Below are 57154 nucleotides of genomic sequence, written 5' to 3'. Positions count from 1 at the left end.
GCGCTGTCGCACCAGCTGAAGGCGCTGGAAGAGTTCTACGGCCTCACCTTGTTCGAACGGAAGTCGGCGCCCGTGTCGTTCACGCCCGCGGGGCGGCGCCTGCTCGACCTGGCGCAGGCCGTGATCCCCGCCGTGGAAAAGGCGGAGCGCGACATCGCTCGCCTCGGTGGGCACGGCGCGGGCAAGATGCGCATCGCCGTCGAATGCCACACGTGCTTCGACTGGCTGATGCCGTCGATGGACGCGCTGCGCCTGCGCTGGCCGGAGGTCGAGCAGGACATCGTGTCCGGCTTCCAGTCCGACCCCGTCGGCCTGCTGCACCAGGACCGGGCCGACGTCGCGATCGTGTCCGAGGTCGACGCGGACGAGCGCGACGTGCTGGTTCACCCGCTGTTCGCATTCGACATCGTCGCCATCCTGCCGCTGGGTCATCCGCTGCTGGCGCACGACCACCTGGAGGCCGCGGATTTCGCCGGCCAGACGTTGATCACGTACCCCGTGCCGGACGAAATGCTGGACCTCGTGCGCCAGGTGCTGCGCCCGGCCGGCGTGGAACCGCCGCGCCGGACGACGGAGCTGACGGTCGCGATGCTGCAACTGGTGGCGAGCGGACGGGGATTCGCGGCGCTGCCGCTGTGGGCGGTGCAGACGTACCTGCAGCGGGGCTATGTGGCGCAGCAGCGCATCGGCCCGCACGGGTTGACGGGCCGCCTGTACGCCGTCACGCGCCGCCCGGCGGCGGACACCGGCCGCGACGACGCCTACCTGGACGACTTCGTGCAGGTGATGCGCGAGACGTCGCTGCGCACGCTGCCCGGCATCCGGCTGTTGTAAGCGCGCCCCGGGTCATCCGTGCGTCATCGGGATCGCTTATAGTAACGAAGACAATATTGTAGGGAGCACACATGCGCTACAGCCTCGCCTCGGCGTCCGGCAAGGGCAGGATCAACGAAGACGTCGTCGCCGTGTTCGAGGGCGACGGCTGCACCGATCTCGTCCTGCTGGACGGCGCGACCCCGCTGACGGACGACCGCTGCCTGGCGCTGGGCGCCAGCGATCCGGCCTGGTTCGTGCGCCGGTTCGTGCGCGAGCTTGGGCGCGTGCTCCGTCCCGATGCGGAGCAGCAGTCGCTCGTGCTGGAAGCGCTGGACGGCACGCGCGCGGCATACCGGGCAGCCGGGGGCAGCGCCGACGTGCCGCCCCATGCCTGGCCCATCGCGACGCTCGCGTGGGTGCGCGTGCGCGACCCGGATGCCGGCGGCATTCATCCGCTCGAATGGTTCTGCCTGGGCGACAGCAAGGTGCTGCTGCAACTGCCGGACGGCGCCGTGCGCGACCTCGATCCGTTCGAGAATCCGCAGGAGCGGGCGACGCAGGCGCACGTGGCCGGGCTCGTCGCGGAAGGCATCCACGACCCGGCCGAGCGCTGGACGCGCCTGCTGCCCATGCTGCGCGCGCGCCGCCACGAGCAGAACACGGCGGCGCGGCCGGCCGTCCTGTGCCTCGAGCCGCGCGGGCCGTTCGACGCGCGCGCGGCGCGCGGCTCGGCGCCGCCGGGCGCGCTGCTGCTGGTCGCGAGCGACGGCTTGTACCGTCTCGTCGACACCTACGGCCTGTATACGGATGCGAGCCTGCTGGAGGCCTGCCGCACGCGCGGCCTGGACGCGCTGGTCGACGAGCTGCGCGCATTCGAGGCGGGCAAGGAAGCGGCCGGGCTCGCGGCCAAGACTGCCGACGACGCGTCGGCCATTGCCTGGCACTTCACCTGACGCCAACGAGGAGACGTGGATGACCGCCCAGACCATCACCCCCGCCGCACTGGCCCTGATCGAGCGCTACGTGGCCGCGTACAACGAGTTCGACGTCGACGGCATGCTCGAGACGCTGAGCCCCGACGTGCGCTTCGAGAACTGGTCGGGCGGCCAGTTGACGGCCGCGTGCGACGGCCGCGACGCGTTCCGCGTGCTGGCCGAACAGGCAAAGACGATCTTCGCGGAACGTGAGCAACGCGTGACGGCGCTGGCGCCGCGCGGCGACGCCCTCGTGGCGGCCATCGCCTGGCGCGGGCAGCTGGCAGTCGACGTGCCGGGCGGTCCGCCGGCCGGCACGCGGCTCGCGTTGCGGGGCGAATCGGAGTTCGTCGTGCGCGACGGACAACTCGCCCTCGTCGTCGACCGCAGCTGAGCGTGGATAAAAACAGACGATTTTATGATTTTCGATCGAGTGTGAATCTGCCGCATGGATTTGTATAGCCAGGAGGTGTAATCTGATCTTTTACCCGAGCGCAATTTGAATTGTCCGGGTGGCATCGGATAGGGGAGACAACCATTCGTGTCGCGGGTTTGTCGAGCTCCATATTATGATTGGCTAATACATAACACCTGAAAGGACTTCCATGAACCACGATGCAGGATTCCGCGTTTCGCGCTTGGTGGAACAGAAGCAGCGCGCCCGCCGCGTGCGCATCGGCGTGATGATCGTGCTGTGCGCCTTGCCCGTCGCGATGGCGTTCGCGAAGGGTCTCAGTCTGGCACATGGATCCGCGCTTTGATGTGTTTCAGGTTCGCGACGATCGTGAACGTCATGATGACCAGTAGCGACCACGAACTCCACTTGCTGACGTGGACGGCCGACCAGGTGCCCAGCTGGTTCGGATAACGCCACAACCCCCAGAAGGTGCTGACGTTCTCCGCAAGCCAGACGAAGAACCCGATCAGCACGAACCCCAGCAATAACGGTATGCCCCGCTCGCGGTCCAGCGGGCGGAAGGCGACCGTCGTGCCCGCGTAGAGTCCCAGCGCGATGGCTGCCAGGTACCAGCGCGCATCCCCCAGCGCATGGTGCGTGAAGAAATTTAGGTAGATCAGCGCCGCCACCAGCGCCGCCACGAGCAGCAGGTCGTAGCGCGGCACGCCGAACACGCCCGCGCGGGGCACGAGCAGCACCGCGGTGAAGACCATCCCTGCGAACAGGCAGGCGCGGGCCTCCTTGATGCCGAACCACAGGAATTCCAGCGCGCCGCGCCGCCAGCCTTCGACGCCGCGGCTGCGGCCGTCCGTCAGCAGCGCGTCGAACGCGGTCAGCGAAGGTTGAAAACGGCGCGGTGCCTGTGTCGACATGGCCGGGTTCAAGAGCAATCGGTACCGTCGGCCGCGATGCAGATCGACGCGCTGCGCTTGCGTTCGACGTAGTCCGCACCCGCGGCGGCCGAGTCGTCCGGGCACGCGGCGGCCGTGCCGTTGCACGCGGTGGCCGTGAGCTGGAACACATTCTTCTTCAGCGGCGCGGCAGTGGGCGTCTGGCCTTCCGAATAAGTCTGCACGTCGCACGTCAGCGTGACCTTGAAGCCCGTGTCGGCGACGAAGTCCCCCAGCGTGACCGACTGCACCGGATTGCAGTTCGCGTCGGGCCCCTTCAGGCGGTAGAACGCCCACTCGAGGCCGGCGCGCGCGGCGTGGCCCGCGCGCGCACCGAGCACCTGCTGGCTTGCCGTCGCCTGCGCCGTGTCGGCCAGGCGCAGCGCGGCGAGCGCGAACCCCGCGAGCACGACGAGGAAGACGACGGCCGCGATGTAGGCGAAGCCGGCCGCTCGCGCGGCGTGCCGGCGCGGGCGCCGGGTCGTCATGGCACGTTCTCCACGTGGGCGCCCATCGTGAGCTTGACGGATTCGTCGCCGTCCGTCAGGCCGAGCCGCAGTTGCAGGTAGCCGCTCTGCTGCGTGGCGCCCTCGCTCTCGTGGTACAGGAAGCTGCAGTCGCTGACCTTGGCGACGAGGATCGCCGGCCCCGTCGGGCAGGTCTTCCACGGCGCGGCGTTCGGCGTGTAGCCGGTGACGCGGACGATCGTGCCGGTGCCGCCCGACGTCGGCATCGTGCACGTGTACGTGACGGCCCGTTCGGCGTTCGGCACGACGAGGAAGCGGCCGCCCTCGTAGCCGGCCGGGAACGTGGTCGGCGCCTGCAGCGTGATCGTGCTGCGCGCGACACCCGCCGTGCCGGCGGCGACCTTATCGATCAGGCCCACGTTGGTGCCGGCATAGACGTCGTCCCGGTTGACGTTGCCTACGACGACGCGGTCGTCGTGCACGACCGAGGACGTGTCGACGTCCGTCAGCGTGTCGAACGTCGTCACCGGCACGCCCGGCACGAGCGCTGCGCCCTTCGGCTGGTTGGCGTCCGTGTAGTCCTGCGCCGTGCGGTAGCGGCCGCCGGCCTTCGTCGGCACGAATTCGATGCATTGGGTCTGCTGCGACTCCAACGAGTAGCGCAGCGAGTTCGGCACGGCCGTGTGCACCTCGCCGATGATACGGCGCAGCGCGGCGTCGGCCTGGCTCGAGAGGTTGGCGCGCTGGCGGATCGCGAGGTACGACTGCATGGCGGGCCGCAACTGCAGTACGAGGACGCCGGCGATGACGCCGATGATGACCATCACGACGATCAGTTCGACGAGGGTGAAGCCGCGCTGGCGTGTCATGATGGATTGGTCCTCCAGCCGGTCAGCACGATGGGTTTCGGCAGCGAAGGATCCGTCGAGCTGCCAGTGACGGTGACGGTGACGACGATGCGCAGCGCGTCGCCGTCCGGCACGTTCGTCAGCGCGGTCGGCTTGACGCTGACGGCGACGTTGTAGCGCTCCAGGCCGGGGATCTGGTTGCCTTCCACGTCGCGGATCCCCTGTAGCTTCCCGCCGTAGCCGTCGTAATCGCTCAAGGTGTTGTAGCTGGCGCGGTCCGCCGCCGCCGGTACCGGCATGCCGGGCTGGCGCGCGAACGGTTTCATGAGGATCTCTTCCATCATGTTGTCGGCGATGGCTTCCATCTGCTGGACGATCACGGGATCGGTGCTGGAGCGCGTCGTGGCCGTGTACACGGCGACCATGCCCGCGAGCGCCACGCCGATGATGACGAGGGCGACGATCAGTTCGACGAGCGTGACGCCCGCGCTGCGCCTGTGCCTATTCAACATAGCCGGTCGTCCCTTCCACGTTGATGGTGCGGACCGTCGTCGGCAGGCCCCCGCTCGTGCCTGCGAAGCCGATGGCGATGGCCGCGGTGGCCGCCGTCGTGCCGGCGGCGTCCGTCGTGATGCGGCCGTCCGGCTGGAAGTACAGGGTGGCGACCGTCGACGCCGCGCTCAAGGCGCTGTCGGTCGTCGCGAAGTCGCCGTCGTCCACGCCGCCGATGGCAAGGCCCCCGGGGGCGCACGCATTCATGCGGAGGATCACGGCCTGCGTCCCGACCGTCGCGCACACGACGCGGCGATGGCCCGTCGCGATCTTTTGCGCGCGCCGCAGCCCGCTCGCGACCTGGTCGCCGAACACGGCCGCCTGCATGCCCTTGTCGCCCATCAGGCGCGGGATGCCGATCGCGGCCAGCACGCCGACGAGGATCATCACGACGACCAGTTCGACCATCGTGAAGCCGGCCGCGCGCGCGCGGGGGATCACCGGTACACCTCGCGCATGTGGATGATGCGCTTCGTCTCCGGCGCGAAGATGCCGAAGGTGGCCATCGCGGACGGGTCGACGTTCGTCTTGCCGCACGATGGATCGGCGCTGCGCAGGAACGGCAGGCCGGCGCCCGTGCTGTCGGTCATGCTGGACGGCGCGGTGCCCGTCGCGGCCACGTAGTAGCACGACGTGTTGGGGCCCGTGCCCGTGCCGAGGTTGAGCGCGAACGGGACGCTGGTGCGTGGCGAGCCCGCGGCCGGCGTCAGGCCGAGCGTGGTGGCGCCGTTGGCGAATGGCGGCAGCGCGATCGTGATCGGGTTGGCCGTGCGGCCCAGGGACACGGCGCCCGCGCCGAACGTCGTGGTCGTGTCCTCGAAGTTGCGGACCCACGTCTGGCCCGTGTAGTACTCGATGTTCACGGGAATCTTGAGCAGGCCGGTCGCGTTGCCGTACGCGTTCGCGATGTGCACGCGGCCGCTGCGGACCATAACGACGGGCTCGGCAGGCTGTGCCGCGCATGGAAGTGCGGGACAGGGCGGCGGGGCCGAACTGGCGTTGTCGGTGTCCGTTGCGCGCACGAGCACGCGCGTGGGCGCCGTGGGGCTCGTCGTGAACGTGTAGCTGCCCGTCCACGTGCCCACGCCGGCGACGAAGTCGTTGGCGCGCAGCTGCGCCGTGCCCGTCGTGTCGCCGGCCGGGTACGTGGCCGAACGGCTGAAGCGTCCGTTGCCGATCGGCTTGGTGCCCGTCGCGTCGAGCGCGGAGAAGGTCACGTCGCGGGCGTTGGCGCCGGCATAGTTATAGGTCACGCTACCGCCCCTGCTGTAGGCGGTCACTTTCACCTTCATGGCCGGTTCGCCCGAGTAGTACTGCAGTTGCGTGCCGCCCGAGACCGTCCGTTTCCAGTCCGGATCGGCAGTGACCGCGAAGTACGCGGGAATGAAGCGCCCCGCCAAGCCCGTGCAGCCGATGCCGGCCGTGTTGGTCGTTGCGGCCGCCGGTTGCAGGCCGCTGCCGAGATAGCCGTTCGCGTCCGCAAGCGTCGCCGCGAGGTCGATCGTGCCCACTTCGCTCCACTTCAGCGCGAACGTCTGCACGCCGCCGCTGATCGTCGACGACTGGTCGAGCAGGCCGTTGCCGGTGCCGGGCTGGCAGCGGACGGCGGCGAGTACCGCGCTTTCCGCCGGCACTTCCGTGCCGAACTTGCGCGTCGTCGCGCCGAGGCCGTTCACGGCCGTCACGGTGGCCGCGAATGCATCGCCCGCCACGTAGCGGCTGTTCGCGCCGAGCGCGACCCGGAATGCGGCCGGGGCGAAGGTGGCCGTCGTCGTCGCCGAGCCAGGACTGTTCGGACCGCTGTCGGTCGCGGTCACGGTGACCCTGCCGGCGTCCGCGTACTGGATTTTGAGCGGCGCGGTGCCGTCCTGGCCGAACGTCACGTTGATCGTGCGGCCGGTGCCGTCGCATGCGGCGCCCGCGTTCTGCGCCGCGTTGAGCGCGACGCCGTTCAGCCGCACGGGCAGGATGCCGGGCGTCGTCGTGTCGGCGTAGCCGCACGTGAACGTGACGTTGCGCGACACGTTACCGAAGAGGGACGTGCAGGCCTTCGTGGCATCGTCGTAGCGGACGGCGGCGAGGGTCAGCGTGTCCTGATCTTGCTTCACCTGGTTTTCGGCAAAGAACCCGGTGCTGCTGGGCGTCAGGACGTAGCCCGACTTCGCGACGGTGACCTGGCAATCGGCGCCGGGCGCCGCGTCGCCGTTGCGCCAGCATACGGTCCGCGCCGGCGTGGACGGGCTGGAGATGGCGAGGACGTTGGTGCCCGCCTGCGTATAGGCGACGCTTGCCTGGACGACGCCCGACGGCATGGCGACCGTCTGGCCCGTCGGCGCCAGCGTCACGGAGGCGCCGCCGCCATACGTCGCCGTGCAGGCCGCGTTGGCGCATGCAGTGATGGTCACTGTCGCCGGCGCGCAGACGCTGGCCGTTGCGTCGTAGCCGATCATGAAGTGGTCCAGCGGGACGGTCTTGCCTTCGCAATGCGGGCCACCGACGGTGTCGATCTCGTAGTGGCTGTTGTTCGTCACGCAGTCGCACTGGCCGGGCCGCGTGCCGCCCTTGCAGTAGATGGTTTTAGTGACGCGGGAATGCGCTTCCAGAATGGCGCTGTCCACGGTCGCGTTGCCGTCGATGATCGAATCGGACGCATCGAGCGTCAGGGTGCCCGTCGTCACGTCGCCCTCGACGTTCACGTGCGAACCGAGTTCCAGCGACACCGAGGCCGTGATGTTGCCCGTGATGTCTGACTGGGCGGGCAACAGGCTGACGACGGGCGCCGTGATGTTGCCGACGACGGAGCCTTGCGAGCCGAGCGTGAACGAATTGCTGGCGGTGATGTTGCCGTTCAGGCTCGCACCCGGTTGCGCGTTCACGGTGGCGCCCGTGATCGTGCCGTTGATGACGGCATGCGTGGCGATGTCGACGGTGCCCGTCGCCGTGACGTTGCCGTTGATCGTCAGGCCGGACCCGGAGCCCAGTTTCGCATTGCCGGCCTGGATGTTCGCGCTGAGGGACTGCGCCTGGCTGCCCACGGTGAACGTCTTCGCGGCGACGAGCGTGCCGCCGACGATGTTCAAGTTGTTGCCGTTGATGCCCCCGATGTCGAGGTCGCCCGTGCTGGACAGGACGGCGCTGCCGCTCATGGCCAGGCTCTGCGTCGAACTGAAGCTTACGTTCGACGTGACGTTGACCGTGTAGCCGCTGGCGATGACCATCGCATCGTCCCACAAGGTCAGCGGCAGGGCGGCGCACGTGTACGTGGCGCCCGCCAGCGCGCAACTGCCGACCGTGGCGTTGCCCCCGAAGGTGTACGTGGTCCCGGCGGACGCGCGGCCGCCTGCCGCGAACAGCATGAGGGCGATCAGCAAGGATAGTAGGCGGCGCGACAGCATGGCGTTCCGATTATATCTTGAGGGAACGGATATTTCGCCAAATCAAGGGTGCTTGAGGGATGACGACCACATCCGTGACCCGCTATGGCTGAATTCGCACGATTCCCGCGTTTCTGGCGCTGTCTTACGCATGAGCGTAGAATGGGTCGTCGGAGGACCAGATGGCGACGAAGGTACAGACGGACACGATGGGGGCGCGGCAGCCGCAGGCGGGCACGGGATCCGGTGCCCGCGGGCGCAACTTCCCCGAACTGATCGTGGCGACGTTCCTCGACCTGATGCAGAGCCGCGACCCGAACGACATCACGTTCCGCGACGTCGCCGCCGCGGCCGGCATTTCGCATATGGCGCCGTATCGGCATTTCCGCTCGAAGCAGCTATTGCTGGACCGGATCGGCGACATCGGCTTCGGACTGCTCGCGGCGGCGCTGGAAGACGCGGCCGCGCGCCACCCGCACGACTCGCGCCGCCAGATCGTCGCCGCCTGCGCATGCTATTACGGATTCGCCGTCGATCACCGGGCCTATGCCCAGGTGATGTTCGGCACCGACCGCGGACTGTGGGAGAGGGCGCGGCCGTTGCCCTCGCTCGAGCGCACGCGCGCCATCCTGCTGCGCATCGTCCGCCACGCCCAGTTGGCGGGGGAGTTGCCGCGAGGGCGTCCCGCAAAGGAGGTCCTGGGCCTGTTATGGGCCCACATTCACGGCTTCACCCTGCTGGCCGCCAACGGCGTGGTGACGAGCGACGACGTCGGTGCGCCGGAAGCCTTCGTGGACGCAGCGGTCCGCGTCATCCTTGCGGGGCTGGCGGCGGCGTGACAATGCGAGCCCTTGCATCCGCCGGAATTTGTTAAGCTAGTGAACTAATATGAGTGCGCCTGCCGCAGCGGCAAGCGTATTGACGCCATCGTCCACGAGTTCAATGCATCCCACCGCTCTCCGCATCGCCATCGCCGCCGCGTTCGCCTGTCCCCTCATCGCCAGTGCGCAATCCACAGCGCAGACCGTCCAGGCCGACGCCGACGCCAAGGCGGACCCGACGTCCGCCGCCAAGGACAAGGCGATTCCGCGCGTGGAAGTGAAGGGCAGCGCGGCCAACTATGATCCGCGCCGCGACGACACGGCCAGCAAGACCGTGCTGAGCGCGGAAGAGATCCGCAAATACGGCGACGACAATATCTTCGACGTGTTGAAGCGCGCGCCCGGCGTCACCGTGACGGACCGCACGATCCGCATGCGCGGCCTCGGCGCCGGCTACACACAGATCCTCGTGAACGGCGACCGCCCGCCGCCGGGCTTTTCGCTGGAGGCGCTGACGCCGGACCAGATCGAACGCATCGAGGTGATCCGCGCGGCGAGCGCCGAGTACTCGATGCAGGCCATCGCGGGCACGATCAACATCGTGCTGCGCAAGGTCGTGACCAAGCCGCAGCGCGACTTCCGGCTGAACGTCGCGCGCTCGCCGCAGCAGCGCAGCGCCTCGGCGGGCGGCACGTGGGGAGAGCGGGTGGGCCGGCTGTCGTACACCGTGAACGGGACGGCGTTCGCGGGCCACAACGAATTCGAGTCGACCCGCACGGACACCCTCACGCTGCCGGATGGCATGCTCGCGCAGGCGCGTGTGGCCACGTACCGCGGCGGCGGCCCGTATCGCGGCGCCGTGCTGTTCCCGCGCGCGAACTGGAAGATCGACGACGACAACGAGCTCAACCTGTCGGCCGGCCTGCAGGCGAGCAGCCACGCGTGGACGTCGTTCACCCACAACGACAACCGCGTCGGCTCGTTTGGCGACCCGGACTGGATCGACATGCCGGGCCGTTCGACCGGCAAGCAATGGATGATGCGGGGCGAGATCGGCTGGATCGCGAAAGTCGGCGGCGGCAAGCTGGACGTGAGTCTGTCAGGCGAGCGCAGCCGCGACGACAACGACAACGCGACGGATTATTTTTCCGCGGGCGCGGCTCACCACCTCGCGCGCGACTGGGACACCGTGTACCGCCCGCGCCGCACGTCGTTCCGCGCCAAGTTCACGCGTTCGCTGTTCGACGGCCATTCGTTCGTGACGGGCATCGACGCGAGCCGCCAGCGCAACGACGATACGCTCGACCGCCACGAGCAGCAGGACGACGGGGCACCCCTGCACGTCGGCGAAGGCTTCCAGCCCCAGGTGACGCGCCTCGCGGGGTTCGCGCAGGACGAGTGGAGCATCGACAAGCAGTTGTCCGTCTACCTGGGCGGGCGCTGGGAAGGCGTGCGCACGGACAGCACGGCGACGGATGCGCCGGAGACCGCGTCGAACAGCCACGTGCTGAGCCCCGTCGCGCAGGCGCTGTACAAATTCCCCGGCGCCAGCGGGCGGCAGATGCGGTTCGCGTACACGCGGACGTACAAGGCGCCCACCGTCGACCAGCTGACGGCGCGTCGCTACCTGGCGGCGCTGAACACCCGCTTCAGCGCGGACTCCAGCGGCAATCCCGGCCTGCGCCCGGAGCTGGCGAACGGCATCGACGTCGCGTTCGAGCAGTACTGGCCGGAAGGCGGGATGGTGTCCGTCAGCGGCACGCAGCGCCTCATCGGCGACTACATCCGCACGCGGCTCGATCTCGACGAGGATGGCCGCTGGGTCTACCGTCCGCTGAACGACGGCGGCGCGCGCGTGCATTCGCTGGAGGCCGAGTTCAAGGTGCCGCTGCGCATGCTCGATCCGCGCGCGGCCGGCGTCGAGGTCCGGGCGAGCGTCGCGCGCAACTGGTCGACCGTGTCGACCGTGCCCGGCCCCGACAATCGTCTCGATGGGCAGACGCCGCTGTCGGCGAACGCCGGTGTCGACTACCGGCACGACCGTCTCAGTCTCGGCGCCAGCATGGCGTACCAGCGCGGCGGCTGGGCGCGCGTCTCGGAGGCGCAGAGGCGCCGCCAGCAGACGCGGCGCGACGTCGACGCGTACGCCGCGTGGAGGGTCGATGCGCACCTCCAGCTGCGCTTCACGCTGAACAACATCCTCGGCATGGACATGGTGTCCGAGAGCACCTACGACGACGCGGGCGGGCTGTCGCGCCAGGCCAACTGGCAGCGGGGCGCGACGCGCGTGGGCCTGAACCTCGAGATGAAGATGTGACCGGGAAAGAGGTGTTCCGGCCGTTACGGTTTGGAACAAATTCGACGCGCGCGGCCGTGCGGTGGCGGTTAGCATCCCCGCATGAACTTCATTTTTTCGTCACCGGAGCACGGGACCTGCGTCGTCAAGCTGTGGGCGACGGGCCGCTACGGGTTTTCCCTGCCGAAGAGAGTCGACATCGCCGCACCCGGTGGTGCGGCGTGCACGTTTCTCTACCTGAACAAGCAGCTGACCATGACGGAGCCGGACAACCGCACGATCGTCCGCATCGCCATCGCCGCGTTCCTCGGAGGCACGGCGGCGGATGGCGCCACCGTGGACATAGCCCCGGACATGCCGGCCTTTGGTGGCAAGCTGACCCCGGTGCGGCTCGACGTGCCGCGCGCGCCGATGCGGGTGCGGCCGGGAAAGTCGCACGCGCGGCTGCGGCCCGATGCCGCATGCGGGTCGGGCTGACGGCCGGAGCCATCTGTCACAATCGGGGTCCGTCATCCGTCTAATGGATACGGATACCCTGACCGCCACCCCGCTCGATACCTTCGTCCGCCTGCGTCCCCGCCTGTTCGGCATCGCCTACCGCATGCTGGGCATCCGCGCCGACGCCGAGGACATCGTCCAGGAAGCGTGGCTGCGCTGGCAGAACGGCGGCAGCGACGGCGCGCACACGCCGGAAGCCTGGCTCGTCACCGTCGTCACGCGGCTGTCGATCGACCGGCTGCGCGGCGCGCAGGCGGAACGCGAACGCTACGTCGGGCCCTGGCTGCCCGAACCCCTCGTCGAAGAGACGGCCGACTCGCCGGAAAGTGCGCTCGAAGCGGCCGGCGACATCTCGACCGCATTCCTGCTGATGCTCGAACGGCTGGCGCCGGAAGAGCGTGCCGTGTTCCTGCTGCACCAGGTGTTCGACTTCGATCATGCCGAGGTCGCCGCGATGGTCGGCAAGACGGAAGCGGCGTGCCGCAAGGTGCTGCAGCGGGCGCGCGAGCGCGTGCGGACGGAGCGGCCCCGGTTCGCCGTCAATCGCGAACTGCACCTGGAATTGCTGGGCCGCTTCGTGCAGGCGTCGCGCTCCGGCGATCCGGCCCGGGTGCAGGCACTGCTGGCGGCCGACGCGACGTACGCGGGCGACGGCGGCGGCAAGGTCAAGACGACCGTCAAACGTGTGGTCGGTGCCGACCGCGTCGGCCGCCTCGTGGCCGGCATCGAGCGCAAGTGGTCGGGCATCGACACCCGTCACGACGTCGTCATGGTCAATGGTGCGCCGGGGCTGTTGACTTGGCGCAATGGCGTGCCGGATGCGATCACATCGATCCACATCGTAGACGGCCGCATTGCTGCGATCTACGTCGTGCGCAATCCCGACAAATTGGGCAGCGTGACCGGTAAATGTGTGTCTTGAACGTTAATTATTTGTCACTGCGCAACATATTTTCCTGATAACACGCACATCGGGCGGGGAATGGCAAAAAAAACCATCGTTTGCGCTTATGCATGGCGCAAAGAAAGGTATGCTGGAGCTTGGCGCAACGCCAATGTGTCTATCTCATCCTGAAGGCGTAACAATGGCAGGTGAACTTCCGTTGTACAAGAATCATGTGTTGTTCTTGTCTCATAGATATTTCATCAAGGACAATCAGGATGAATTGTTGTTGCATGCGCATAAATACGATTTCGACATCCGCTTTTTCCACGAGCTGAGCGATTTCGTGCAGGCCGTCGAGCGGGACACCGGCGACAGCCTGTTCCTGATCGAACTCGACGCGCTGTACAACATGCAGTCCGATCTGCTGGCCGCCCGCAAGACCTTGCTGCTGGGCGAGCTGCTGCAACGCCTGCCGTCCGGCCACCGCTACGTCTACCTGCAGAGCGAGCGCCAGGGCAGCCGGTTCCCCCTGCAGCAACGCCTCGTCGACAGCAACTGCCTCGCTTACGCGGAAAAGCCCATCGCCAACGACGTGCTGGTCGATAAGTTGTTCAACCTGTTCGTGCAGCAGAAGCGGAGCGACGTCGTGCGCATCGCGATGCTGGGCACGCCGCCCGGCTGGGACGAGGCGGCGCTGCGCGAGCAACGCGTGGAGCTCGTCTACCACACCGACCCGCAGACACTGCACCTGCGCGTGAAGGACTTGCGGCCCGATATCGTCCTGGTCACGGACGAGGAATACGAGCGCACGCCGGCCGTCGTGCGCGTGCTGAAGCGCAATATCGAGGCCGACCCCGTGCGCGAGATCACGCTGCTGCAGCGCCGCGCCGACGCCGGCCAGGCGCGCCGGGCGCTGGACAGCGGCTTCGATGCGCTGCTGGCCATGGACGACCCCGACCTGCTGGCGCGCCAGCTGCTCAACCGTGCGGACAAGATCCGCGTCGCCCGCGACCTGATCGGCAAGGACCGGGCGACGGGCCTGTTGAACAAGATCGGCCTGCAGCACAAGGCGCAGGCCTTGATCTGCCGCGCCGCGCTCGAGGGCAAGCCCCTGTGCCTCGGCGTGATCGACATCGACAAGTTCAAGACGATCAACGACACGTGGGGCCATTATTTTGGCGACATCGTCATCAAGCGGTTGTCGCTGACGCTCGCGCCGCGCATGGGCGACGGCGACCTGCTGAGCCGCTTCGGCGGTGAGGAATTCGTCGTCGTGTTCTGGGACTGCACGCTGGAGCAGAGCTGGCACCGGCTCGACGCGATGCGCCAGGCGTTCGGCGCGACCCCGTTCGAAGTGAAGCCCGGTGACGTGCGCCATTTCTCGTTCAGCGGCGGACTCGCGGCCTACCCGGCCGGGCGCAGCGAAAATGAGTTGTTCCTGGCGGCCGACGCCATGCTGTACGAGGCGAAGGAGGGCGGTCGCAACCAGATCCTGCCGTTCCCGCACGTCGTCGCGTCGACGGGTTGACGCCGAACGGAGCGCCGACGTGGACAATTGTGAAATACAGCGCGCGCTTACGCGTCCGCTACGCAACACTCACGGATTCGCCCTGTTGGATTTCCGCATGGGAATGATGCCGTAGCGTATCATACGCACTCCGAAATCCACGACGCAGGAGTCAAGACCTTATGGCAGGCCAAGAAGTCACGTTCGACGACGTTGCACGAGCAGCCCAGAGTTTGCAAGAAGATGGGGAACCGGTCACCATCGAGGCCGTGCAGGACTTCCTCGGGGAAGGCTCGCCGTCCGCAATCTTCAAGCACCTGGCCGCATGGCGTGCGACGCACGTGCAGCCGGCGGCGCCGCCCAAGGCCGAATTGCCGAAGGAATTGCTGGCCGGCCTGGCCGACTGGGCGTTGAAGTTCGCAGAGCAGGCCGGCGCGGGCGACCGCGAGGCGCTGGCCCGCAACGAGGCCGACATCGAAGCGCTGAGCGCTTCCAGCGAGGCCCTCGAAGGCGAGCGCGACGCGTTGCGCGCCGAAGTGGCGAACGTCACCGCAGCGTCGGAGGAAGCGATCGCCGAGCGGGACGAAACGATCGAGCGCCTGAATGCCGAATTGAAGAATGCGCGCCAGGTCGCGATGGACGCCCTCGTCAGCAAGGCGAAGGACCAGCTGGCCATCGACGGCAAGGAGCAGCAGTTGACGCAGCTGCGCCAGGAACTGGAACGCAAGATCGCGGACATGGCCGCCGAATCGGACGCGCGCCTGCGCGCCGAGATGGAACTCGTGGGCGCGACGACGGCGCGCGACAGCTTGGCTGCGGAGCTGGACGACCTGCGCGCGAAGCTGGACAAGTCGACCGCGGAGCGCAGCAAGCTGCGGGCCGAGGTCAGTGAGCTCAAAGCCAAGAAATAACAGCGTCGGCGCGTCTCAAGCGCATGGTGGGCACGGGGTGCCCACCCTACGAATCCACGCTGCCGTAGGGTGGGCTGCCTCAGCCCACCAAACCGCCCAGCAGACTCAAGGGCTGACCGACGGCGTGCGTTTCAGGCACCGCAACGTGAACGTCGACCGTGTGCGCGTTACCCCCGGCAGCTTGTACAACTTCTGCCGCAGGAATTTTTCATAGCCTTCCGTCCCCGACACGGCCACCTTGATCAGGTAGTCGTATTCCCCCGACAGCAGATACGCTTCCATCACTTCCGGCAGGTCGGCCAGCGCGTCCGAGAACGCCTTGAAGATCTCGTCGTCGTGGCGGTCGACCGTCACCTCGATGATCACCGTGTCCGGCATGCCCAGCGCACGCTGGTCCAGCATCGCGATATAGCCGGTGATGTAGCCCGCATCCTCCAGCGTCTTGACGCGGTGCCAGCATGGCGTCGGCGACAGATGGACGGTCTCCGCCAGTTTCTGGTTGCTGATGCGTCCGTCGCGGCTGAGGGTGCGCAGGATCTGGCGGTCGATCTCGTCCAGCTGGCCGTCTTTCATGACAGTGCTTCCTTCGTAGTTTCCTGATAAGTCCGCAGATTTTATCGTGTTTTTCGCCTATCTGTAGATGGTCCTTCTGATTTTGGCCAAGTTTCCCTCGTGGAACAGAAGCACATTCTACGCCCGCTCCCGTAAGATGCTCGTCGCTTATCCAGCTTTTTTGCGGCGCAGCATTCCCGACGCGGGCGTGCGGGCGCCGACCGCTTTTCGTTCAGGAGTCGTCGTGTCGAATGCAGTGTCGCGGGCAGGCGCCGGTTACCGAAGTGATCCCTTCGCAGCCGAGCTCCCGCTCATGTTGATCACCCCCGCGTTGTTCGCGGCCAATCTCGTCGTCGCCCGCTGGACGCAGGGCGCGGGCATTCCGCCCGTGTTCCTCGCGTTCGGACGCTGGCTGCTCGCGTTCCTCGTGCTGCTGCCGTCCTGCGGCCCCCGCATGTGGGCGCTGCGCCATACGCTGCGCGCGAACTGGCAGCGCATCCTGCTGCTGGCGGGGCTGGGCATGGGCTTGTCCGTTGCACCGCAATATATCGGCGCGCGTCACACGAGCGCGGCCAACGTGGGGATCATCCTCGCGGCCTGCCCGGCGCTCGTCACGATGATCGAGACGCTCGTGTGGAAGGCGCCGCTGTCGCGCCGCCAGGCGGGCGGCATGTTCCTCGCGATCCTCGGCGTGTTCATCGTTCTGTCGAAGGGCGACGTGACGGCGCTGGGCCAACTGGAATTCGGCCGCGGTGACCTGTGGGTCGTGCTGGCCGCATGCGGCTGGTCGTTGTACACGGTGTTCAACAAGCGCCTGCCGCTGCCGCCGCTGCCGGCGACCGTCAAGCTGGCCGCGCTGATCGGCGGCGGGGCGCTCGTGCTGGCGCCGTTCGCCGCCATCGAAGCGGCCAGCGGCAACGTGCCCGATTTCGCCGACGGCCGTCTGTATGTGGCGCTGGCGTTCCTCGCCGTCGTGCCGAGTCTCGGCGCCTACTTTTTCTTCGACCGCCTCGTCGCGGCGGCCGGCCCTGCGCGCGCGAGCCTGACCGTGTACCTGATCCCGCTATTCGCGACCCTGGCCGCGTGGCCCCTGCTGAAGGAAGCGCCGCACGTGTACCACGCCGCCGGCTTCGCGGTCATCCTGGCCGGCGTCGCCGTCGCCAGCATGCGGCGGCGCTGAAGATCAGTAGGCCGTCTGCGTGTACGGGCGCGCGGTCGGCGCCTTGCCCCAGTCCTTGTCCGGCGTGGCCTGCATGCGGAACACGAGCTCGCCGCCGGCCATGATCTGTTCGTGTGTGAGTACGCTGCGTGCGAGCGGCCGGCCGTTCAAGGTAACGCTGCCCACGTACGGATTCGTATCGGACAGGCCCTCGGTCCGCACCGTGAAACGCTTCCCGTTCGCCAGGTTCAACGTGGCGCGCTCGACGAACGGCCGCCCGATCACGTACTCGTTGCTGGCCGGCGCCACGGGATAAAAGCCGAACGCGGTGAAGGCGAGCCAAGCGGACATCTGGCCCAGGTCGTCGTTGCCCGCCAGGCCGTCCGGCGCGTCGCGGTACTGGCTCGCGACGATCTGCGCGAGGCGCGCCTGCGTCTTCCACGGCGCCCCTGCATAGTTGTACAGGTAGGCCACGTGGTGCGACGGCTCGTTGCCGTGCGCGTAGTGGCCGATGAGTCCCGAGATGTCCTCCATGTGCGCGTACACGGCCGGGTCGACCTTCGCATCGAACACCTGGTCGATCTTCGCAACGAGGCCCGCATCGCCACCCAGCATCGCCACGAGGCCCGCGTTATCGTGCGGCATATACCAGGAATACTGCCACGCGCTGCCTTCCGTGTAGTCGCTGCCAAAGTTGGAGCGCACCGGATCGAACGGTTCGCGAAACGTACCGTCCGATTTTTTCGCGCGCACGAAGCCCGTCTGCGGATCGAACACGTTGCGCCAGTTCTGCGCGCGCTCGAAGTAGCGGTCCGCGACGTCGCGCCGGCCCATCTTCGCGGCCATGCGCGCGATGGTCCAGTCGTCGAACGCATACTCCACCGTTTTCGACGCCGCTTCCGGTTCCAGGTCGATCGGCACGTAGCCGAGCTTCATGTAGTACTGCAGGCCGCCGTACGGGCCATACTCCGCGCTGGCCGTCATCGCGCGCAGCGCCTCGTCCGCGTCGAAGCCTTTCAACCCCTTCATGTACGCGTCGGCGATGACCGGGACGGCGTGGTAGCCGATCATGCACCACGTCTCCTGGCCCGCGAACTGCCACACGGGCAGGATGCCGTATGGGCTGGCCTTCTGCGACTCGATCAGCGAGCGCACGAAGTCGACGTTGCGCCGCTCCGGCTGGATCAACGTGAGCAGCGGATGCAGCGCGCGGTACGTGTCCCACAGCGAGAACGTGGAGTGGAAGCGGTAGCCCCGCGCCTCATGGACCTGGTTGTCCGGTCCCCGGTAGCGGCCGTCCGTGTCCATGAACAGGCTCGGTGCGAGCAGCGCGTGGTACAGGCTCGTGGTCACGATGCGCTTCAGCGGCGCGGGCGCCTCGACGTCGACGGCGGCCAGTGCCTGCTCCCAGGCGTCGTGCGCGCGGCGGCGCTCCCCGTCGAAGTCCCAGCCGGGCATCTCGCCGAGGTTGGCCAGCGCGCCGTCCTCGCTGACGGGGGACAGCGCGACCTTCACGAGCACCGTGCCGTCGGCCGGCCGGCCGAAGCCGAATGTGCCTTCGAGCGCCTTGCCTTCGACGAGGATTTTTTCGGACGGCGTCTTGCCCGGCGCTGCGAACCCTTTGTAGTCGACGCCTTCCTCGCGGTTCAGCAGCCGGTGCGTGACGATCGGACGCGAGAAGCGGATCGCGAAATACAGCTGGCGTCCCGGTGCCCAGCCGCGCGTTTCGCGCATGCCGGTGACCGTGTCGTCGCCGCGCAGGCGCAGGCGCGACCACAGGTTCTTGCCGGACCAGTCGTAGATGCTCGAGCGCAGGTCGAGGATCACGTTCGCATCCGCGCCGGGCTTGAAGCGGTAGCGATGCAGGCCCACGCGCTCGCTGGCCGTCAGTTCGACGTCGACGTCGTTGTCCTGCAGCCGCACGGCGTAGTAGCCGGGTTCCGCATGCTCGTCATTGTGCGAAAAGCGCGAGCGGTAGCCGCTGAATGGGCGCTCCGGATAGCCCGGCTCCAGCTTCACGTCGCCGCTCGTCGGCATCAGGAGGACATCGCCCAGGTCGGAATGGCCCGCGCCGGAGAAGTGCGTGTGCGAGAAGCCGAGGATGGAATCGTCTTCGTAGCGATAGCCGGCCGCCCACGGATAGCTCTGGCGGAAGTGACGCACCTGCGTGTCGGGACTGAGCTGCACCATGCCGAACGGGCGCGTCGCGCCGGGAAACGTATGGCCGTCGCCGCCCGTGCCGATGAACACGTCGACGGCATCCGTGCGGTTGGCCGCGTGGACGAGGGGACCCGCGCACAGCGCGGCGAGGGCAAAAGGCAGGACGGACTTGAGGATCATACGAGGACGCATGCTGTCTCCAGTCGGTTGGCGGGGGATCGCCCCGCGCTCGGGTGGGCGCGCCGGATCGTCGGCGTTGCGCTGTCGAAGCAGGACCATAACGCGGATCGTGCGGGCCCGGCAACCGCGACACATCGTGTTGCGTGACGTTGCGGCATAATGCCGCGTGGTTGATTACAAGGAGACGCGCTGATGAACCTGTCCCGCCGCAGCATCCTGCTTGCAGTGCCCGCCCTCGTGTTCGCGCGGTCCGCGCGCGCGGCCGCGCCCGCCGCCGCCACGCGTGCGCTCGCGGACCTCGAACGCCGCGCCGGCGGACGGCTCGGCGTGGCCGCCTGGCGTCACGGCGGTGCGCCGGTGCTCGCATGGCGCGGCGACGAGCGCTTCCCGTTCTGCAGCACGGCGAAGGTGATGGTCGCGGGCGCCGTGCTCGCGCGCGCGACGCGCGAACCGGGCCTGCTCGACGAGCGCGTGCGCTACCGGGCTGCGGACCTCGTCGCGTGGTCGCCCGTGACCGAGAAGCACGTGGACGAAGGCATGACGATCGCGGGCCTGTGCGCGGCCGCGCTGCAGGCGAGCGACAACAGCGCGTGCAATCTGCTGCTCGACCGCATCGGCGGCCCGGCGGCCGTGACGGCGTTCGCGCGCCGCATCGGCGACACGGCGTTTCGCCTGGACCGCCGCGAGACGGCGCTGAACACGGCGATCCCGGGCGATCCGCGCGACACGACGACCCCGCGTGCGATGGCCAGGAGCCTGCAGGCGCTGCTGCTCGAGGAGGCGCTTGCACCGGAGGCGCGCCGCCGCCTGCTCGACTGGATGCTCGGGAACACGACGGGCAAGGAACGCATCGAGGCCGGCGTGCCGGCCGGCTGGCGCGTGGCGGACAAGACGGGCACCGGCAGCTACGGCACGACGAACGACGTCGGCATCGTCTTCCCGCCGCAAGGCGCGTCCATCGTCGTCGCCATCTATTACGCGGGCGCGACGCCGGATGCGCACAGCGACAGCAAGGTCGTCGCGGACGCCGCGGCCATCGTGGCACGTACGCTGGCCGGGGCCTGATGCGGATCGGGCCGATGGCGCGCGACGATCTCGCCGGGGTCCTGGCCGTGCAGGCCGCGTGCTACCCGCCGGCGATGCAGGAGCCGGCGCACGTCGTGCTGGCACGCCTTGCGGCGAGTCCCCGCACGGTGCTGGTCGCGCGCGATGACGCCGGCGTGTGCGCCTACCTGTTCGCGTATCCGTCGCGCCTCGGCAGGGTCACGCCGCTCGGTGCCCCCTTCGCCGTGGCCGCGGAACCGGACACGCTGTACTTGCACGACGTGGCCGTGGCCCCACGTGCGGCCGGGCAGGGCGTGGCGCGCAGGCTCGTCGCGCGTCTGCACGACGATGCTGCCGTGCGCGGCCTGCGCCACGCGGCGCTCGTGTCCGTACAGGATTCGCTCGAATTCTGGGAAAGCCTCGGCTACGCGCCGGCGGCGGGCGACCATGCTGCGCTTGCCACGTATCCCGGCGCCGCCCACTACATGACGAAACGGTTGTAATCGCGCCGCGCGCCGGCCCGGTTGGACGGTGTCGGAAGACTAGTCTGAAGAATAAGAATATTCTTAGTGTGCCCGTAGCACGAAAAAATCCGTGTCGTTTGATATCTCGCAACGTAGCAACGTTGTGTTCGGTTAGCCTAGTTGACGGAATACATATCGAAAGCGAGAAATGAGAGCAGTACAAGTCGAACGTGGGCACGGTGACCATTGATGGGGGCGCGCATCTTATTGATCCAGGGCCATCCGGACTGCCATCGGCCGCACCTGTGCCACGCGCTGGCCCACGCCTATGTCGAGGGCGCGCGCGACGCCGGGCACGAGGTTGACGTCGTCGAACCGGCAAGGATGAGTTTTCCCCTGTTGACCAGCCCCTCCGAATGGTGGCACGGTTCCCCGCCGCCGCAGCTGGCGGCCGTGCAGGAGGCGATCCAGCATGCCGACCACCTCGTCTTCGTCTATCCCTTGTGGATGGGCGACATGCCTGCGCTGATGCGGGGCTTCCTCGAACACGTCACGCGTCCCGGCGTGTTCATGGACGATCCGCACCGGCCGTTCGGCGCCGGCCTGCTGGGTGGACGCAGTGCGCGGCTCGTCGTCAGCATGGAGATGCCGGCCGTCGTCTACCGCTGGGGCTACGGCGGCTACGGTGTCAAGATGATGCGGCGCCAGATTCTCGGCCGGGCGGGCATCCGTCCCGTACGCACGACGCTGATCGGGCGCACGCACGCGATGTCGGCGGAGCGCGTCGCGACGTGGGGCGATCATATGCGCAGGCTGGGCGCCTCGGCAGTCTGACCGGCCGCCAACCGTGCGCTCCTTGACGCTCCCGGCGGATGTCGGCACAGTGCCGGCAAGGCGGCGCCTTTCGTGGCCGCCCCTCCGAGCCACTCTCCGATCGCCCGATGCCCGCTGCTTTGCAGGTCCCCCCGTCGCCGCCTGCCATCTCCACACCGGCCGCCGCGGCCGCCACGCCGACCTTCGATGAAGCCTACGCGCGGGCGCGCGCGCTGGCCAACGGCGGCCACCCCGATGAGGCGTTGGCCGCCTACGAAGCGCTGCTGGCGCGCGCGCCGGACAACGTGGACGTCCTGCTCGGTCGCGGCATCGTCCATGCGCGCCTCGAACACTGGCCTGAGGCCGAACGCGACCTGCGCGCCGCGGCCACGGCCGCGCCCAAGTACGCGGACGCATGGTCGGCGCTCGGCGACATGTACCTGTGGAGCGGCCGGCCGGCGCAAGCCGCCGATGCCTACGCGCGACTGATCGCACTGCGGCCAAGCGACCCGGCGCCGTACCTGGCCCGCGGCCGTGCGCTGCGTGCGCTGGGCCGCGATGCCGATGCGCGCGCGGACCTGGGGCGGGCCCGCGCGCTCGGCGCCACCGGCGAGGCGGCCGATGCGCTGGCGGCGGCACTGCAGCCCCGCGCGGGCAATCCGGACGCGGCGATCGCGCACGGCTACACATGGGCCGCGGGCCTGTCGGCCACGTGGACGGACCCGGGCCGGGGACCGCGCTGGAACGACGAAACGGTCAGTGTGCGTCATTACACGAACGGGGGCTCGCTCGCGTTCGAGACCTTGCGCGCGCAGCGCTTCGGGCGGCACGATGTCGCATGGGGGCTCGACGGCTATGTGGGCCTGTGGTCCGGTGCGTATGCGAACCTGCGCTACCAGCGCGCCGCGGCGGCCCGGCTGTTTCCCGCCAACGCGGGCCGCGTGGAACTGTATCAGGCGCTGGGCAGCGGCTGGGAAGCGTCCGTCAGCGACGACGTCCTTGGCTTTGCCGCGCGCGTCAACATCTACGGCGCGAGCATCGCGAAGTACGCGGGCGACTGGTATGTGCAGCTGCGCCACCAGAACATCGTGTCCGCGGAGTCGCACGGTACGGGCGAGCGTCTGCTTGCCCGCTGGTTCTACGCGGGCGACGCCGACACCTATCTTGAAGCGACGCTGAACAGTGGCCGCAGCGACGATCCGCTGAGTCTCGTGGGCGGCCAGGGCCGCTCCGGCGGCGGCACCGTCACGTGGGTGCGCTACTGGACGCCCGCGTGGGGCACGCGCGTGGGCGCGAGCGTCGCGCGGACGGGCGGCGCGGCCGACCAGCGCGCGCTGACTTTTGCGCTCTACCGGCGCTGGTAACCCGGGTTACGGCGCCGGATGCGCGGCCCGCATGACGAGCACGGGCACGCGCGACTCGGCAAGCACCTGCTGCGTCACGCTGCCGGCCAGCAGCCGGGACAGTCCGCGCCGGCCGTGCGAGGCCATGAAGATAAGGTCGCACTTGCGGTCTTCGGCGGTGGCGATGATCGCCTCGGCCGGCGAATAATCGAGCAGTGCGATCGGCGTGCAGCGCACACCCGCGGCGGCGGCGGCCGTGGCGACGCGCTGCGCGTGTTCGTTGGCGGCCGCCAGCAGGGCGGCATCGTCGAGGCCGGGATCGATGGCCATCGCCGCTTCCGCCGACGCGGCAGGCAGGCGGGGCTGGCCGACGGCGACCACGACGACTTCGCTGCCGAGCGCCCGCGCGAACGCGATGGCGGCCCGCTCGGCGGCGGCGGAGACATCGGAGCCGTCCGTGGGGACGAGGATGCGATCATACATGGCGGTTCTCCTGGCCGGTGCGATGCTCCAGCATGGCGAATCCGCGCAACAAATTGTTTGATCTGGATCAAACCGTGCGGAAGCTGCCTTCCGCAACGACGCGGCCGCCGCCGCCCACGGCGAAACTGCCGGCCGCGAGGTCGGCGCCCAGCACGAGTTCGCTGCCCAGCGGCGCGGGTGCGCGGAACCGTCCTTCCAGCGCGAGGATGCGCCGGCCGCACGCCTGTTCCAGCTCGGCGCAGGCGCGCGCCAGCGTATGCATGCCGTGGATGATCGGCTGCTTCATGCCCATCACGCGCGCCGACCATGCCCACAAGTGGATCGGATTCCAGTCGCCCGAGATGCGGGCGTAGGCCCGACCCATGCCGCGCGGGATGCGCCAGCCCGTCAGCACGGGCAGGGCCTTCGCTTCCGGCCGCGCACGGCCCTGACGCCGCTGGCCGCGCACCACGAGATAGGTGCTGCGGCAGCTGAAGATGACCGTATCCTGCTGGCGGGCCACGGTGTCCAGCTCGGCGACGACGGCGCCGTTGTCGGCTGGCGGCCGGATGGTGACGGTCGTGGCCAGCACGAGCGGGACGTCGCGCAGCGGCTCCGCCAGTGCGCGCAGTGCGTTTTCCGTGTGCACCGTGCCGGGCAGGCGGAACGGGAAGGCATCGTCCAGCATCGTCGCCACGTGCGCGCGCTGCGCGAGCAGGTAATAGTACGTGAGGGGGATGCCGTCGTCGCGGAAGCCCAGTGCCTGGCGGTAGCGGCGCAACTGGTGCGGGTCGATGCGGTCGAGGACGTAGGTGGTGCGCGGCGTGGGCACGCCGTTCAGGCGGCGCGGATGCTTGAACAGGGCGCGCAGCAGGGTGGCGGCGCCCAGTCGGGGAAGCGGTGACGGTGAGTCGGCGTTCATCGGAGCCTGGCAAACGTAAAACCCCATTGTGCCTGAAACTTTAACTTGCGCTGCAAGACTTGTGAAATCGGATCATCCACGTTACCCTAACGATTTGGCATAAAGAATCACTGTTTTAGATGAGGATGGAATGAAGAAGGTCGTTTTGTTGGTGTCGGCACTGGCCGCAGCGGGATTCGCCACGGCCCAGGAGGTCGTGAAGATCGGCCATGCTGCCGCCATCACGGGTCCCGTGGCCCATTTTGGCAAGGACAGCGAAAACGGCGCGCGGATGGCCGTCGACGCGCTGAACGCGCGCGGCGCGACGATCGGCGGCAAGAAGGTCAAGTGGGTGCTCGTGCCGGAAGACGACGGCGGCGACCCGAAAGCCGCGACGGCGGCCGCGCAGAAGCTGGCGGACGCGAAAGTCAATGCCGTGATCGGCCACGAGACGTCGGGCACGACGATCCCGGCCGCGAAGATCTACAACGACGCGGGCATCCCGCAGATCTCGCCGTCGGCCACGAATCCGAAATACACGCAGCTGGGCTACAACACGGCGTTCCGCGTCGTCGCGAACGATGTCCAGCTGGGCCGCGCGCTGGGCCGCTACGCCGTCAAGACGATGGGCGCGAAGCGCATCGCCGTCATCGACGACCGCACGGCGTACGGCCAGGGCCTCGTGACGGAATTCTCGAAGAGCCTGGGCCAGCAGGGCGTGACGCCCGTCGCGCGCGAATTCACGAACGACAAGGCGACGGACTTCGCGGCGATCCTGACCAAGATCCGCGCCAGCAATCCGGACCTCGTCTTTTTCGGCGGCATGAACGCCGTTGCGGGCCCGATGCTGCGCCAGATGAAGCAGCTGGGCATCAACGCGCGCATGATGGGTGGCGACGGCATCTGCTCGGATGCGATGCAGCCGCTGTCGGGCAATACGATGGCCGATGGCCAGGTTGTGTGCGCGGAGGCGGGCGGTGTCGAGGACAAGGGCAAGGCCGGCATGGATAAATTCCGAGCCGAGTACAAGAAGCGCTACGGCATCGACGTGCAGATCATCGCGCCGTATTCGTACGATGCCGTGCTGGCGATCGCGTCCGCGATGGACAAGGCCGGCTCCAGCGCGCCTGCGAAATACCTGCCGGAGCTGGCCAAGGTGCGCTATCCCGGCGTCACCGGCACCATCGCCTTCGACGCCCACGGCGACATCCGCGACGGCGTCCTCACGCTGTACACGTTCAAGGGCGGCCACCGCACGCCGATCGGCGTCACGAAGTAGGGCGCGACCGGCCCGGCGATCAGGCCGCGGGCCGGTCGTCCCGGCGCGCGGGCGCGCGCGCTTGCGGGTGCGCGAGCATCAATTCGTCGAGCAAACCGCGCGCAGCCTGCAGCACCTGGTCCGACACGGCCGGGTTGCCCTTCGCGGCGCCGCGCGCGACCGCGACGCTGCCGATCAGCGTGGCCACGACGACCATCGCCCGTGCCAGCGCGTCGCTGCCCGGCGCGTCGTGCTCGATCTGGCGCTCGAATGCGCGCACCATCACCATATAGCCTTCGGCGAAGCGGGCGCTGATCGTCGTGTCCTGGCGTCCGATCTCGCTGGCCGACGCGGCCATCGGGCAGCGGTCGCCGTAGTCGTCGCGGCTGTCGAGCGACAGGTAGCGGTCGAGGAAACGCGCGAGGTCGGGCATGCCGTCCGACGTCGCGGCATACATGCGCGAATTGGACTGCTCGAGGCCATACGACAGGGCCGCCAGCGCCAGTTCTTCCTTCGAACGGAAATGCGCGTACAAGGCGCCGTGCGTCAGGCCGGCTTCCTTGCTGATCTCGGCGACCCCGACGCCGTCGATGCCGCGTTCCCTGAACAATTTGCTGGCCGCCCGGATCAATGCGGCGCGGTTGTCGGCAGCCTTCTCTTTGCTGATTCTCATGCTGTGCTTGTTGAGCCAGGCGCGCGCAGCCTGGTGGTGTCGTGGCGTTTCCGCGTGATGAAATTATGGATTGTGGGTGCGAGTATAACGCCAGGCGACGCACGCACGGGTCGCGAATTTATTGACAAAGGTGAGATCGTGTCCCAGGGAGCGACGCCGCACCACTTTGGTGAGGGGGCGGCGATGTAACATTGCGTTCGCCACGGTTCTGGCCGTGGCGGCGGCAGGTCAGCCTTCCGTGGCCGCGTCGAGCCAGGCCTCGAGCGCGTCCAGCGGCATCGGCCGCGCCATCAGGTAGCCCTGCACCTCGTCGCAGTCGGCGGCGCGCAGGAACTCGAGCACGTCGGCCGTTTCGACGCCTTCCGCCACGACGGACAGGCGCAGTGCGTGCGCCATGTCGACGAACGCCTTGACGAAGTCGAACGCGCTGATCCGGCCGTCGTCCTGCAGCACGAACGACCGGTCCAGCTTCAGGATGTCGATCGGCAGGCGGCGCAGGTAGGCGAGGCCGGAATAGCCGGTGCCGAAGTCGTCGACGGCAAGCTTCACACCCAGCACGCGCAGCTCGTCCAGCATGGCAGCCGTGCGCGCCATGTCCTCGATCAGCGCGCTTTCCGTCAATTCCAGTTCCAGGCAGGCGGCGGGCAAGCCCGTACGCGCGAGCACGTCACGCACCTCGTCGACGAAGCCGGCCTGCGCGAGCTGGCGCGCGGACACGTTCACCGACACGCGGATCGCCCGGCCCTGGCGCTCGATGAGGCGCCGCGTCTGGCCGCATGCCTCTTCCAGCACCCAGCGGCCGATCGGCACGATCAGGCCCGTCTCTTCCGCGATGCCGATGAATTCGCCCGGCGAGACCCGTCCGAGGTCGGCGCTGTTCCAGCGGAGCAGCGCTTCCAGCCCGACGACGCGCATGGTGCGCAGGTCGACGCGCGGCTGGTAGTGCAGCTCGAATTCGCTGCGCGCCAGCGCGGGCCGCAGCGCCATCTCCAGCGCCATGCGTGCCTGCGCGGCCAGCGTCATCGCGGGTTCGAAGAAGCGATAGCGGTTGCGGCCCGCGCGCTTGGCGCCGTACATCGCGGTGTCGGCCGTCTGGAACAGCAGCTCGCGCGTGGAGGCGTCGTGCGGGAACAGGCTGATGCCGATCGACCCGCCCGCGTTCACGTCCTGGCCGCCCACGCGCACGGGCAAGCCCAGCGCATCGAGCAGCTTCTGCGCGATGGCGCCCGCATCCGCCGGGCCCGCGCACTCGGCCGCCACGACGAATTCGTCGCCGCCGAGGCGGGCGATCACGTCGCCGGGGCGCATCACCTTGCGCAGCCGCGTCGCCACTTCGCACAGCAGCACGTCGCCGAGATCGTGGCCGAACGAATCGTTGACTTCCTTGAAGCGGTCGAGGTCGAGGAACATGACGGCCACGGCGCGGCCCTGCGGGCACGCGTCGAGCATGTGCTGGACGCGCTCGTGCAACAGCGCGCGGTTGGGCAGGCCCGTCAGCGTGTCGTGCGTGGCCAGTTGTTGCAGCCGGGTCTCGGCCTGCTTGCGGCCCGTGATGTCGCTCATCAGCCCCGTGACGCTCGTCACGTTGCCGGCGGCGTCGCGGCGCACGCTCCCGTTGAACAGCACGTGCACATGGCCGCCCTGTGCATGACGCAGGCTCGCCTCCACGCCCTGGACGTGTTCTTGCGCGTCGTGCGCGGCGAGGCCGTGCCAGGGGAACGTGTCGAACAAGTCGTCGAGCGTGCGGCCGAGCAGCGCCTCGCGCGCATGGCCGGACAGGCTGCACAGCGCGGGATTCACGTCGAGCACGCGCCCGTCCGCGCCCGCGAGGACGTAGCCGGCCGGCGTCATCTCGATCACTTCGCGGAAGCGCTGCTCGCTGGCGCGCAGCTGGCGTTCCGCCTCCTCGCGTTCCGTCAGGTCGCGCACGATGGCCTGGAAGTATTCCTGGCCGCCGTCCTCGAAGCGCGACACGTGCACCTCGGCGGGAAAGCGGCTGCCGTCCTTGCGCCGCTTGGTCATGCGCAGCAGGTGCGTGTGGCCGGCGCGCAGGCTGGCGAGCATGCCCGGTGTGTACGTGTGATGGCCGTCGATGCGTGTGACCGGCAGGCCGACGAATTCCGCTTCCGTGTAGCCGAAGCTGGCGCAGGCGCGGCCGTTGGCGGCCACGATGCGCAGGTCGTGGTCGGCGATGACGATGCTGTCGCCCGCCTGCTGGAACAGGCTGCGGAAGCGCTTCTCGCTCTTGTGGACGGCATCGAGCGCGGTGCGCTTCGCCGTGATGTCGTGGAAGTAGACGGACAGTCCGTCCGGGGTGGGATAGCAGCGTACTTCGAGCCACGTGCCCGACGGTTCCCAGAACGCCTCGAAGAACCCCGGTTGCCCGTCCGCCAGCGCTTGCCGGTAGTGTGCGATGAAAGGCGTGCCTTCGAGTTCCGGCGACACGTCGAGCAGGGGGCGGCCCACGTTTGGGCCGACGGCCACGCCGATGAACGCGGCCGCCTTGCGGTTGGCGTAGATGATGCGCCAGTCGCGGTCGATGGCGAAGAATGCGTCGCCGATGCTCTCCAGCATGGCGTTCAGGCGTTCGCGCGACAGTTTCAATTCCTCGCGCGCCGCGCGGTGCGCCGTGACGTCGCGCGCGCTCGCGTACACGAGGCCCGCCCGTTCCGACCAGCACGCCGACAGCGACAGGTAGACCGGCTGCCCATCCTTGCGCCGCCAGCGCAGTTCGCGTTCTTGGCAGGCATGGCCTTGCAACACCTCGGCGCCCAGCGCGGCCAGGTCCGCGCGCTCATCGGGGTGCAGCAGCTCGAGCACGGGGCGTCCAGCCAGCTCGGCCGGTGTATAGCCGAGGATGTCGCCGGCGGCCGCGTTGACGCGCACGATGCGGCCGGAAGCGTCCAGCACGGCCATCAGTTCGAAGGCGAGGTCGATATGCGCGATGTAATCTGCGGCGGAGGCGGGCAGGGCCGGCGCGTTCATCATGGGACTCCAGGGTCGCTTGGGGAGGGCCCGAGCCGGCACGACGGCGGGCCGGGCGCGGGCGGGCTTGCGGGGCGTAGGTGGCTCCGCATTATATCATTCTGCGTGGAAACTATTTCAGGCGTTGAGGCGTGGATGCCACAATTGTGTGGACACCGGCCCGCCGCGGAGGGGGCGGACCGGTGGTTGGCCAGCGCGTCCGTCAGCGCTCCAGGTTGTCGTCGGCGTCGAGGTCGTCCTGGTCGAGTTGGCTCCGTCCCGAACGGCTGCCCTGGCCGCCACTTTGCAGATTGCCGCGCTGGCTGTCGCTCTGCTGGTTCCGCTGGTTCCGCTGGCTCTGCTGGTTCCCGCCCTGGCGGATGCGGGAATTGTCGCCCGGACCGCTGCCCAGGTCGGATTGCGACTGGTTGCCCTGGCCGAGGTTGCCACTCTGCTGGCTGCCCAGGTCGCCGCGTTGCGCGTTGTCGCCCGGCCCGCTGGCCAGGTCGGAATTCTGCTGGTTGCCCTTGCCCTTGTTTTCCCGGTTGGTCGGCATAGTCGTCTCCTTGATCGGAAGGTGAAACCTCATGGTAGGCCGACTGGCAGGGGGGACAATCGGAGCAGGCACCAGCGGGATGTAGGACGTGTCGGACAGGGCTGATCCGTGTTCGAAAATGCAATGCGGATTGGGAACGATTGCATGTCAAAACATTGACAAAATGTTCAATCCATGGCGGAATCCATGATCGGCACGCGCGGCGGCCAGCATTTACGAAAAAAAAATGAGCAGAAGCAGCACTGGGAAGGTAAGGGGCACGGGACGGACCACGCTGGAAGAGGTGGCGGCGCACGCGGGCGTATCGACGATGACGGCGTCGCGCGCGCTGAGCCAGCCGCAACTCGTGTCCGACGCGACGCGTACCAAGGTGGAGCTGGCCGTCGTGGAACTGGGCTATGTGCCGAACCGCGCCGCGCGCGCGCTCGCGTCCGCGCAGTCGCGCGTGATCGTGGCCCTCGTGCCGTCGCTGTCGAACGTCGTGTTCACGGCGGTACTGGACGGCATCCATGATGCGATCGAGCACGGACAGTATCAACTCCTGATCGGCAACACGCGTTATTCCGATGCCGAGGAAGAAAAACTGCTGCGCACCTACCTGCAGTCGAATCCGGACGGCATCCTGCTGTCCGGCCTCACGCACAGCGAGCAGGTCGAGCGCATGCTGGCCGGATCGCGCATGCCGGTTGTGTCGATGATGGACCTGGCCGACGACCCCACCGAGCTGTCCGTGGGCTTCTCGCAACACGACGCGGGGCACGCCATCACGCGTCACCTGCTCGACCGCGGCTACCGGCGCATCGTGTTCGTGGGCGCCCAGCTCGACGAGCGCACCTTGCGCCGTGCCGACGGCTACCGCCAGGCGATGCAGGCGGCGGGGCTGGCCGACCCGCGACTGGAAATCATGGTGCCGGCCCCGTCCACGATCGCGCTCGGCGCGGAGTTGATGCGCGAGGCGCTGGAGACATTGCCCGACTGCGACGCCGTATTCTTCTGCAACGACGACCTCGCCCACGGCGCCATCTATTACTGCCAGCGCCACGACATCCGCGTCCCGCAGGACGTGGCGATCGCCGGCTTCAACGACTTGCCGGCGTCCGCGTGGATGGTGCCGTCGCTGACGACCATCGACACGCCGCGCTACCGTATCGGCTACGAGGCCGCGTCGCTGCTGCTGGACGTGATCGGCGGGCGCGAGCCTCGCGAACGCCGCATCGACCTGGGCTTTACCTTGCGTGAGCGGGAAAGCACCTGAGCGGCCGTCGTGCCTCGCTGTCGCCAAATAATCACCGCATTGCGCTTTACATTTTTCCTGGAATCGTTACACTGTGAGTATTGCCTGGTAGCGCTACCAAAGCGGTGGTGCTACGGCGGTGTGGAATGCGTGGGGGGCTGCGCATTCTTCTATCAAATCTCCTCTTCAGGACCGGCAGCGATAGACTCCCGGTCCTATTTTTTTGTTCGCAATACCCGTTGAGAATAGGAAACAACTAGGTTAAAGTTGTAATTTCATCTATTTACTGTCAACGGGGTAGGCGGTGCTCGAGTTTTTACTTCCAGGGATCATCATCGGCGCAGCGGGTCTCGGCGCGATTTTTCTGTTCACAAGGCGAGGCAGCCGGACGCGTGCCTGGGTGACTGCGACGCCAAATCGGATTGCGGGGACGGGGATCGTGCTTCTCATCCTGTTATGGACAGGCGTGGCGACGTATAACGAGGCGACTCGCGTCGATTTCCCGGCGGGTAAGTCGGCCAAGTAGGACTGGCGATAACTGCGAATGCCGGATGTGTTGAGGAAAAATCCAGGCGTCATGAAAATGCGCACGATAGGCGCATTTTCAAGATGCCCGGACAATCAGGAAACAGGTTTGGCAACCTCAGTTTTTCTTGCGCTTACCGAAAGCCATGCCCGCCAGGCCCAAACCGAGAAGCCCGAGCGAAGCAGGTTCAGGTACTGAATTAAGCGCTTCGATACGGATATTGTCCACACCGACGTCATATCCGCCGGTATTCAGGCTGAACGAGCTGAATTGGATGAGTGCCGAGGCGCCTGACGCCGTAAAATCATACGTCTTTTCGACCCAGTTATCCCAAAAGGTACCGCTGATGGCGGGTGCCGTAAATAGGGTTGCCGGGCCCCCGTCAACCGAAAGATTCAGTTGATCGTTATGGGTATACTCGGAAGCCATGATGAATTTGACACGGTAAGTCGTGCCGGCCGAAAGTCCGGAAACGGTCTGCTCGAGAGTCCGCCCCAGTTCGTAGCCCGCGAGCCACATCCAGTGGGAACCGTCCATCCCCGATCCGTAAGTCGTTCCAAACGGGTTATAGCCAAACCCGTCGCTTGTAGCGGTACCACTCCAGCCAGTCAGATCGGCGGTTTCAAAGCTGCCGTTGGTGATACTCGGCGTCGCGTTTGCTGCGAGAGGCAGCAGGACAAGTGTAAGGATAGAAGCGATTCTCTTGAGCGTTGCCATACGATTCTCCTTCTAATGATTTTGATGTGTACCGTGCGTTAAGCTGCACTCGTCGCTTGGTCGCAGCTGACCAGCGCTGCCCTGGACCGCTTTTGCGAGCCCGTAATGCGAATCTGGATTCAATTTCAGAAGCCAGATGCACCTGACATACCTAGTTTTGCAAGCGGTCTCATTTAATCCAGCAAAGTTTATGCCATGGCAAAAATCATTTGTGGAATCAGATACATATAATGCTTTACGCGACACGCATTAACAATATGTAAATATTTTCGACGGACAGCCGGTTATTTATGATGTGCTACTGTATTTAAATTTTCTGCCAGGAAAGATTCAGTTCTTCCTGAGACGGCGGTGCATGCAGCGGGTAAAAAGGTTACAAAGTGCGCAAGTTATGTTTCAACATTTTGTCAAGCTTGCGACATGAAACCACGTTCTATCCTCTGATTGACGTCGGCTGAATCTTTGCCTTGGAGCTATTGCTCGTGGCTTGCCGCGGCGACGACGCTATGCACCCTGTCCGGCTGCATGGTCTGGCCTTACGTCGAAGTCGAGAAAGTCGCGCTCTGGATGGCAGAGCCAGGATCGGCGGGCGATACGTCCCGTCCACGGAAAAGATCCCGATGATCTACGACCCCAAGGATGCATGGATCGAAGTCAACGGCAAGCGCACTGCGACCGTGCCGACCTTGTAGGCACCGATGGACCGCGCCACCGCGAGACCCTGTCCAGGGCCAGTCATGCACCTGCCCGCGAACGTGAACCCGCAGTGCACGGCGCTCTACGGCAACGTGTTCATCCGTTTCGAGATCCCGCCGCCCCAGCCGGGCGACAAGTACCGGCTCGGCCTGGGCGCGATCGCGATCGGCGGTACGACGGCACCGCCGCCCGTCTTCGATTCGTGTGCGAAGCCGGCCAGGGCCGGCCTGGACTATGTCCGTCGCTGATCAAGGCACCGTCACGTCGAGCCGATACGTGCGTCCGGCCTCGATGCCCGTAATGCGCGCCTCCGGCAGCAGCAGTCCGTCGCACACGACCGTCGTCCGTTCGACCGCGCCGCGCGCGATGCCGACGTCGAGCGTCGCGCCGCGGAACATGCGTCGCACGCGCATGCCGGACCAGTGCGACGGCAACTGCGGATCCACGACGAGCCCTGCCGCATCGCCCTTCAGGCCGCACAATCCTTCGACGATCGAGCGGTAGACCCACGAGACGGTACCGGTGTTGAACAACTGGCTGGAACGCCCGGCCGTGCGCGGGTACTCCTTCCACGCGCCGCGATAGTAGTTCGGGATGAAGACGGGCAGCTGGCCGCGCCGCAGGTAGTCGTCCGCGCCGGGGCCGGGGATCATCTTGCGCAGCGCGTCCCACGCCCGGTCGGCCTCCGCGATCGTGTACAGGCTGTAGATGTAGAACACGGATGCGTGGTTGTACACGGCCCCGTTCTCCGCCGACCCGGGATGCTTCTGCGTGACGCGGCCCACGTCCTCGCGCATGGCGCTGTACGGCGGGGCGAACATCTGGACGCCGTACGGCGTGTCGAGTTGCGCGTCGATCTCCGCGAGCATCGTCGCGCGCTGGCTCGCGTTCGGCGCGCCGCTGAGGAACGCCCAGCTTTGCGGGTTCAGGTAGATGCGCCCCTCCGCATCGCGGCCGACGCCGAAGACGACGTCGTCGTCCGTGATGCCGCGCGCATACCACGCGCCGTCCCACAGGTGCAGGTTGGCGGCCATGTTCATGTCGGCGACGCCGGCACGGAAGTGCGCGGCGCGCCGCTCGTCGCCGCGCGCCGCGCACACGTCGGCCCACAGGCGCAGCGCGTACGCCGCGGCCACCGTCAGCCAGCCGGATACCCCGAGACCCTTGTAGCCGACCATGTTCATGGGGTCGCACCAGTCGCCTTGTTCGATGTACGACAGGCCGCGATGGTCGCGCTTGTGCAGCAGCCAGTCCATCGCCAGCCCGATGCGTTCGTACGCCGTGAGTGCCGCGCCGTCCGCGCCCGTCACGGGTTCGTCGAGAATGGCGGCATCGCCCGTCTCGTCGAGGTAGGCCTGCAGGCAGACGGGCAGCCACACGCAATGGTCCGTGTGCGGCACCTGGTTGATGTATTTGAGTTCCGCGCCCTCGAACAACAGGATCCCGTCCGGCATCGCGCCGTTCGCTTCCTGCTGCGACAGCGCGTGCAGGAAGGCGGCGCGCGCGACGGCCGGCTTGATGAACGCCATCCCCATATTGTCCTGCAGGTAGTTGCGGGTCTGCGGGTCGGTACTCAGGCGGTTCACGTCGCCATGGTAGAACACCTGGCGCGCAAGCCAGTGGTTCACGAAGTTGTCGAATTCCGCGTCCGGCGTCTCGACCTCCACGCAGCCGGTGCCCTGGTCCCCGTACGCGGCGTACGCGCGCGCGGCGCACGCGAAGCCGTCGGCGCTCAGGTAGCGCTCGCGCATCGCCGCGATCTCGGCGTCGTCGCGCGCCGGGCCGAACAGGAAGCGGCGCGTCGTGCTGTCGCTTGGCGCGAGCGCGAGGCGGTACTGCACGACGGCGACGGGCGTCTCGTAGCGGGCGTCGCCGCCCGCGAGTTGCGGCGCGCGCAGCGCGTCCGGTGCGTGCAGGCCGCCTTCGCCCTCGAACTGGCCCTGGTTCGATTCCCATGCGTCCGGCGCCGTCTCGCACAGCAGGTACGTCTTGTCCTTGAAATCCTTGTTCTTGAAATAGTCCTGCAGCTTCTGGTACGGCGTGACGCTCGACGCGACGATGCCGTTCAAGTCCGCGCGGTACTCGGCCGACTGGTTCATCCACGACATATAGCCGATCGTGAAGTACGGATACACGCTGATGCGGCGCGCGCGGCCGCTGACGTTCGTGACGGCCAGCGTCCACAATTCGGCGACGTCGTCGACGGGCAGGCCGAGCCGCAGGCCGATGCGGATGCCGAGCTTCTCCACGGTCCACGCGATGTCGTCGCGGCCGACGGAGAACGCGAACCGGTCCGGTGCCGCGCGCACGGGCTCGTGCGGGGCGGAGAAAATCTCGCCCGTGTCCTCGTCCTTCACGTAGAAGAAGCGGCCCGGATGGTGCGCGTAGTAAGCTTGTTCCGGCTGCATGAAGGTCTTCGCCTCGAGGTTCGGCGCGTGCGAATACTTGGCCGGCTCCGGCTGCATGAACTGGGCGGTGGCATAGCCTCGGCACGTCACCTGGATCATCATCCGGCGGTTCCACAGGAAGCCGCCGGCGTTCGGCATGGCGGTCGGGCTGGCGAGTTCGTAGCGGGCGCCGTTCTCGGTCGGTTGCAGCATCGTCTTTCCTTGTCGTTGATTCAGGGGGCGGGCTTGCGCGACGCCAGGTCGGCCTGGATGCGCGCCAGCTGTCCGCCGTTCAGGTTGTAGCAGCACATCACGGCGACTGCCAGGGTGGCGAACACCGCCGGGATGAAGGACATCAGCCACACGATGCCTTCGCGTGAACCGCTGGCTTGCACGGCGTTCGGCACATAGCCCAGCGCCGTGAACACGGAGCCGATCACGGCGACGGCGACGGCCGTGCCGAGCTTTTGCGAGAACGTGGCGGCGGCGAACGTCATCGCGGTGGCCCGGCGGCCCGTGCGCCACTCGTTGTAGTCGGCCGTATCGGCGTACATCGAGAATGCCAGCGGCGACTTCGGCCCCAGCACGAGACCGAGCCCACCCTGCAGCACGAACATCAGCCACACCTGGTCGGGCGGCACGACGTAGAACGCGGCCGACAGCACGGCGGTGGCGCTCATGAGGACGATCATCAGCGTCTTCTTGTCGCCCCAACGCGTGAGCAGCGGCGTGAGCGCCGCGCCGACGGCGGCACACACCATGTACGTGGGCACGAAGGTGCGCATCAGGTCAGGGCGGCCGACGACGTACTTGAAATAGTAGGCGGCGCTGGCGGTGCGCAGGGTGATCGTCACCATGATGATCAGCGCGAGGAAGAACAGCACCATCCACGGCCGGTTGCCCGCGAGGTCGCGCACGTCGCGCCACACGGCGTTCCTTTGTCCGGGCGGCGGCGCGATGCGTTCGCGCGTACCCGCGAACGTGACGACGAACAGCAGCGACGCCGCGACGGCCCACGCTAGCATCGTCAACTGCCAGCCGCGCCGGTCGTCGCCGGCGCCGAGCCAGCGCACGAGGTCGGGCGTGGCCGCCGTCACCAGCGTGCTGCCCGCGAACGCGAAGATGAAACGCAGGCCGTTGATCGTGGAGCGCTGCTGCGGGTCGGCCGACATCACGCCGGACAGCGCGTTGTACGGGATGTTCACGCACGTGTAGCACACCATCATCAGCAAATAGGTGCCGTAGGCCCACGCGAGCTTCGCGTCGCCTTCAAGGTTCGGTGTCGTGTACGTGAGCACGGCGGCGCCGGCCAGCGGCACGCACATCCACACGAGCCACGGCCGAAACTTGCCGAAGCGGGTCGAGGTACGGTCGGCCGCGGCGCCGATCAGCGGGTCGGTGAACGCGTTGACGATTTTAATGGCCGACATCATCGTCGCGGCGGCGGCGGCCGAGATGCCGAAGCTGTCCGTGTAGAAGATCAGCAGGAACGTGGCGACGTTGGTCCAGTAAAAATTGAACCCCATGTCCGCCACGCCGTAAGCCAGTTTTTCGCGCCAGGGCAGCGGAGAACTCGCCGTGGCGGCGCGGGGCAGGGAGGCCGTCATCGCGGCGCCCCGGCGGGTGCGGCGTCAGGAAAGGCGGTCGGACGGGCCATCTGAGTCTCCGGTAAGTGATCGGGCGGCTCTTCGGCCGCCTTGGGTGATAGCGCTAACAGCGGCGAGTATGCCGTCGCCGCGCCGCCATGTCAACCGCCGGACGCGGGCCCTGGCCATGGGGTCAGTCGCCCGGGTAGCGTACGCCGACCTGGTGCCGGATCTCGTCCAGCACGCCCATCAGGTGCAAGGTCTGCTCGTGCGTCATGGCCGGGCTTTCGATCATGCCTTCCGTCCAGCAGCGCTGCGCTTCGATCGCTTCGTGCACATAGCCGTTGCCGAGGTAAGGCGTCGGGATCGCGCGCGGCGACTCGCCCGCCAGCGTCAAGGTGACGGTCGGCGCGCGGTGGAACGGCGCGTCCAGGCGCAGTTGTCCGTCGCGGCCGGACACGGTCAGCAGGCCCGGCGTCCGTGCCTTCAGCGAACAGGCGCACGTGGACAGCGCGCCGCTCGCATGGCGCAGCGTGAACACGGTTTGCAGGTCGACGCCGGTGGGCCCCAGCTCGGCCTGCGCCCGCACCGATTCGACTGCGCCGAGCAGGTACGTGGTGATCGACAGCGGGTAGATCCCGACGTCCAGCAGCGCGCCGCCGCCGAGGGCGGGATTGAACAGGCGCGCTTCCGGTCCGCCCGTCGCGGCGAAACCGAAATCGGCGCTGGCCTGCGACACCTCGCCCAGCACGCCGGACGCGAGGATGCGCTTCGCTTCGGCCAGGGCGGGCATGAAGCGGGTCCACATGGCTTCCATCAGGAACACGCGGCGGCTGCGGGCGAGCGCCACGACTTGCTCGGCCTGGGCGCGGTTCAGCGCGAACGGTTTCTCGCACAGCACGCCCTTGCCGCCGGCCAGCATGGCGAGCGCGTTTTCCGCATGCATGGCGTGCGGGGTGCCGATGTAGACGAGGTCCACGTCGGCGCAGGCGGCGAGGCTGTCGTAGCCGGCCAGGCGCAGGGAGACGCCGAGTTCGTCGCCGAATGCCTCGGCTGTCGTGCGTTCGCGCGACGCGACGGCGGCCAGCGTGGCGCCGGGTGTGTCGTGCAGCGCGGTCGCGAAATCGCGGGCGATCCTGCCAGTGCCGAGGATGCCCCAGCGTACCGTGTTGGTCATGTGTGCTCCGTTGGAGTGTGGAAAAAGCGCCGGAATGGACCGGGTGGACCATTCCGGAGCGTGGCCGAAAAGTGCGCTACCTGTCTGTCTTGACAGGGGTTCGATGATATTTTGTTATCGATGTTTGCGCTATACTTCATGATGGCACGCTATAACATCGAAAGGAAAGCCCCATGGCTGCACAATTCCCGCGCGCGGATGCGAGCGCATGGTGCCGGCCGCTGTTCGAGGGCACGCTGCTATCCTTGCTCGTCTGCGACCCCGTCTCGCAGGAAATCCTCGATGCCAACGACGGGGCCCTGCAGCAGCTCGGGTGTACGCGCGCCGGCTTGCTGGGCAAGCACCTGCCCGACCTGTACGACGACGACGGCGGCGCCGGTCGACTGAGCGCGGACGCATGCCGGCTGCATGCACAGGTGTGCCTCATCGCCGGCGTGGGCGACATCGTGCGCCACGCGATCCTGCAGTGTTGCGCCATCAATTACGATGGCCGTGACGCGGTGCTCGTCGTCCTGCAGGACGTCACGCGCCACGTCGAGGCGGAAGGACAGCTGCGCGACATCCAGAACGAACTGCACCGCGCCCAGGCCCTCGCGCTGATCGGCAACTGGATCTGGGACGCCGCCAGCGACGAGCACGTGACGTCGTCGCCGGAAGGCTATCGCATCCTGGGCTTCCGGCCGGACGAGACCCCGGTGTCGACGGCCGAGATCTACGCGCGCATCCACCCGGACGACCGCGCGCTGGCCGAGAGCGCGCGCGAGCGGGCGTTGACGGACCCCGACTACAAGTACGACATCGAATTCCGGCTCGTGCGGCCGGACGGCGACGTGCGCTGGCTGCATTCCGTGGCCGAGGTGCGGCGCGACGCGACGGGCCGCGTCGTCAAGATGCTGGGCCTCGTGCAGGACGTGACGGAGCGCCGCCGCGCCGAGGACAACGTGCGCCGCCTCGCGTATTACGACACTGTGACGGGCCTGCCGAACATGAACCTGTTCGAGCGCGAAGTCGATGACCGCCTGGTCCAGTTGCGGCGTGGCGGCGGCCGGGGACGCGGCCAGGCGCGCCTGGCCTGCCTGATCGTCGACCTCGTGCGCTTCCGTGACGTCAATTACGCGCTGACGCATTTGTACGGCGACGTGCTGCTGGCGCTCGTCGCGGACCGGCTGGCCGGCGTCGTCGGGCAGGCGGGCGTCGTCGCGCGCGGCGACGCGCGTTTCCCGATCGTGCTGGACGGCGCCGACGAGGACGAGGCGCGACGCTGGGCGCAGAACATCCTGCGCGCGCTGGAAGCGCCGTTCGCCATCGCCGGCATTTCGTACGAGATCGGCGCGCGCGTCGGCATCGCGCTCGCGCCCCTGCAGGGCCTCGACTACCACACCTTGCTGCGCAAGGCCGACATCGCGCTGTACCAGGCGGCCGGCATGGCGCGCAACGTGGCCGTGTACGTCGCGGAAGACGATCCGCACACGCCCGACAGGCTGTCGCTGATCGGCGACTTCCGCGCCGCCATCGAGGCCGGACAGATCCAGCTGTTCTGCCAGCCCAAGGTGACGATGGGCGGCGGCGAGATCGTCGGCGTCGAGGCGCTCGTGCGCTGGGTCCATCCGGACAAGGGCTGCATCGGCCCCGAGACCTTCATGCCGCTGATCGAATCGACGGACCTGATCCACGTGCTCACGCAGCACATGCTGGCGAGCGCCGTCGCGCAGTGCGAAGCGTGGCGGGCGCAGGGCGTGCGCATGCCCATCGCCGTCAACCTGTCCGCGCGCGACATCGCCGCGCTGTCGCTGTCCGAACACCTGCGCGACCTGCTCGAGCAGCACGGCGCGTGCGCGGGCCTGATCGGGCTGGAGATGACGGAGAGCAGCCTGATGCAGAACCCCGCCGAGAGCATCGCGGAGCTGGAACGCCTGTCCGCCATGGGCTTCCGTCTGTACATCGACGATTTCGGCACCGGGTATTCGTCGCTGAGCTACTTGAGCCGCCTCCCGGTGGACGTCATCAAGATCGACCACGGCTTCACGATGCAGATGATCGACGACCGCCGCGCCGCGGCCATCGTCAAGTCCACCGTGCACCTGGCCCACGACCTGGGCATGGGCGTCGTGGCGGAAGGCGTCAGCAATGCCCGCATCTGGGATGCCTTGCATGCCCTGGGCTGCGACGAAGCCCAGGGCTTCTATGTCGCCGCGCCGATGCCTGCCGCGCAGTTGCTCGATTGGGCGCGGGGCTCGCCGTACCGCCTGGCCGCCGAGCACGCGTGCGCGTGAGGCGGGCCGTGTTCGGTTAGCATGTCCCGGTCGCGGCTGCGTGGGCCGGCGACGGCAGGACGCCAGCCGGTGGCGTCGCGCGGGACGATCGAAGGAGCGGACATGGCAAAGGTACTGGTGCTGTATTACTCGACGTATGGACACATCGAACAGATGGCGCACGCGCTGGCCGACGGCGCCCGCGCGGCCGGCGCGACGGTCGACGTGAAGCGCGTGCCGGAGACGGTGCCGGACGAAGTCGCGCGCAACGGCCACTTCAAGCTGGACCAGCCCGCGCCGATCGCCACCGTCAACGAATTGCCGGACTACGACGCCATCGTGATCGGCGCACCCACGCGCTATGGCCGCATGCCGTCGCAGATGGCCGCTTTCCTGGACCAGACCGGCGGCCTGTGGGCGAAGGGCGCACTGAACGGCAAGGTGGGCGCCGCGTTCACGTCGTCGGCAACGCAGCACGGCGGGCAGGAGACGACGCAGTTTTCCATCATCACGAACCTGCTGCACCTCGGCATGGTCATCGTGGGCCTGCCGTACAGCTTCGCCGGCCAGATGACGCTGGACGAGATCACCGGCGGCAGCCCGTACGGCGCCAGCACGATCGCCGGCGGCCAGGGCCAGCGCCAGCCGAGCCGCAACGAGCTGGATGGCGCGCGCCACCAGGGCGAACTGGTCGCGAGAACCGCGCACAAGCTGTTCGGCTGACCTTCCCGCTTCCCATCTCCCCCATCAAGCCAGCCGCCCCGGCTGCGCTGTTGTACTCATGCATCGCCTCGCGCCCGCGCGCGAGGCCGGCGCGCCCGCGCGCGAGGCCGGCGCGCCCGCGCCGCTGACCTCCTTCCGTGGGATTTTCTAGCCGTATTGATGATTGTCGCAATTGCGACAGCCATGTCTGCTGCCTCAGCATTATGGCTGATTGGCAACGGCGGCCAAGAGCGTGTACCGACCCGCCAGCCAAGTCATCTCCGTCACGGTTATCCGATGGCCGTGTAGGCAAGTAAAGACCAACAGAAGAGAGATAACTCATGTGGAGTCAAGCGACAAAATTCAAGCCACGGGCGATTGCCCTGGCGTGTGCGGCGGTGCTCGCCGGGTGCGGCGGGGGCGGGGGAGGTTCTGACGGCACCCTGGTGCAAGCCGTCGATTTCAACTATCCAGGCGGAATGACCGTGGCCTTGCCGCCCACGGTGGCGACCACCGAGCTGGTGGCGACCGCGACCGGCGGCGGTGCCGTTACGTTTACGTCGAACACCCCGGATGTCTGCTCCGTCAGCGGCACGACGCTGTCGTTGCTGAAAGCGGGCGAATGCTCGGTCACCGCCAGCCAGGCCGGCGGCAACGGCTATGCGCCCGCGTCGTCGCGGCAGCTGTTCGTCATCCCGAAGATCAAGTCGGCACTCGTGTTCCGCAATCCGGGCTCGCAGCCTCTGGACAAGACACCCGTCCAATTGGCGGCCACCTCCGCCGTGGGCCTCCCGACCAGCTTCGCGAGCAAGACGCCTGACGTGTGCACGGTCAGCGGGACGACGCTGACCAAGGTCGCCAACGGCATGTGCACCATCACGGCCACGGCCCAGGGCGACGATCACTACGCAACGATCACGGTCGACAAGAATATCCCGATCGGCACGGCCACGGCGGCTACGTTGACGTTCCTGAGCGGTTACAAGGATGCCGACAACTCCAAGGAAGGCGTCATCGGGCGCCCGGGCAATCAATGGTGGTGCCCGGAAGCGTGCGACCGGAAGGTGTCAAGCGACGGCAGGAGCTACACCTATTCCGTGACCTGGGGCGCGGCCCCGCAACCGTCCGACTGGGACTATAACTACGCACCGCAGTTCTTCCTCTTCGCCCCTGGCCTGGCGACCACCGATCTCGATGCCAACAGCGGGTGGCCGGCAGGCGACTTCCGGCCAGGTGCCGCAGGCCTGCGTATCGACGCCCAGGCGGCGCTGAAATTCAATCTCGCCCAGAACACCGAATGGTTCAGTTCGGCCAATAACCAGTTCAACGTCGAACTGGGAATCAGTCACTTCAACTCCAAGGACGGCAAGGCCTGCCACGTGACGCTGAAGGCCACGGTGCAGCCGACGGCCGCCGCTGCGGACTACAGCATCGGCCTCAAGGACAAGTTCGCGTTGGGTGAGACGTGCGGCTTGAGCGGGCTGGATGTCTGGAACGAACTGCAGGACTACGCGATATCCGAAATCAAGTTCTCCGCAGTGCAGCCCAACGGATCGTCGGGTTACAAGACCCAGTTCACGTTGACCGGGCCGATCGTTTTCCAGTGACAGCGGGTCGGACATCCCACAAAGGAATCAGAGAATGAAAAAAATTGAGACGAAGGTCGGCGGCAAGCCGATCAGGATGACCGCGCTGGCGTTAGCCGCGGCGCAGGTCGCCATGCTGTACAGCTACGCGGCTCAGGCACAAACGACGGATGCGACCGCCGCGGCGGACACCGGCAGCACGACCACCGTCGTCGTGACCGGCCAGCGCAGGGCGCTGGAAACCGCGCAGAAGATCAAGCAGGAAGCCGAGCAGGTCGTCGACTCCGTCGTGGCGGACGAGGCTGGCAAGCTCCCGGACAAGTCGATCACCGAGGTGCTGCAGCGGGTGGTGGGCGTTACGATGGACCGCAACCGCTCGCGCTCGAACAACAGCCCCCTGGGCGGCGATTCGCTGGCGTTCTCCGCCGAAGGGTCGGGCGTGCAGGTGCGCGGCCTGTCGTGGGGGTCGTCCACGCTGAACGGGCGGGAGAGCTTTTCGGCCGGCTGGCCGGGACGCGAACTGAGCTGGAGCGACGTGCCGCCGGAACTGATGGCGGCCGTGGACGTGTACAAGAACCCGTCTTCCGAACTGGTGGAGGGCGGCATCAGCAGCCAGATCAACCTGCGCACGCGCCTGCCGTTCGACCAGAAAGGCGCGATGGGCGCGCTGTCCCTGTCGGACAACTATACCGCGCTCGGGAAGAAGAATTCGCCGGCCGTCTCGGGCCTGTATTCGAACCGGTGGAACACGCGCTACGGCGAATTCGGCGCCCTCGTCGATCTCTCGTACAACAAGTTCAAGTCCCGCTACGACTCGATGGGCCTGTCGGCGTACTATCCGCGCACGAACGACGTCGTCCCCGGCAAGACGGTGTGGGTACCGGACAGCGCCTCGTGGGGTACGGGCGACGGCGTATCGGAACGCAAGGGCTTCTACGGCGCGCTGCAGTGGAAGAAGGACAACTTCGAGACGGCGCTGACCTATTTCGACTCCGATTACACCCAGACCGACGCAAATCACAGCATCTTCACGGCGGGGGCGTACGCGTACGACACCCAGTATTCCAATGCCAAGTTCGACGACAAGGGCGTCTTCCAGTCGGGCACGCTGACCTATCCGGCCGGTAAAGGCCTGAACCAGTACGCGGCGGGCGGCCTGAACATGGGCACGACCGCGAACCTCAGCCACGTGGGCGCACGTACCCGCGAACTGGCCTGGAACGCCAAGTGGCGGGCCAACGAGAGCTGGGTCTTCCAGAACGACCTGCAATGGGTCCACGCCACGAACCACGCCGACGGTGCGCTGGTCAACCTCGGTACGTTCGTGCCGAGCATGACGATGGACGTCACCGGTTCGATGCCGAAGCTGTCGTTCGATCCGGCGGCCGCGAAATTCCTGGCCGACCCCAACAACTATTTCTGGGATTCGGTCCAGCCCGCCCTCAACCGGGCCAAGGCCGACTTGTATGCATGGAAGGCAGACGCCAAGTACACGTTCGACAGTCCCGTGCTGCGCGACTTCCGTTTCGGCGTGCGCGTGACGGAACGCTCGTCGACCAAGCAGAATGCCTCGGGCAACACCTGGACATCGATCGCGGAACCCTGGGGCATCACGCAGACCAAGGTGCCGGGAACACTGCCGACCCCGACAGACGCGAAGGGCAGCAGGGCCAACTACCCCTACCTGGGTAACTACCAGATCCCGGGCGGTGTGGAAGCGTTCGCGTTCCCCGACTTCTTCGCTGGCAAGATGGCCGCTCCGCCCCCGATCGTGACGGCATCCATGCCGCTTGTGCAGACTTACTGGCAGAATCAATACAAGCAGTTGATGGACCTCCGCATCAAGCAATGCCAGGACGCGGCCGCGTACACGAACGACCCGGACCGGGCCGCCAAGTGCGCCGACTACAACAAGGATTGGCAACCTCTTGCGTTCACCGACCAACCGAAGGACATCAGCAAGCACAGCGAAGGGACGCAGGCCATCTACGGCACGTTGCGCTTCGGCTTCGACGACTGGCGCTTCCCTGTCGACGGCAATACCGGCGTGCGGGTGGTCCGGACGAAATCGATCGCCCACGGGTACACGATCTTCAAGCCGGGCTATTCGCCGTCGACGGACCCGACCCTGCCGCGGTTCGGCGAGATCGACCAGAAGCTGGATGCCGGGGGCAGCCACATCGACGTGATCCCGAGCTTGAACGTGAAGGTGAACTGGTCGGACAAGCTGCAGTCGCGCCTGGCGCTGTCGAAGAACATCTACCGTCCCGGCTTCGACCAACTGCAGGAATACATCACGCTGAACCAGCAGCCGATCTGGGATTCGTCCGGCTCGAAGATCGCGTTTGTGAAGTACACCGGCACCAACAGCGGCAACGCACAACTGAAGCCCCTGAAGTCGACCGGCCTCGACCTGACCCTGGAATGGTATCCACGTGACGGCCAGTCGCTGACGACCGCGTTCTTCGCGAAAAAGGTCAAGGACATCATCATGACCGAAAGCTATGTCCGGACCCTCAAGGACCTGGCAGGTAACGACCAGGACTTCCTCGTCACCGGACCGGCGAACGCGGCCCGGCTGTGGGAGGTCGGCATCGAAGTGGCGGGCATGACCTACCTCGACAAGTTGCCGGTGCTGGACAAGGCATTGCCCGACTGGATGAAGGGATTCGGCGTCTCGTCGAACTTCACCTACCTGAAGGGCAAGCAGTCGCTCTACCACCCCTTCGACCTCAAGTATTGCCAGAGCGGCAACTCGGGCGTCGCCGGCAACCTGTACGGTTGCGATACGAACGGCATGCCGTTCAAGGACCTGCCGGTGCCGTACCTGTCGCGACGCGCATTCAACTTTGCGCTGATGTACGACCGGGGCCCGGTGTCGCTGCGGCTGGCCTACAGCTGGCGTGACCGCTTCTTGCAAGCCACGAACGCGTACGGGGCAAACGGCTGGGATGGTACGAGCGCCGATCCGGCACGTATCGCCGCGAACGGCGGTGTGGCGCCGAAGGACGTGGGCTGGGGCTTGCCGGTGTGGCAGGAAGCGACCGGCCAGTGGGACGGTGGCCTGAACTACAAGTTCAACGACAACCTGTATGCCAGCGCCAACGTCAGCAACCTGACCAATGCCGTCACGAGGCAGACGCAACAGCAGAGCTTCGGCTACTCGCTCCGCTCCGTGTACGCGCCGGGGCGCAGCTTCCGCGTCTCGATGGGCTATGCCTTCTGGTGATGTAGCCGGCGCATAGCGCTGGAATCAACGAAAGGGCGGCACTTGCCGCCCTTTTTTCGTTCCTAGACCTTCATCGGCAGGATGATCATCTGCAGCCCGTCGAAGTGCAACCGGCGCTGGATCGCGAGGGCTGCCTGGTTGTGCAGCAGCCGCGTGAACAGGTTATCGCGCTGGAACACGAGGCGGCTCGTGAAGAACACGGCGTGCGGGAATTCGCCGGCCAGGTCGCGGCACATCTCCGTCAACGTCGCGACGGCGTCCGTCCCGAACCCGAGGCGCGACGTGGCCGGGATACCGTGGCTGCGGCAGAACTTGACGAAGTGGTCGAGCGTTGTCTCGGCCTTCGCGCGCAGCACCTCGATCTCGCCTTCGCCGCCGTAGGCGTGCGCGTCGACGGCGCGGGCGGCCACGAACACGACGTTCTTGAAGTGGCCGGGAAACATCCGCTGCACCCACAACAGCGCGTGCAAGCCGCCGCCGCGTGAGCTGCCGACGATGAACACGGCCGTCGGTGCGTCCGGCGCCGGTGCCGGCGTGTCCGTGCACGGGCCCGCCGGCTGCGCCGCGAACACGCGGTCGACGTCGGCGATCCGCGCGCGCGTGTCGGCATAGTGGGCGCGCACGGCGAGGCACAGCACGACGACGAGGCCCGTCAGTACGATCGTGACCCAGCCGCCTTCCATGAATTTTTCCACCACGGTGACGACGAGGATGCTGGCAGTGACGGCCAGGCCGCACATCGACAGCAGCAGGCGGCGCATCCAGCCGGCGTCGCCGCGGTGGCGCAGCCAGTAGCGGCACAGGCCCAGCAGCGACAGGCTGAACGTGAGGAACACGTTGATGCTGTACAGGACGACGAGCAGGTCGACCCGGCCGCCACTGGCCAGCAGCACGAGGGCGGCCGCGACACCCAGCAGCAGCACGCCGTTCTGCGTGACGAGGCGGCTCGACAGGTAGCGGAACTGGTGCGGCACCCACGAATCCTGTGCCATGTTCGCCAGCACGGCGGGGCCGCCCAGGAAGCCGGTATTCGCGGCGACGAGCAGCAGGCCCGCCTCGCACGCCAGCGTGACGGCGAGGGCGATGCCCAGCAGCGGACCGCTCAAGCCGGCGTGCGCGAGGATGGCGCGGAAGGCGACGGCATTCAACGTCTGGCCGTCCTGCGGCGTCGCATGCCACAGCAGGTACAGGAAGATGATGCCGCCCGCCGTGAACGCGAGGCTGCAGGCCATGTACAGCATCGTCATGCGGCCCGTGCGCACGCGCGGTTCCACGAGCGAGTTGACGTTGTTCGACACGGCCTCGATGCCCGTGTACGTGCCGCCGCCCAGCGAATAGGCTTTCAGCAGCAGGGCGAGCGTGAAGAACCACGACGTCCGGCCGGCGAGGCCCGTCGTTTCGCGCACGGTGTCTGGCAGCAGCGCGGGGATGTGGCCGGCCTGCACCGCGACGCCGTACACGATCACGAGGAAGTGCGTGACGACGAAGCCGAGGAAGATCGGCAGCAGGACCTTGATCGATTCCTTCACGCCGCGCAGGTTCAGCCACAGCAGCAGGACGACGAGGCCCAGTTCAGCACCCAATTTCCACGCCTGGAATGCGAGCGGCAGCAGCGAGAACAGCGCGTCGACGCCGCTGGCGATCGAGATCGCGACGGTCAGCACATAGTCGACGACGAGGGCGGCTCCCGACACGAGGCCCGCGTGCGGTCCGAGCAGGACGGTGGCGATGCGGTAGCCGCCGCCACCGGTCGGGAACAGTTCGATCACCTGGTTGTAGGCGAAGGCGATGATGAAGACGGTGGCCGCCGTCGCCAGCGCGAGATACAGGCTGAAGTGAGCGTGGCCGCCCAGCGCCTTGAACGCTTCCTCGGGGCCGTAGGCCGACGACGACAGGCCGTCCGCGCCGAGGCCGACCCAGGCCAGGAAAGCGGCGAGCGTGAGGGAGTGGCGGGTGTCCCGGCGCAGCGGGTCGAGGGGCCGGCCGAGCAGGGCGGTACGCAGGTTGGTGAGTGTGGATGCCATGGGTGCGAGGGGGGCGTGGAACAATGCTCCCACGATAGGGTCGTGCCCCGAAAATTGTCGTAAATGGTGGGCGGGGCCGTGTAAACGCCGCGTAAACGCCGCGATTTTTATGCCGCTTTTACGGGCGATCGCTTACCATCCACGCATGCAGAGTTCCGACATCCCGAATCCATCCGGTTTCGCCCAGGCGGGCCACGGCGTGCTGGCCGTGCTCGGCGCCGGCGCGGCCGACGAGGCCACGGTGGCCGCGGCCGCGCGGCTCGCGACGCTCACGGGCGGCCCGTGGCACGCGGTGCTCGTCGAGAACGCGCAGACGCGCCGCCGCGGCGAGGCCGCGCGCCTCTGCACGCTCGAACTGCTGCGCCGCGCGCACGCGCAAGGCGCGGTGACGGCCGTGCTGGAAGGGCACGATGCGGCGGCCGTCGTCGCCGGCTACGCGCGCCGCCACGGCTGCGCGACGGCCGTGGTGGCACGCGACGGTACGACCCCGTGGTGGCGCGCCTCGTTCGCTCAGCGGCTCGCGCAGGCGACGCCCGGCCTCGATCTCGTCCAGGTGACGTCATCCGGCGCAGCGCAGTCCGCGTCCGGTGACGCGGCGGACGCGCGCGCGGATGGCACGCTCGCACCGCGCCGTTACCTGGCCGCCGCCGGCGCCAGCCTCGCCACCGCGATCGTCGCACTGCCGCTGCTGCCGCTGCTGGACGTCGCGAACGTCGCCATGCTGTTCCTGCTGACGGTGGTGCTCGTCGCGATCCGGCTCGGACGCGGCCCCGCGATCGCCGCGACGCTGGTCGGATTTTGCGCGCTCGTCGCGGCGGCACCGCGCCGCCAGTACGACGTCAGCGAATTCAAATATGCCGTCGCACTCGCGGTGATGCTGGCCGTCGGCTGGATCACGGCGCGCCTGACGTCCGATTTGCGCGAACAGGCGCAGGCCGCGATCGGACGCGAGGCCCGCACCCGCGCGCTGTACGAATTTGCCCGTGCGCTGTCCGTCGCGCTGCAGACGGAGCAGGTGTTCGAGATTACGCGGCGCTTCCTCGCACGCACGTTCGATGCGCGCGCCGCCATCCTGCTGCCGGACGACGGCGGCCGGCTGCGCTGGCCCGCCGCCGACGCGACCGCGGAAGACCGGCCGCCCGTCCTGAGCGTGCTGGACATGGCGGCCGCACAGTGGTCGTTCGATCACGCGGCGCCGTCCGGTGCCGGCACGTCCACCTTGCCCAGCAATCCCTATTTGTACCTGCCGCTGCTGGCGCCGATGCGTTCGCGCGGCGTGCTCGCCGTGCGCGTGCCGGACGTCGCGGCGCTGCTCGTGCCGGAACGGCGCGAACTGCTGGACGCCTTCGCCGCGCTGGCCGCCATCGCGCTGGAACGCGTGCATTACGTCGACGTGGCGCAGGACGCCGTCGTGCGCATGGAAGGCGAGCGCCTGCGCAATTCGCTGCTGGCCGCGCTGTCGCACGACTTGCGCACGCCGCTGACGGGGCTCGTCGGCCTGTCCGAGTCGCTGACCCTGTCGCGGCCACCGCTGGCGGCGGCGCAGATGGAACTGGCCAACGCGCTGCGCGACGAAGCGCGGCGCATGAGCACCCTCGTCGCGAACCTGCTCGACATGGCGCGCATCCAGAGCGGCGGCGTGAAGCTGAACCTGCAGTGGCAGCTCGTGGAAGAGGCGATCGGCAGCGCGTTGCGGGTGTGCCGCTGGCAGCTGGGGACGCGTACCGTGGGCACGGACATCCCGCGCGGCCTGCCGCTCGTGCGGTTCGACGCCACGTTGCTCGAGCGCGTGTTGTGCAACCTGCTGGAAAACGCGGGCAAGTACACGCCGCCGCACGCGCGCGTCACGGTCGTCGCACGCGCCGAGGACGGGGAATTGCGCGTGGCCGTGTGCGACGACGGGCCCGGCCTGCCGGCGGGTCGCGAGGACGCGTTGTTCGAGAAATTCGTACGCGGCCGGCAGGAATCTTCGATCGCAGGCGTGGGACTGGGACTCGCCATCTGCCGCGCCATCGTGGAGGCCCACGGCGGCCGCATGCATGCACGCAACCTGCCGGATGCCGGCGCCTGCTTCGAATTCACGCTGCCGCTGGGCGAGCCGCCGCCGCTCCCGGACGGCGAGCCCGACCCGCGCGACACCGATTCCAACGACCTCCCGATCGACCAGCATGAGCAATGAAACCGCCGCACCCGTCGCCCTCATCGTCGAGGACGAGCCGCAGATCCGCCGCTTCGTCCGCATGGCCCTGGAGGGCGAGGGCTGGCAGGTGCACCAGTCCGAGAACCTGAAGCGTGGCCTGATCGACGCCGGGACGCGCACACCGGACCTGATCATCCTCGACCTCGGTCTCCCCGATGGCGACGGCCTGCAACTGATCCGCGACGTGCGCGGCTGGAGCCCGGTGCCGATCATCGTGCTGTCGGCGCGCATCGACGAAGCGGACAAGATCACGGCGCTCGATGCGGGCGCCGACGATTACCTGACGAAGCCGTTCGGCATCGGCGAGCTGCTCGCGCGCGTGCGCGCGGCGCTGCGGCGCCAGCACAAGGCTGGCGGCGAGACGTCCGCGCGCGTCACGTTCGGCAAGGTCGAAGTCGACCTGCACCGGCGCACCGTGCAGCGCGATGGCCAGCCCGTGCACCTGACGCCGACGGAATACAAGCTCTTGTCCGTGCTGCTCGCTAACGTGGGCCGCGTCGTCACGGCGCCGCAACTGCTGCGCGAGGTGTGGGGGCCGTCGAACGCGGACAACGGCCACTACGTGCGCATCTACATGGGACATCTGCGCCAGAAGCTGGAAGACGATCCGGCGCAGCCGCGGCATTTGTTGACGGAGACCGCCGTCGGCTACCGGTTGCAGCCCTGAGCTAGTCGTGCCGCCGCAGCGCGGGGTCGCCCTTCAGCGCGAGCGGCAGCGCCCGCGCCCAGCGGTTGACGGACAGCGAAAACGTCAGCGCGCGCACCTGGTGGTACCACCCTGCCGGCACGTACAGCATCTCGCCGGGACTGACCGTGCACTCGACGAGCGCCGCCCGGCGCGCGAGCGGGTAGCGGTCGTAGTCCGGATTCTCGGGGTCGAACGGTGAGCCGTGCAGCACGGGGTTCGCCTCGCGCGTGTACAGGAATTCGTCGTGGTGGGGTGGCGCGAGGAAGATCCGCTTCGTGCCCAGCGCCTGCGCGAAGATGTTGTCGTCGTAGTCGCAGTGCAGGGGCGTCACCGTGCCGGCGGGTCCCAGCCAGAAGCGCGGTGGGCCCATCTTGCTGAAATAGCCGGGCCAGTGGCACATGCCGTTCAGCGCGCCGATCTCCAGGTTGCCGACGTAGGGCGGCAGCGCTTCCGTGCCGGCAGCGACGAGGTCGAGGTAGGCGCGCAAGGTCATGTCGTGCATCGCGCGGTCCGGGGCGAACGCCGTGCCGATGTAGTCGCCGACACGTGCGCGCACGGGCACGTCGCCGAAGCGTGCGCGCAGCATGTCCCGCGTGACGGTGCACAGCGGCCAGCGGTCGACGAGGCCCGTGACGATGAAGGGCAGCCCTTCGGCCGCGCGCGCCTGGAACGCGGCGCGTCCGGGCATCGTCGTGCGCGGCACGGCGGACAGCGGTGGCAGGTCGCGTGCGACGGCGCGGATGGCGGCGCGCATCGCGGCGATCGACGTCACGCCGCGCACGCGCGCGGCCTTGTGCGCGCGAGGGTCGGAACAGGAAGTGGAAGGCTGGGTCACCGGCGCGGTCTCGTACGTCGTGCTTGCGGGGTCGGGGTCCGCATCATACGGGAAAGCGCGCCGGGGCGGCAAGCGCGCATCAGGCTGCGACGCGCTCCTTGACGATGCCGCGGTACACGAGGAACGTCGCCACCAGGCTGATCGCGCCGGCGCACGCCATCCAGTAGCCGGGCGCCGCCTTGTCGCCGGTGGCATCGATCAGCCACGTGGACAGCAGCGGCGTCATGCCGCCGAACAGCGCCGTCGCGAGGCTGTACGCGAGCGAGAAGCCGGTCGTGCGCACTTGCGCGGGAATGATCTCCGTGAGCGCGACGATGGTGGCGCCGTTGTAGCTGCCGTACAGGAACGACAGCCACAGCTCGATCATCAGCATATTGCCGAAGCTAGGATGCGCGATCAGCCACGACAGCGCGGGGTAGGCCGTCACCGCCGCCAGCGCTGAGCAGACGGCCATCACGGGCCAGCGGCCGATGCGGTCCGACACGGCGCCCATCAGCGGCAGCCAGATGAAGTTCGACAGGCCGATGCACAGGGTGACGAGCAGGCTGTCCTCGGTGCTCAGCTTGAGGACCGTCTTGCCGAACGTGGGCGTGTACACGGTGATCAGGTAGAACGCGACCGTCGTCATCACGACCAGCATCGCGCCCACCGTCACGAGAGGCCAGTTCAGCGCGATCGTGCGCATCATCTGGCGGAACGTCGGATGCGACTTCTGCTGCAGGTACGCCTGCGTTTCCTGCAGCGAGCGGCGGATGTAGAAGACGACGGGGATGATCGAGCAGCCGACGAAGAACGGAATGCGCCAGCCCCAGTCGGCGATGACGTCCTTGTGCATGGCGTGGTTCAGGCCATAGCCCAGCGCCGCCGAAAAGATCACGGCGACCTGCTGGCTGGCCGACTGCCAGCTGACGTAGAACCCCTTGTTGCCCGGCGTCGCCATCTCGGACAGGTAGACGGACACACCGCCCAGTTCCACGCCGGCGGAAAAGCCCTGCAGCAGGCGGCCGATCAGCACGAGCAGCGGCGCGAGCAGGCCGATGGTGGCATAGCCGGGCACGAACGCGATCAGCGCAGTACCCGACGCCATGATCCCGAGCGTGAGCACGAGGCCCTTGCGGCGGCCGATACGGTCGATGTAGCTGCCCAGGAAAATGGCGCCCAGCGGCCGCATGAAGAAGCCGGCGCCGAACGTGGCGAAGGTCATCATCAGCGCCGCGTAGTCGCTCGTCGCCGGGAAGAACGCCCGCGCGATCTGGTTCGCGTAGAAGCCGAACAGGAAGAAATCATACATTTCGATGAAGTTCCCGCTCGTGACGCGGATGACCGTGGCCAGCTTCGACGGGGTGCGCGCCGGCGCGGATGCGGCGGGTGCCGTGGCGTGGGCGTTGGCGGTGGAGTGAATCGTCATGATGCCCTCTGCTGAATGGGTTTAATGCGTGGCCGCGACGGGTTCGAGCCCGGTGGCCTCGATGGCGGCGGCGTTCGCGGGCGCTGCCAGGAAGCGGAGCAGCGCGCGCGCGGATACGGGGTTGCGCGCACCGCGCACGACGGCGCCGGAGAATGCCGTGTTGAGCTGCACTTCGGGCGGCAGCACGCCGACGACGTCGATGCCCTGCACGGGTTTCAGTTCGCTGCGCTGCTGGCAGCCGAAATCCGCTTCGCCGTGCGCGATGATCTCGCCCACCGGCGTGGCGGGAATCTGCGCCGCCTTGCCTTCCATCTGTTCGCGGATGCCCAGTTTGTCGAGCAGTTGGTGTCGGATGTATTCGCCGCTCGCGCTGTCGGAGTACGCGACGCGGTGCGCGTGCAGGAAGGCCTGGCGCAGGCCGTCGACGGTATGGATGTCGGGCCTCGGATCGCCGTGCTTGACGGCGCAGGCGATGGGCGAGTTGGCGAGGACGACCTTGCTGCCCGGTTCGAGGCGGCCCTCTGCCATCAGCTTGTCGAGCGCGTCGCCGACCATGATGACGACGTCGATCGCCTCGCCGCGCGCGAGGCGCGCCGGGATCGCGTTCTTCGTCGCGCCCATCGACGGGCCCCACTCGGACACGAGACGGTCGCCGCTCGCGCGCTCGTACTGCGGGGACAGGTCCTTGTACGCCTGGGCGAAACCGCCGGAGCTGACGACGTGCAGGTCGGCGGCGTGGGCCGAGGCGGCCAGCGCCAGGGCGGCGAGGGCGGCGAGTGCCTTGTGCTTCAGGTGATGTGATCGCATACGTGCTCCTTGTCTCTTTAAAATTTGTGCATGAGGCCCAGCGTGAGGCCGGTGCCGTGATGGTCGTTCGCGCGTCCTGCCGTCAGGCCGGCGGCATCGCCGCGCCAGACCGTGTAGTCGGCTTCGGCGTACGCAGTCGTGCGGGGCGCCAGCGCCTTTTCGACGAACAGGAAGCCGCGGTCGAACCCGTCGTCGCGCAACGCGGTCGCCTCGCGCCGCACGCTGTACCATGCCGCCGTCATGAGCACGTCGCGCCAGACGGGGTGGCTCGCGCCGGCCGACAGCACGCGCTGGTGCACCGACTTGCCCGGGCCCGTGTCGGCCACGTTGCGCGCGGCGTTGGCCTTGAACTGCCAAGCGCCCAGGTGCGCGGCTGCGCCCAGCGACCAGGCATCGAGGGGCAGTCCTTCGCGGCTGCGGAATTGCATCGTCGCGCCGGAGACGGCGACGTCCGGACGCACATAGGCGAGGGCCACGCCGTGGCTGCTCGACGCGGCGGAGTCGCCCGCCACTTCGCCTGCCGAATACGCGGCGCGGGCCTGCCACGGGCCGACGGTCGCCGTGTACTTGATCGTGTTGTCGAGGCGGTAGAAGTTGTCCGCATAGCCGCTCGGGCCGTACTGGCGGCCGAACGCGTGGGTGCCGAACGCCGTGTTGCTCAGGCCCGCGACATTGACGTTCGGGTTGAACGAGGCGAAGCGCTTGCCCAGCGGGTCGACGGCGACGAGGGCGTCGGAGATCAGGTTGGCCTGGCGTCCGAGGGCGAGCGTGCCGTATGGCGACTCGACGCCGGCCCACGCAAGCCGGTCGAACAGGCGGTCGCTCTTCGCTTGCGAGCCCGTATCGGCATTGATGCCGCCTTCGAGCCGGAACACGGCGCGCCATCCGCCGCCCAGCGATTCGGCGCCCTTGACGCCCCAGCGGCTGGTCTGGTCGATGCCGCTGCCCACCGACGTCGTGCGGCTCGCCGGGGTGGGCGCGTTGTTGGCGGCGAGGCCGTCGGCGGCGCGGACGCCCACGTCGACGATGCCGTACAAGTTGATGCTGGATTGGGCCAGGCAGGTCCCGCTCGTCGCGAGCAGGATGGTGAGGGCGCAGGAATGGCGCACGGTGTCTCCTTGTTGGATGCCTTCTTGTCGAGGCAGTGGTTGGGTGGTCGAATCATGCGCCAAATGGCATAATTTGATAATTGCAATTTTCAAGCTGATTAATGCATCATGCGCATCAATTACGATCTGCACGATTTGCAGGCCTTTATCGCCGTCGCCGAACGGGCGAGCTTCCGCCAGGCGGCCGCCGACCTGTTCCTGTCGCAGTCGGCGCTGAGCCGCCGCATCGACAAACTGGAGGAAGGCCTCGGCGTGAAGCTGTTCGAGCGCACGACCCGGCGCGTGCAGTTGACGAACGTGGGGCAGGCGTTCCTCGTCAACGTGCGCACCGCGCTCGATGGCCTCGAAGACGCCGTGCTGGGTGTCGCCGACCTGGCGGCGCACCGTACGGGCACGGTCACGCTGGCCTGCGTGCCGTCCGCCGTATGGCATTTCCTGCCCGCCGTGCTGACGGCGTTCAGCGAGCGCTTCCCGCGCATCCGCGTGCGCGTGCACGACGAGAGCGCGCAGGACGTGCTGAACCTCGTGCTCGCGGGCGAGGCGGATTTCGGCATCAACTTCACGGGCGCGGCCGACCCGGAGATCGTGTTCGAGCCGATCTATGTGGAGAGCTATGTGCTGGCGATGCGGCGCGACCATCCGCTGGCGGGGCGCGCGTCGCTGACCTGGAAGGACACGGTGGGCGAGCGCTATATCTCGGTCGCGAAGTCGAGCGGCAACCGCAGCGTCATCGACGCGGCGCTGGCCGGCGTCGAGAAGCATCCCGTCATCCAGTGCGAGGTGAACCACGTGTCCGGCGTACTGGCACTCGTCGAGGCGGGGATGGGCGTCGCCGCGGTGCCGGGGCTGTCCGTGCTGCCGGGGCGGCCGGACACGATCGTCGGCGTGCCCCTGGTGAACCCGGCGATCCACCGCACCCTGGGGCTGATCAGCAAGCGCAATCACACGATGGCGCCGGCGGCGCGCACGCTGTTCGGCATGCTGCAGGAGGCGCTCGTGAAAGCGCAGGACGATCCGGCGGCCGGCGATCCGGCGGCCGGCGATCCGGCGGCCGGTGCGTTGTTTTAATGCAAAACCACTCCCGGCCACAGGTCGGCTGTAGGACAATACCAGGTTGGTGTTTGACACCGATTTTCGCCCGGTGCTATAGTCGGGCAGCCGTCATGGGAACGTTTCCACGCTTCCGGTGACGGCCCAGAACAAGGCGCCGGCCCCGCCAGGACGCCATAACGGAGACAGCATGTACGGAACCCGCAGGTGGCTGCTGTGCGCGTGGTTGTGCGCGTCCGCCGCATCTGCCGCATCCGCCGGTCCGACGGCCGAGGTGATTCACTGGTGGACGTCGGGCGGCGAATCGGCCGCCGTGAAGCAGGTGGCGCAGGCCTACCGCGACGCCGGTGGGACATGGGTCGACACCGCCATCGCCGGCGGCGACCAGTCGCGTGCCGTCACCATCAACCGCATCATCGGCGGCAACCCGCCCACGGCCGCCCAGTTCAACACGTCGAAGCAGTTCCTCGACATCATCGAGGAAGACATGCTGGGCACCGTCGACGACGTCGCCCGCCGCGACCATTGGGACCAGGTGCTGCCGGCGCCCATCGTCGACGTGATCAAGGTGCGTGGCCACTGGTATGCCGTGCCGATGAACCTCCACATGCTGACGTGGATCTGGTATTCGAAGGCGGCGTTCGCGAAGGCCGGCATCGGGCGCGAGCCCGCGAGCATGGACGAGCTGTTCGCGGACCTCGACAAGCTCAAGGCCGCGGGCCTGATCCCGCTGGCGCACGGCGGCCAGGCGTGGCAGGAGAATCTGCTGTTCTCGATGGTTCTGGCCAACCTCGGCGGGCGCGACCTGTACCTGAAAGTGGTCCGCGACCGCGACCAGGCCGCGATCCGTTCGGATGCCTTCCGCAAGGTGCTCGTCGCGTTCAAGCGCCTGCAGGGCTATGTCGATCCCGCGTCGCCGGGTCGCAACTGGAACGATGCGACGGCGCTTGTCATCGCCGGGAAGGCCGGCATGCAGATCATGGGCGATTGGGCGAAGGGCGAGTTCATCGCCGCTGGCCAGGCGCCGGGTCGCCAGTTCGGCTGCCTGCCCGGTCTCTCCGCGGACACGCCTTACCTGATCCAGGGTGACGTCTTCGTGTTCCCGAAGACGGACG

48 protein-coding genes (2 of these 48 running past the window's edge) are annotated in these 57154 nt (G+C 67.7%); 26 read left to right on the top strand and 22 right to left on the bottom strand.

Annotated features, from left to right (window positions below; genetic code table 11):
• The 4 genes from HAV22_RS12085 to HAV22_RS12070 all read left to right on the top strand — a co-directional run.
• Positions 1-834, top strand: partial view of a LysR family transcriptional regulator gene (locus tag HAV22_RS12085; protein WP_166859322.1) — the 3' portion only. Its footprint begins 105 nt before the window's first position; only the last 834 of its 939 coding nucleotides appear in the window; the start codon falls outside the window, past its left edge; the stop codon is at positions 832-834.
• A 71-nt stretch (positions 835-905) separates the two neighbouring features.
• Entirely contained in the window at positions 906-1769 is an 864-nt protein-coding gene (locus HAV22_RS12080) for a protein phosphatase 2C domain-containing protein (RefSeq protein WP_166859321.1), read from the top strand.
• Positions 1770-1788: 19 nt separating this feature from the next.
• A complete protein-coding gene (locus HAV22_RS12075; protein ID WP_166859320.1) occupies positions 1789-2184 on the top strand; it encodes a nuclear transport factor 2 family protein in 396 nt (131 codons plus the stop codon).
• Between the two features lie 211 nt (positions 2185-2395).
• Positions 2396-2551, top strand: a complete 156-nt coding sequence (locus HAV22_RS12070) for a hypothetical protein (protein WP_166859319.1) — start codon at positions 2396-2398, stop codon at positions 2549-2551.
• Here the strand turns inward: HAV22_RS12070 and HAV22_RS12065 are convergent.
• From HAV22_RS12065 to HAV22_RS30820, 6 genes are read right to left on the bottom strand one after another with little or no spacing between them, the layout of a single operon-like run.
• Positions 2523-3119: a DUF817 family protein gene (locus HAV22_RS12065; protein WP_166859318.1), complete on the bottom strand. Its 597-nt coding sequence runs from the start codon at positions 3117-3119 to the stop codon at positions 2523-2525. The two genes, HAV22_RS12070 and HAV22_RS12065, sit on opposite strands and share 29 nt — an antisense overlap.
• 8 nt (positions 3120-3127) lie before the next feature.
• A complete protein-coding gene (locus HAV22_RS12060) occupies positions 3128-3625 on the bottom strand; it encodes an MSHA biogenesis protein MshP (RefSeq protein ID WP_166859317.1) in 498 nt (165 codons plus the stop codon).
• A complete protein-coding gene (locus tag HAV22_RS12055) occupies positions 3622-4473 on the bottom strand; it encodes a prepilin-type N-terminal cleavage/methylation domain-containing protein (protein WP_166859316.1) in 852 nt (283 codons plus the stop codon). Before HAV22_RS12055 ends, HAV22_RS12060 begins: the two co-directional genes overlap by 4 nt.
• A complete protein-coding gene (locus tag HAV22_RS12050) occupies positions 4470-4964 on the bottom strand; it encodes a type IV pilus modification PilV family protein (RefSeq protein ID WP_166859315.1) in 495 nt (164 codons plus the stop codon). The genes HAV22_RS12055 and HAV22_RS12050 overlap by 4 nt, the downstream gene beginning before the upstream one ends.
• Positions 4954-5445 carry a pilus assembly FimT family protein gene (locus HAV22_RS30825; RefSeq protein WP_208296159.1) on the bottom strand — a complete coding sequence of 164 codons (492 nt, stop codon included), beginning with the start codon at positions 5443-5445 and terminating at the stop codon, positions 4954-4956. The genes HAV22_RS12050 and HAV22_RS30825 overlap by 11 nt, the downstream gene beginning before the upstream one ends.
• A complete protein-coding gene (locus HAV22_RS30820; protein ID WP_208296158.1) occupies positions 5442-8399 on the bottom strand; it encodes a polymer-forming cytoskeletal protein in 2958 nt (985 codons plus the stop codon). The genes HAV22_RS30825 and HAV22_RS30820 overlap by 4 nt, the downstream gene beginning before the upstream one ends.
• A gap of 161 nt (positions 8400-8560) precedes the next feature.
• Between HAV22_RS30820 and HAV22_RS12040 the strand changes: the two genes are divergently transcribed.
• The 6 genes from HAV22_RS12040 (at position 8561) to HAV22_RS12015 (ending at position 15297) form a co-directional block, all read left to right on the top strand.
• Positions 8561-9217: a TetR/AcrR family transcriptional regulator gene (locus HAV22_RS12040; protein ID WP_166859314.1), complete on the top strand. Its 657-nt coding sequence runs from the start codon at positions 8561-8563 to the stop codon at positions 9215-9217.
• Between the two features lie 103 nt (positions 9218-9320).
• On the top strand, positions 9321-11516 hold the full coding sequence (locus HAV22_RS12035; RefSeq protein ID WP_166859313.1) for a TonB-dependent receptor plug domain-containing protein: 2196 nt from the start codon (positions 9321-9323) through the stop codon (positions 11514-11516).
• 81 nt (positions 11517-11597) lie between these two features.
• Positions 11598-11972 carry a hypothetical protein gene (locus HAV22_RS12030; protein WP_166859312.1) on the top strand — a complete coding sequence of 125 codons (375 nt, stop codon included), beginning with the start codon at positions 11598-11600 and terminating at the stop codon, positions 11970-11972.
• A gap of 43 nt (positions 11973-12015) precedes the next feature.
• Positions 12016-12915, top strand: coding sequence for an RNA polymerase sigma factor SigJ (gene sigJ / locus HAV22_RS12025; RefSeq protein ID WP_166859311.1), 900 nt, complete (start codon positions 12016-12018; stop codon positions 12913-12915).
• 250 nt (positions 12916-13165) lie between these two features.
• Positions 13166-14407: a GGDEF domain-containing protein gene (locus HAV22_RS12020; protein WP_229421195.1), complete on the top strand. Its 1242-nt coding sequence runs from the start codon at positions 13166-13168 to the stop codon at positions 14405-14407.
• Between the two features lie 161 nt (positions 14408-14568).
• Positions 14569-15297 (top strand): DNA-binding protein, encoded by a 729-nt coding sequence (locus tag HAV22_RS12015; RefSeq protein WP_166859309.1) that lies wholly within the window; start codon positions 14569-14571, stop codon positions 15295-15297.
• Between the two features lie 105 nt (positions 15298-15402).
• Here the strand turns inward: HAV22_RS12015 and HAV22_RS12010 are convergent, their stop codons facing one another.
• Complete coding sequence (locus tag HAV22_RS12010) at positions 15403-15870, bottom strand: Lrp/AsnC family transcriptional regulator (protein ID WP_166859308.1); 468 nt, start codon at positions 15868-15870, stop codon at positions 15403-15405.
• A gap of 292 nt (positions 15871-16162) precedes the next feature.
• Here HAV22_RS12010 and HAV22_RS12005 point away from each other — a divergent pair, with 292 nt between their 5' ends.
• A complete protein-coding gene (locus tag HAV22_RS12005; protein WP_166859307.1) occupies positions 16163-17029 on the top strand; it encodes a DMT family transporter in 867 nt (288 codons plus the stop codon).
• A gap of 3 nt (positions 17030-17032) precedes the next feature.
• Here HAV22_RS12005 and HAV22_RS12000 read toward each other — a convergent pair whose 3' ends face one another.
• Positions 17033-19360: a GH92 family glycosyl hydrolase gene (locus HAV22_RS12000; RefSeq protein ID WP_229421194.1), complete on the bottom strand. Its 2328-nt coding sequence runs from the start codon at positions 19358-19360 to the stop codon at positions 17033-17035.
• Positions 19361-19540: 180 nt separating this feature from the next.
• Here HAV22_RS12000 and bla point away from each other — a divergent pair, with 180 nt between their 5' ends.
• The 4 genes from bla (at position 19541) to HAV22_RS11980 (ending at position 23033) form a co-directional block, all read left to right on the top strand.
• Complete coding sequence (gene bla, locus HAV22_RS11995; RefSeq protein WP_166859306.1) at positions 19541-20413, top strand: class A beta-lactamase; 873 nt, start codon at positions 19541-19543, stop codon at positions 20411-20413.
• Positions 20414-20427: 14 nt separating this feature from the next.
• Positions 20428-20895: a GNAT family N-acetyltransferase gene (locus HAV22_RS11990; protein WP_166859305.1), complete on the top strand. Its 468-nt coding sequence runs from the start codon at positions 20428-20430 to the stop codon at positions 20893-20895.
• 210 nt (positions 20896-21105) lie between these two features.
• Positions 21106-21690 (top strand): NAD(P)H-dependent oxidoreductase, encoded by a 585-nt coding sequence (locus HAV22_RS11985; protein WP_166859304.1) that lies wholly within the window; start codon positions 21106-21108, stop codon positions 21688-21690.
• A gap of 107 nt (positions 21691-21797) precedes the next feature.
• On the top strand, positions 21798-23033 hold the full coding sequence (locus tag HAV22_RS11980) for a YaiO family outer membrane beta-barrel protein (protein ID WP_166859303.1): 1236 nt from the start codon (positions 21798-21800) through the stop codon (positions 23031-23033).
• A gap of 6 nt (positions 23034-23039) precedes the next feature.
• On the opposite strand, the gene HAV22_RS11975 is transcribed toward HAV22_RS11980, so the two are convergent.
• Together HAV22_RS11975 and HAV22_RS11970 are read right to left on the bottom strand one after the other, a co-directional pair.
• Positions 23040-23495, bottom strand: coding sequence for a universal stress protein (locus HAV22_RS11975; protein ID WP_166859302.1), 456 nt, complete (start codon positions 23493-23495; stop codon positions 23040-23042).
• Between the two features lie 67 nt (positions 23496-23562).
• Positions 23563-24396: a MaoC family dehydratase gene (locus tag HAV22_RS11970; RefSeq protein ID WP_229421193.1), complete on the bottom strand. Its 834-nt coding sequence runs from the start codon at positions 24394-24396 to the stop codon at positions 23563-23565.
• Between the two features lie 130 nt (positions 24397-24526).
• On the opposite strand from HAV22_RS11970, the gene HAV22_RS11965 reads away from it, so the two are divergent.
• Entirely contained in the window at positions 24527-25654 is a 1128-nt protein-coding gene (locus HAV22_RS11965) for a branched-chain amino acid ABC transporter substrate-binding protein (protein ID WP_166859301.1), read from the top strand.
• 19 nt (positions 25655-25673) lie between these two features.
• Here the strand turns inward: HAV22_RS11965 and HAV22_RS11960 are convergent, their stop codons facing one another.
• The 3 genes from HAV22_RS11960 to HAV22_RS11950 form a co-directional block, all read right to left on the bottom strand.
• Positions 25674-26306: a TetR/AcrR family transcriptional regulator gene (locus HAV22_RS11960; RefSeq protein ID WP_166859300.1), complete on the bottom strand. Its 633-nt coding sequence runs from the start codon at positions 26304-26306 to the stop codon at positions 25674-25676.
• 228 nt (positions 26307-26534) lie between these two features.
• Positions 26535-29294: a bifunctional diguanylate cyclase/phosphodiesterase gene (locus HAV22_RS11955; RefSeq protein WP_166859299.1), complete on the bottom strand. Its 2760-nt coding sequence runs from the start codon at positions 29292-29294 to the stop codon at positions 26535-26537.
• 199 nt (positions 29295-29493) lie between these two features.
• Positions 29494-29826, bottom strand: a complete 333-nt coding sequence (locus HAV22_RS11950) for a hypothetical protein (RefSeq protein ID WP_166859298.1) — start codon at positions 29824-29826, stop codon at positions 29494-29496.
• Positions 29827-30052: 226 nt separating this feature from the next.
• Here HAV22_RS11950 and gntR point away from each other — a divergent pair, with 226 nt between their 5' ends.
• Positions 30053-31081, top strand: coding sequence for an HTH-type transcriptional regulator GntR (gene gntR, locus HAV22_RS11945; protein WP_166859297.1), 1029 nt, complete (start codon positions 30053-30055; stop codon positions 31079-31081).
• Positions 31082-31703: 622 nt separating this feature from the next.
• On the opposite strand, the gene HAV22_RS11940 is transcribed toward gntR, so the two are convergent.
• Positions 31704-32303, bottom strand: a complete 600-nt coding sequence (locus tag HAV22_RS11940) for a PEP-CTERM sorting domain-containing protein (RefSeq protein WP_166859296.1) — start codon at positions 32301-32303, stop codon at positions 31704-31706.
• Between the two features lie 737 nt (positions 32304-33040).
• Here HAV22_RS11940 and HAV22_RS11935 point away from each other — a divergent pair.
• Entirely contained in the window at positions 33041-33247 is a 207-nt protein-coding gene (locus HAV22_RS11935; RefSeq protein ID WP_166859295.1) for a hypothetical protein, read from the top strand.
• Here the strand turns inward: HAV22_RS11935 and HAV22_RS11930 are convergent, their stop codons facing one another.
• The 3 genes from HAV22_RS11930 to HAV22_RS11920 all read right to left on the bottom strand — a co-directional run bounded on the left by HAV22_RS11930 (position 33248) and on the right by HAV22_RS11920 (position 38149).
• Complete coding sequence (locus tag HAV22_RS11930; protein ID WP_166859294.1) at positions 33248-35599, bottom strand: GH36-type glycosyl hydrolase domain-containing protein; 2352 nt, start codon at positions 35597-35599, stop codon at positions 33248-33250.
• A gap of 20 nt (positions 35600-35619) precedes the next feature.
• On the bottom strand, positions 35620-36993 hold the full coding sequence (locus tag HAV22_RS11925; protein ID WP_166859293.1) for an MFS transporter: 1374 nt from the start codon (positions 36991-36993) through the stop codon (positions 35620-35622).
• 172 nt (positions 36994-37165) lie between these two features.
• Entirely contained in the window at positions 37166-38149 is a 984-nt protein-coding gene (locus HAV22_RS11920) for a Gfo/Idh/MocA family protein (RefSeq protein ID WP_166859292.1), read from the bottom strand.
• A 173-nt stretch (positions 38150-38322) separates the two neighbouring features.
• Between HAV22_RS11920 and HAV22_RS11915 the strand changes: the two genes are divergently transcribed.
• From HAV22_RS11915 to HAV22_RS11900, 4 genes are all read left to right on the top strand, one after another.
• Positions 38323-40422 (top strand): putative bifunctional diguanylate cyclase/phosphodiesterase, encoded by a 2100-nt coding sequence (locus tag HAV22_RS11915; RefSeq protein ID WP_166859291.1) that lies wholly within the window; start codon positions 38323-38325, stop codon positions 40420-40422.
• Positions 40423-40524: 102 nt separating this feature from the next.
• Positions 40525-41124 carry an NAD(P)H:quinone oxidoreductase gene (gene wrbA / locus HAV22_RS11910; protein WP_166859290.1) on the top strand — a complete coding sequence of 200 codons (600 nt, stop codon included), beginning with the start codon at positions 40525-40527 and terminating at the stop codon, positions 41122-41124.
• Positions 41125-41444: 320 nt separating this feature from the next.
• Positions 41445-42710 (top strand): hypothetical protein, encoded by a 1266-nt coding sequence (locus tag HAV22_RS11905; protein WP_166859289.1) that lies wholly within the window; start codon positions 41445-41447, stop codon positions 42708-42710.
• A gap of 34 nt (positions 42711-42744) precedes the next feature.
• Positions 42745-45918, top strand: a complete 3174-nt coding sequence (locus HAV22_RS11900; RefSeq protein ID WP_166859288.1) for a TonB-dependent receptor — start codon at positions 42745-42747, stop codon at positions 45916-45918.
• Positions 45919-45980: 62 nt separating this feature from the next.
• On the opposite strand, the gene HAV22_RS11895 is transcribed toward HAV22_RS11900, so the two are convergent.
• Positions 45981-47942 (bottom strand): APC family permease, encoded by a 1962-nt coding sequence (locus HAV22_RS11895; protein ID WP_166859287.1) that lies wholly within the window; start codon positions 47940-47942, stop codon positions 45981-45983.
• A gap of 145 nt (positions 47943-48087) precedes the next feature.
• Between HAV22_RS11895 and HAV22_RS11890 the strand changes: the two genes are divergently transcribed.
• Positions 48088-50121 carry an ATP-binding protein gene (locus HAV22_RS11890; RefSeq protein WP_166859286.1) on the top strand — a complete coding sequence of 678 codons (2034 nt, stop codon included), beginning with the start codon at positions 48088-48090 and terminating at the stop codon, positions 50119-50121.
• Positions 50111-50809, top strand: coding sequence for a two-component system response regulator KdpE (kdpE, locus tag HAV22_RS11885; RefSeq protein ID WP_166859285.1), 699 nt, complete (start codon positions 50111-50113; stop codon positions 50807-50809). Before HAV22_RS11890 ends, kdpE begins: the two co-directional genes overlap by 11 nt.
• A 1-nt stretch (position 50810) precedes the next feature.
• Here kdpE and HAV22_RS11880 read toward each other — a convergent pair whose 3' ends face one another.
• The 4 genes from HAV22_RS11880 to HAV22_RS11865 form a co-directional block, all read right to left on the bottom strand.
• The gene (locus HAV22_RS11880) at positions 50811-51665 is read right to left on the bottom strand and encodes a cupin-like domain-containing protein (protein WP_371869619.1); all 855 of its coding nucleotides are present in this window, start codon (positions 51663-51665) and stop codon (positions 50811-50813) included.
• A gap of 79 nt (positions 51666-51744) precedes the next feature.
• Positions 51745-53073 carry an MFS transporter gene (locus HAV22_RS11875; RefSeq protein WP_166859283.1) on the bottom strand — a complete coding sequence of 443 codons (1329 nt, stop codon included), beginning with the start codon at positions 53071-53073 and terminating at the stop codon, positions 51745-51747.
• Positions 53074-53094: 21 nt separating this feature from the next.
• A complete protein-coding gene (locus HAV22_RS11870) occupies positions 53095-53880 on the bottom strand; it encodes a substrate-binding domain-containing protein (protein WP_166859282.1) in 786 nt (261 codons plus the stop codon).
• A 17-nt stretch (positions 53881-53897) separates the two neighbouring features.
• On the bottom strand, positions 53898-54989 hold the full coding sequence (locus HAV22_RS11865) for a porin (RefSeq protein ID WP_166859281.1): 1092 nt from the start codon (positions 54987-54989) through the stop codon (positions 53898-53900).
• Between the two features lie 108 nt (positions 54990-55097).
• Between HAV22_RS11865 and HAV22_RS11860 the strand changes: the two genes are divergently transcribed.
• Positions 55098-56057 carry a LysR family transcriptional regulator gene (locus tag HAV22_RS11860; RefSeq protein ID WP_208296156.1) on the top strand — a complete coding sequence of 320 codons (960 nt, stop codon included), beginning with the start codon at positions 55098-55100 and terminating at the stop codon, positions 56055-56057.
• 172 nt (positions 56058-56229) lie between these two features.
• A protein-coding gene (locus tag HAV22_RS11855) for an ABC transporter substrate-binding protein (protein WP_166859280.1) crosses the window boundary here: on the top strand, positions 56230-57154 show its 5' portion. The gene runs 308 nt beyond the window's last position; 925 of the gene's 1233 nt are visible here — the first part of the coding sequence; the start codon lies at positions 56230-56232; the stop codon falls past the right edge of the window.

Origin of the sequence: Telluria antibiotica, assembly GCF_011682055.1 — a bacterium.
GTDB lineage: Bacteria > Pseudomonadota > Gammaproteobacteria > Burkholderiales > Burkholderiaceae_D > Telluria > Telluria antibiotica.
The sequence above is the reverse complement of the archived record's forward strand: the minus strand, read 5'-3'. Positions and strand labels throughout refer to the sequence as shown.

What these genes read in the sequence shown, in the direction of transcription:
- HAV22_RS11915 (WP_166859291.1), top strand. Translation starts at nt 38,323, where the DNA reads ATGGCTGCACAATTCCCGCGCGCGGATGCGAGCGCATGGTGCCGGCCG.
- HAV22_RS11950 (WP_166859298.1), bottom strand. Translation starts at nt 29,826, where the DNA reads ATGCCGACCAACCGGGAAAACAAGGGCAAGGGCAACCAGCAGAATTCC.
- HAV22_RS11970 (WP_229421193.1), bottom strand. Translation starts at nt 24,396, where the DNA reads ATGAACGCCGACTCACCGTCACCGCTTCCCCGACTGGGCGCCGCCACC.
- kdpE (WP_166859285.1), top strand. Translation starts at nt 50,111, where the DNA reads ATGAGCAATGAAACCGCCGCACCCGTCGCCCTCATCGTCGAGGACGAG.
- gntR (WP_166859297.1), top strand. Translation starts at nt 30,053, where the DNA reads ATGAGCAGAAGCAGCACTGGGAAGGTAAGGGGCACGGGACGGACCACG.
- HAV22_RS11870 (WP_166859282.1), bottom strand. Translation starts at nt 53,880, where the DNA reads ATGCGATCACATCACCTGAAGCACAAGGCACTCGCCGCCCTCGCCGCC.
- HAV22_RS12005 (WP_166859307.1), top strand. Translation starts at nt 16,163, where the DNA reads ATGTTGATCACCCCCGCGTTGTTCGCGGCCAATCTCGTCGTCGCCCGC.
- HAV22_RS12030 (WP_166859312.1), top strand. Translation starts at nt 11,598, where the DNA reads ATGAACTTCATTTTTTCGTCACCGGAGCACGGGACCTGCGTCGTCAAG.
- HAV22_RS11975 (WP_166859302.1), bottom strand. Translation starts at nt 23,495, where the DNA reads ATGTATGATCGCATCCTCGTCCCCACGGACGGCTCCGATGTCTCCGCC.
- HAV22_RS11985 (WP_166859304.1), top strand. Translation starts at nt 21,106, where the DNA reads ATGGGGGCGCGCATCTTATTGATCCAGGGCCATCCGGACTGCCATCGG.
- HAV22_RS11920 (WP_166859292.1), bottom strand. Translation starts at nt 38,149, where the DNA reads ATGACCAACACGGTACGCTGGGGCATCCTCGGCACTGGCAGGATCGCC.
- HAV22_RS12065 (WP_166859318.1), bottom strand. Translation starts at nt 3,119, where the DNA reads ATGTCGACACAGGCACCGCGCCGTTTTCAACCTTCGCTGACCGCGTTC.
- HAV22_RS11955 (WP_166859299.1), bottom strand. Translation starts at nt 29,294, where the DNA reads ATGATGAACGCGCCGGCCCTGCCCGCCTCCGCCGCAGATTACATCGCG.
- HAV22_RS11895 (WP_166859287.1), bottom strand. Translation starts at nt 47,942, where the DNA reads ATGGCATCCACACTCACCAACCTGCGTACCGCCCTGCTCGGCCGGCCC.
- HAV22_RS12010 (WP_166859308.1), bottom strand. Translation starts at nt 15,870, where the DNA reads ATGAAAGACGGCCAGCTGGACGAGATCGACCGCCAGATCCTGCGCACC.
- HAV22_RS12015 (WP_166859309.1), top strand. Translation starts at nt 14,569, where the DNA reads ATGGCAGGCCAAGAAGTCACGTTCGACGACGTTGCACGAGCAGCCCAG.
- HAV22_RS11960 (WP_166859300.1), bottom strand. Translation starts at nt 26,306, where the DNA reads ATGAGAATCAGCAAAGAGAAGGCTGCCGACAACCGCGCCGCATTGATC.
- HAV22_RS11905 (WP_166859289.1), top strand. Translation starts at nt 41,445, where the DNA reads ATGTGGAGTCAAGCGACAAAATTCAAGCCACGGGCGATTGCCCTGGCG.
- HAV22_RS11930 (WP_166859294.1), bottom strand. Translation starts at nt 35,599, where the DNA reads ATGCTGCAACCGACCGAGAACGGCGCCCGCTACGAACTCGCCAGCCCG.
- HAV22_RS12080 (WP_166859321.1), top strand. Translation starts at nt 906, where the DNA reads ATGCGCTACAGCCTCGCCTCGGCGTCCGGCAAGGGCAGGATCAACGAA.
- wrbA (WP_166859290.1), top strand. Translation starts at nt 40,525, where the DNA reads ATGGCAAAGGTACTGGTGCTGTATTACTCGACGTATGGACACATCGAA.
- HAV22_RS12000 (WP_229421194.1), bottom strand. Translation starts at nt 19,360, where the DNA reads ATGCGTCCTCGTATGATCCTCAAGTCCGTCCTGCCTTTTGCCCTCGCC.
- HAV22_RS11965 (WP_166859301.1), top strand. Translation starts at nt 24,527, where the DNA reads ATGAAGAAGGTCGTTTTGTTGGTGTCGGCACTGGCCGCAGCGGGATTC.
- HAV22_RS12060 (WP_166859317.1), bottom strand. Translation starts at nt 3,625, where the DNA reads ATGACGACCCGGCGCCCGCGCCGGCACGCCGCGCGAGCGGCCGGCTTC.
- HAV22_RS12070 (WP_166859319.1), top strand. Translation starts at nt 2,396, where the DNA reads ATGAACCACGATGCAGGATTCCGCGTTTCGCGCTTGGTGGAACAGAAG.
- HAV22_RS11890 (WP_166859286.1), top strand. Translation starts at nt 48,088, where the DNA reads ATGCAGAGTTCCGACATCCCGAATCCATCCGGTTTCGCCCAGGCGGGC.
- HAV22_RS30820 (WP_208296158.1), bottom strand. Translation starts at nt 8,399, where the DNA reads ATGCTGTCGCGCCGCCTACTATCCTTGCTGATCGCCCTCATGCTGTTC.
- HAV22_RS12035 (WP_166859313.1), top strand. Translation starts at nt 9,321, where the DNA reads ATGCATCCCACCGCTCTCCGCATCGCCATCGCCGCCGCGTTCGCCTGT.
- bla (WP_166859306.1), top strand. Translation starts at nt 19,541, where the DNA reads ATGAACCTGTCCCGCCGCAGCATCCTGCTTGCAGTGCCCGCCCTCGTG.
- sigJ (WP_166859311.1), top strand. Translation starts at nt 12,016, where the DNA reads ATGGATACGGATACCCTGACCGCCACCCCGCTCGATACCTTCGTCCGC.
- HAV22_RS11860 (WP_208296156.1), top strand. Translation starts at nt 55,098, where the DNA reads ATGCGCATCAATTACGATCTGCACGATTTGCAGGCCTTTATCGCCGTC.
- HAV22_RS11980 (WP_166859303.1), top strand. Translation starts at nt 21,798, where the DNA reads ATGCCCGCTGCTTTGCAGGTCCCCCCGTCGCCGCCTGCCATCTCCACA.
- HAV22_RS11925 (WP_166859293.1), bottom strand. Translation starts at nt 36,993, where the DNA reads ATGACGGCCTCCCTGCCCCGCGCCGCCACGGCGAGTTCTCCGCTGCCC.
- HAV22_RS12050 (WP_166859315.1), bottom strand. Translation starts at nt 4,964, where the DNA reads ATGTTGAATAGGCACAGGCGCAGCGCGGGCGTCACGCTCGTCGAACTG.
- HAV22_RS11935 (WP_166859295.1), top strand. Translation starts at nt 33,041, where the DNA reads ATGCACCTGCCCGCGAACGTGAACCCGCAGTGCACGGCGCTCTACGGC.
- HAV22_RS11940 (WP_166859296.1), bottom strand. Translation starts at nt 32,303, where the DNA reads ATGGCAACGCTCAAGAGAATCGCTTCTATCCTTACACTTGTCCTGCTG.
- HAV22_RS12040 (WP_166859314.1), top strand. Translation starts at nt 8,561, where the DNA reads ATGGCGACGAAGGTACAGACGGACACGATGGGGGCGCGGCAGCCGCAG.
- HAV22_RS12075 (WP_166859320.1), top strand. Translation starts at nt 1,789, where the DNA reads ATGACCGCCCAGACCATCACCCCCGCCGCACTGGCCCTGATCGAGCGC.
- HAV22_RS11990 (WP_166859305.1), top strand. Translation starts at nt 20,428, where the DNA reads ATGGCGCGCGACGATCTCGCCGGGGTCCTGGCCGTGCAGGCCGCGTGC.
- HAV22_RS12055 (WP_166859316.1), bottom strand. Translation starts at nt 4,473, where the DNA reads ATGACACGCCAGCGCGGCTTCACCCTCGTCGAACTGATCGTCGTGATG.
- HAV22_RS11875 (WP_166859283.1), bottom strand. Translation starts at nt 53,073, where the DNA reads ATGACGATTCACTCCACCGCCAACGCCCACGCCACGGCACCCGCCGCA.
- HAV22_RS11900 (WP_166859288.1), top strand. Translation starts at nt 42,745, where the DNA reads ATGAAAAAAATTGAGACGAAGGTCGGCGGCAAGCCGATCAGGATGACC.